This window comes from Lapidilactobacillus dextrinicus DSM 20335, from assembly GCF_001436095.1.
In the GTDB taxonomy this organism is placed as follows: Bacteria; Bacillota; Bacilli; order Lactobacillales; family Lactobacillaceae; genus Lapidilactobacillus; species Lapidilactobacillus dextrinicus.
In genome coordinates, this window is record NZ_AYYK01000016.1 from 1 (window position 1) to 57,671 (window position 57,671).

A 57,671-nucleotide genomic window follows, 5' to 3' on the forward strand; every position below is an offset into this window, starting at 1 on the left:
TTTACTTTTTTCGAAAGTGCTTTTATATATCTGTATCAAATTATAACTTCAGTTCCGTTCTTGGTTCTTTTTATTTAAAATTAACAGCTATTGAATCATATTAGGCATTTGATTCTTCACATAAACTGTGCTGACTTTATTTTTAGAGTTTGTTAATTGCGTCCAAGTACCATTAGTTTGGTAATTTTCAGTCGTAACTTTACCATTTTGATTAGTTAGTTTTATAGTCACGGTTGCCTCATTATTTTGAACAACTGTCGCCGTAAAGTTTCCTCGTTCGACCTGATTTGTCTTGCTATTATAGCGTTGATATTGTCCATCAGGATCATAATTAGTAGTTAACTGAACTTCTGCTGTTTCATCAGTGTTCATCCAGGTTCCAACCAGTAATTGCTCAGGCTTGGTTGGTTTTTGGTTAAAAGCTCCAGTTAAACGAACTTTAGAAGCTGTACCAATATTAGTTGTCGAACCTTGCCGTGCAAACTGACCAAAACCGACAATAAACAAGGATTGATCTTTTTTAGATAAAGCCATGCCTAAATAATTTCCAATACCACCAATTGATTGATCAAGGCCATGAATTTTTAAGAGAATTTGATGGTTATATGCGCCGGCTAATTGATAAGTACCATCCGTTTTAGCATGGTTAGCTGTTTGATAAATCCACTTACCGTTATCTTGGAACTCAAAAACTGCACCGCCACTGTTTTTCCACTTACCAACTAAAGGGAGTGTAGCTAAATCAGTTTTGGTAGTTTTTTTCTGGCTAGATTTAGTAGTCACAGAACTAGTTGATGACTGCGATTTTGATTGTTTAGTATTATTAGTGCTACAACCACTCAAAAATAAGATAAGTAGCACTAATAGACCACCAGACTTAATTACTGATTTGAAATTTACTCTAGATTTCATACAGTCACTCCCTCAATTAATTGACTAGTTGATCTAATTGTAACAGTGGCAATTGACCTGGTGCAGATCCCCCTGAAACCAATGAACCGAAACTTAGTACTGAACCAAATATCGGTCCCAGTTGACGCGTGATTTGTCCAATTTGGCCCATTCCCATGGTAATTAATGGTTGTTTACTATGATAGTCCAGCCATAGCGTTGCATTTAACAAGTCAAGACTATTTTGCAGAGACTCAGTTTGTACAGCCAATTTAATTAGATCCTGTGGCCGTGCATATTGCGCTAGTTGTTTTAGCCAAGCACAATTCTCAGCAAAATTACTCGGTTTTAAATGATGATAGCTGTAAATCAATTGCTGTTGTTCAGCACAATCTAACTGTTTGCTAAAAGCACTAGGATCCAGTAACTGTAATGGCATTACATCTAATAAATCCCAATCCAAATTATGACTAATCATTAAAAGCCATTCAGTATATTCAGTCGCATTTAACTGACAACGGCCACCCTCAACGACCGTTCTTAGCGTTAATAGCAATGGATAATAGGGCAATTGTTGCCGAATCAGCTGATTGGCAATACGTAATAATTCTATATCTAATTGCTGCCAGTAATCCAAACGCCACTCAATTAATAAATGATGTCGTAATTTCAATGATTGTAGCATTGAAAGTTGTTGGTGCAACTCGTTGACGTCAGCAGCTGTAATGCTGACACCTAACCAACTATCACCACGTTTAATAACTACCATCGTTATTATTTCTTCAACATTTTTTGCCACCAAGATTTTTTCTTGTTTTCTGATTCTTCTTGATGTGACTCTTCTTCATCGGCTGTAGCTGGTTCTTCTGTTGAAACTGTTGTTTCTGCTTCCTCACCAACTGCTTCATCGACTTCAGCTGAATCCGCATCAGTAACTTCTTCTACCTTAGGTTCAGCGGCTTCTAAGTTTGACGATACAGTATCTGTTGTTTCAGCGTCAACTGGTTGAGCTTCATCAGTTGTTACTTCTTCAACTTCTGCAGGTGTCTCAATATCATCATCTGATTCAACGGCTGGGGCTACTTCTTCAGTTGATTGATCCACCGCTGTTGCTACTGAAGTTGCCATAACTGGTTCAGTAAAGTTTAGACCAGAATCCGGTGTTTCATTTGGCTCAGCTGTTGTGTTTGTTGTTTCCTCTGCTTTAGGAGTTAATGAAATTGTTTTTAAAACTTGGGGCTCTTGCTCATCTTCATCATGATCAACTTCAACAACTGGTGCAGTTGCTTCAAGATTATCTAATCGTTTGGTCAACACAGCTACTTCTTCAGTCGTTTTCTTTAATTGTTCGCTGAATGCTTGGATTTGAGCCGTTAAAGCAGCATCTGATTCGGTCTTTTTAGTGGTTGCGGCTGTGTCATTAGCTTTGGTTGCATCGCCAAAAATTTTAACTGCAGCTTTTTGTAAAGTGAGGTTGTTCTGTTTGCTATAATCAACTAACTCTTGAATGTCTTTCAAATCTTTTTCTGTATATGAGCGAACATTCTGATGATTGCGTGGGAAGTAGTTAGAGTTATTAGCTGCTTCTTCAATCAGTAGCGAATATTTGCGCAATGTTGGGACGCTAATATGTAATTTTTCTGCTACTTGTGATGGTGTATATGTTGTATCCATTAATTTAAACACTCCTAAAAGTTAGTCATGACTCGAAAATAGTATTTACTTATGCTAATAACGGGTTCACTATTAATTATAGGCGCCGTTATAACGTCACGCAAGAGCTCTTCACAAAATTTATGCAATTAATCCATTTAAATTAACAATAATTAGCCTGTTCCAGATTCTTTTAAGCAAATTAATGATAAAATGAGCTTAGCATGAATAAATTAATTGGAGACTTTTTACGTGAGTACAAATACTTTAATCACAAACTTAATTATTATTTTAATTACTTTCGTTGTGGCTTATTTCTTTGTTGCTGCTGAATTTGCCTTGGTGCAAACACGAAGTAGTCAAATTGAAGATCAATTGGAGCAAGGCGTTGGCAACCGTGCTAAATTAGCTCGCGCCTTAAGAATGACTCAAAATCTCAATGAGTATTTATCTACCACCCAAGTCGGAACCAGTTTAACTGGTATTCTTTTAGGTTGGATTGGTGAAACGACCATTGAGCAATTGTTAGTTGATTTCTTTGGTTGGGCTCATTTCGCATCCGGCAATACCTTACACATACTTGGCGCCGTGCTTGGTATTATTTTATTAACTTACTTAGAAGTCGTCTTAACTGAGATTGTCCCTAAGAACATTAGTATCGATTTTCCGTTGAAAATCTTAATGCAAGTTGTAACGCCACTATATTGGTTCCATACTTTATTCTATCCTTTTGTCTGGTTGTTAAACACATCTGCCTCTGTTATCGTCCGGCTATTAGGCATGCCCGTTGCGGATGAGGAAAATGAAGTATTTTCTCAGTCTGAAATTCTGCGTCTTTCTAAAGTTGCTGTTTCCGGCGGTAGCATGGATAAAAATGACTTGCTTTACATGGAACGGGCTTTTGAATTAAACGATCGTGATGCCAAAGATATTATGACGGACCGAACAGAATTAACTGTCACTGATGTTTCTCAAGACGTTGATGCGGCAATGGCCGTTTACTTAAACGAGGGTTACAGTCGTATTCCAGTTACAAAAGATAATAACAAAGATGATCTTGTGGGTTACGTTTACGTCTATGATATTGTTCAACAAGTTCAACAGGGACATGGCAAGCAAGCATTAAGTCATATTTTACGGGCCTTAATCAACGTTCCTGAAAGCATGCCTGTTCATGAAATACTCAGTCTAATGATTAGTAAACAAACACCTATTGTAGTTGTTGTAGATGAATACGGTGGAACTAGCGGTATCGTTACCGATAAAGATATTTATGAAGAGCTATTTGGTTCTGTTCATGATGAAATTGATGATGTCTCCGATGAATACATTATTAAGCAATCTGATGGCACCGTTAAAGTCAGTGGCAAAACGACGTTATATGATTTTGAACGTTACTTCCGGGATAAGGTACCTGAATTCCAGGATTCTGACATCATCACAATTGGTGGTTACTTTATGGAAAATAATTCTGATTTAAAAGTTAATCAAACTATCAAATTAGATCATTATGAATTTAAGCTCACTGAGGTTGAACACGGCTTTATGAATTGGTTCAGTGTTACAAGACTTAAGCCTGAACTAACCGCCGCTCCTGCTAACGAAGAAAACTAGTCAAAGTTCTGATTTTGCGCTAAACTATAATCAGTTATCGGGCCTTTAGCTCAGTTGGGAGAGCGCCTGCTTCGCATGTAGGAGGTCATCGGTTCGAGTCCGACAAGGTCCATGCTGATTGAGGATCCGGGATTATTCCTAGATCCTATTTTTATACCCCCATACTTATTTAAATTTAGAGGAGAAAACTATGGCAAACTATATTAAAGAAATTCGCGATCTAGTTGGCCACCGACCAATTATTTTAGTTGCTTGCGGTGGTGCTTTACTCAATCAAAAAAATCAAATTTTATTGCAAGAACGCGCCGATACTGGCAATTGGAGTCTACCTGGTGGTTATATGGAATATGGTGAAAGCCTAGCTGAAACCTGTGCTCGCGAATTTGAAGAAGACGCTGGCGTTAAAGTCGAGGTCGTTAAACAGCTAGGTTACTTTGATCAAGACTTTTCAACTTACCCTAATGGTGATGTTACTCAAGTTATCGGTCACTTATTTGAAGTAAAACAAATTGGTGGCAAACCATTAGATCACGCTACTGATGAAACACTGGCAACAAAATGGTTTGATCTGGATAATTTGCCACCACTACAATTCAGTCAAAATGAAAAAATGTTAGCCTTAATAAAAAAACTTTACTTCAAATAAAAAAACCGACAACAATTGTTGTCGGTTTTTTTGATTATTCTGTAATTTCTACGCTATTCATAACAACATCTTCATGAGGTTTGTCACTTGCATCACGGTTAACCTTACTAATCTCTTGAACAACGTCCATGCCTTCAATCACTTGACCAAAGACACTATGACGATGATCCAACCATGGTGTACCACCATTCTTATAAGCTTCAATAATTTCTTCTGGATAACCAGCTTGTTTCATCTGACCCATCATTTGTGCTGGAACATTTTCGTTAGAAACAATAAAGAATTGGCTACCATTTGTATTAGGGCCAGCATTAGCCATTGAAAGAGCGCCATTAAGATTGAATAATTCATTGGAGAATTCGTCTTCAAACTCATGACCAAAGCTGCTTTCGCCACCCATACCAGTACCGGTTGGATCGCCACCTTGAATCATAAAATCAGGAATTACTCGATGGAAAATAATACCATTATAATAACCTTGTTTAGCAAGCGTCATAAAGTTTTCAACGGTTTTAGGCGCTTGTTCAGGAAATAGGCGAACTTTAATATCACCATGATTAGTCTTAATTGTTGCTGTGGGACCTGCTGCTGTTGCCGCAGTTAATTGTGGGAATGTCATTTAATTACCTCCTAAGATTTCTCTATTATTCTACCAAAAAAAACAATAAATAACGACTTAATTAACTAATGGCCACTTTGTCTCTAGATATATTTGACTACGTTGTTGCCAAGTTAATCCTCCAGTTATTAAATACAACTCAATTTGTGCCTTTAATGGTGCACTCCAACTTAAACTTAACGGTGGTAAACGTTGCGGTAGCCAAAGCTGCCGGGGCAAATCTAATAGACTTAACCCCTGCTGATAACACTCAACTTGTAAAGTACGCCAACGTGAATTTTGAAAATTTAATTGTCGTGCTAACCAATGACTAGGATCAAAGCAACATGACATTACTGGTAAAAACAAGAGTGGCTTCGTCACTTTAAAATAACTCGCTAAAAATAGCGACAATGACACATCTCTACTTTTGAATCTTATTTGACCACAGGGTGGTTCAAAGGCGATATGATGAAATAAACGGATCTTACTTAAATCTGGCACCCAAACTGCAATAAAATATCCCCAATGAGTACGATAGTCCATAAACTTTAAAGCTGAGCGATGCAATTTACAACCGCTAGCAGTCAAATAAGTAGGTCCGATTAACCAAATATCCTGAACAGCTAGTTGTTCATAAGAGCGATGCCGTTGCTGTAATTCTTGAATTGAAAGAGGCGCACATTGAAACTCAAATGCATAACATTGGGTCTGATAGTAAAACAACACATCTGCTCGTCGTTCTTCTGTACCTAGAATAACTTCTTGTTGAGCCACAATCCCTAATTGTTGCAAGTCCTGTTGGAGTAATCGTTTCCCTTTGATATGCAATCCAGACTCACCATCATTATTACTAAACCGAGTCTTATGCCGAAAATGTGGTTGTTGTTGTGGCGTCGCTATTATTAATTGAACTGGTCGATAGCATTTAGGGCAGTAGTAACGTTCCCCAAGAATACTATTGTGAGCATAAACTAATTGATCATCTTGATTAAGTGCCGCATACATAAAATCACCTAATCTTAAATACAACAATCTCTGTCAATAATTTTTAAAAGCTATTCTCTTTTTTAGACACAAAAAATCCTAGCGTCATTTGAAGAACAACGCTAGGATTTTGTTTTAAACAGATTGTCGATCTTGAAATGCTGCTGACTTAACTGCATAGTCAATAATCTTTTCCTTAACAGTTGTCTCGTCACTACTCATCACAACATTTAAGAAGTTCAAGACTTCATCAGGATTAGCATGAGTAATTTTGCCTAAGAAAATCTTATCGAAGACTTGTTTTGATACGCGCTCTTTATCAATCAAAAATTCTTCGTACAGTTTTTCACCAGGTCGAATGCCTGATTCAATAATCTTAATTTCATCTGTACTATAACCACTTAATTTAATCATCCGTTGAGCCAGATCATAGATTTTGACTGGATCACCCATATCTAAGACGAAGATCTCACCACCCTTAGCTAAAGTACCAGCGTGAATAACTAAGCGACTAGCTTCAGGAATCGTCATGAAATAACGAACCATTCGAAAATCAGTAACTGTTAATGGACCACCTGCTTGAATTTGTTTGGTAAATAGCGGTACGACACTCCCTCGACTACCCAAGACATTACCGAAACGAACCACACAGAATTTTGTTTTACCTGGTTCATTTAATGACGTCACTAACATTTCACAAATCCGCTTCGTAGCGCCCATAATATTGGTTGGCCGTACTGCTTTATCGGTTGATAACATTACGAAACGTTCAACATTCGTTTGTTTAGCAGCCTCAGCTACGTTACGAGTACCATAGATGTTATTTTTAACAGCTTCTTTAGGATTGTATTCCATCATTGGCACATGTTTATGCGCAGCTGCGTGATAAACAACAGTTGGTTTGTATTGGAACATAATCTCTAATAGCCGTTTCTTATCTTGAACGTCAGCGATAACTGGAATTAATTCGATATCACCACAAGTTTTTAACAACTCTTGATGAATTAGATAAATTGAATTTTCACCGTGCCCTAATAAAAGCAGACGTTTTGGTTTGAATTTCAACAATGTTCGACAAATTTCTGATCCAATTGAGCCACCAGCGCCAGTAACCAAAACAGTTTTGCCAAATAATAATTCTTCAGTAGCAGTTGTATCTAATTCAATTTCTGGTCGATCTAATAATTCTTGAATCGGTACCGGACGGAACTTAGCAACATTCAACGCCCCATTTGCTAATTCATCCATTGATGGTATTGTTGCTAGGGGAATTTTTTGTCCGGTATTTTCTAAAATTCGATGATAATCTAAATCCGTCAACGAAGGAATGGCTAGAATTAAACGTTGAATATTATGTTGATCAATTAAATGGGGAATATCACGAGTGGTTCCCAAAATAGAATAACCCAAAATTGTTCCGCCATGTAATTGGCGATCATCGTCTACTAATCCACAAATATGATATTTCTTTTTATTATTAGGCTTATTCATTTCTGCCAATAACATCTCAGCTGCATTACCAGAGCCGATCACTAAGAGTCGTGTTGGTTCGCTTATTTCTGAATCGCGAGTTAAAAGTGTTTCGTGAATTTTTTGATTTAAAACTCGTAGACCTAAAGTTAGCAATAATGTCATCCCAAAGAACAAGACTAAGCTAGCCATGTGATGATACGCGCCCGTCAACAATACAAAAAGCAATTCACCTGCTGTGGCAGCGACCATTGCCAGCACTACTTTGAATACATCTTTGATCGTGAATTGAGTATCACGTTTCTTGGTGAACCCTTGCAGCCCCATAACCACTAAATAAACCGCCATAAAAACTAAAATTCGTTGCAGCCTAAAAGTGTTAGCAAGTGTAACATTTGAAATTTGTGCCAAATAAATAAAGGTTAATAAATGAGCGATAATGATTCCTACTGCATCAAGGCTAATATTAATCATACAATTACGCTTTGACATAATACCCCTTCTTCCTGAGTTGATCACTCAAATCCTGTTCGTTTTTTTAGTTTTATCAACCATAAACGATAAAACTTTTCTTATCTTCACTCTAGCAAGATGCTCAGGTAATAACAATTCCACTATTGAAATAATACTATAACTTTTCATGAGATTATTTTGATGATTAAAAATCATAACACAGCTTATTTAAGTGCTAATTATATTGATTTATCAGTAATATTAGTCAATAATTAAATTGTTACTGACAGATTAAATATTAAAAGTTATTAATAATAATGATAATAAAAAAATTGATTTCAATTTAATAAATCGCTAAAATAAATTAACCGTTACTAAGGAGTGTGAAAAAATGTTCTTAAAAATTTACTTAGATGAACATGATCGTGAAAAATTACGACTTTTCACGCATTTATCAGAAAATAGTTTAGAATATTTTTCCACTAGTTCTTTGTTAAAAGAAGTTTCTTTTTCCTATAATAAAATTAAAAATTTATTATTAGAAATAAATCTTGATCTCGTAAAACTTTACCAACACTCAATCTTTACTGAGAACGGGCAAATTTATTTTCAAAAATCTCGCTTTGATTTGGGTCAGTATCAAACTTTTTTATTACGACATAGCACGTCATATCAATTCCTACTTGCTCTATTAAAATATCCCCAAGACACATTAACCGATTACTGTGAACATCACCATATTAGTCGGTCCACGATCCATCGTAAGTTGGATCCTGTACGTCGTTATTTAAACACGTTAGGTATACGGCTCATGTTAGATAAAATGGTCCTTATTGGCTCTGAAGCAGCTGTTCGTGCCTTTTATTTACAAATCCTCTGGCTTAGTGACGGACAGGATGATTTACTGAAGATGGCAGAGATTGCTGAAATTTTAACACCATTAAAGTGTTGGACTGAACCTTGGGGGAATCAAATTAATTACCAACAAGGCCGGCTTGCCTTAGCCATTGCTTACCTACGAATTAAAGCAACTCAATTTGTTGCAGCTAATGATCGGTGTGCTAATTATCTTTTTCCCACTTATCATCCAGCAATCCAAAACTTCTTTACAAAAATTTGTCCTGACGACATCACTGCCCAAGCTGAATTATGTTATTTTTATTATGCTCGTTTCTATCAACCAATTTATCTCAGCACTGCTGATCAGCGCCTACCACTAGTCCGACAGAATTTAAAGCATCTCGAATTTATTAAGCATTTACCATTATCATTAATTAATGGTGTCAAACATATGTTAAAAGATGACCTACCTGCTCAAGAATTCGAATTATTCCGGCTTAATTTTTATAATCTCTTTGCCAATGCGCAACTTTGGCAGACGGTACCTGCACCATTAGTTCTACGCAACACTATGACCACCTCACACCGCAATCAACAATTACTGATTAAAATTCAACGTCAGCTCACTAATATGTTGCGCCAATTGGTACGTCAAAAAAAAACATCCTGGCTATCAAATAATCTTGATACCATCGCCTTATGTTGTGCCCAGCTCATCTTACCTTATGTTAAACCGGAAATATCAACGAATTTAGTTAGTGTCGGTTTACAAGATGATCCCGATTCATTTCTAATTCAAGATGTGCTTCGTTTCTGTACTAATATTCCCTTTATTAATATTGAGCTCTTCAATTCCAATGAGGTTAATAATTACGATTTTATTATTACTAATCACAGTCAGACAACAACCAACCTACAAGTTCCTCAGTTCACACTAAAAAACGGCCATTTTTCTTATACTAGTCTATTGGCCGCCCTGGAACAAAATTATCACTTAAAAAATGATTGATTTTATTTATCTGCTTTTATTTAAACTCCAAGAACATCAATTGTATAAAAATAGGACACAAGTCACTTATGACTTGTATCCTATTTTTAATATGGCGCTTTCCAATCACTAGTTGTACCCGGAGCGGATCCTCTAAATACATCCATGGTTACCGAATTAGCCGAACCAATATCATCACGTCTCACAACAGTTTTAAAAGTATCTAGGATAATTTTAATATCAAGTGCTAGTGAGATGTTTTTTGAATACCATACATCCATTGCAAATTTATCTTCCCATGAAACTGCATTACGACCGTTAACTTGAGCATAACCGGTTAGTCCCGGATGGCAATCGGACCGCCGCCGCTGTTCTGGAGAGTATCTAGCTATATATTCTACCAAAAGTGGTCTAGGTCCCACCAAACTCATATCATAATGAAATAAAATGTTAAAAAATATTTCAGGTAGTTCATCTAAACTTGTAGCACGTAATTTTTTGCCAAAGGATGTTAAACGTAATTTATCAGGAAGTAAATTGCCGCTCTCATCTCTTTTATCAGTCATTGTTCTAAACTTATATAGCTTAAATATTCGCTCTTTTCCCGTTCTAGGATCGATTTTCCCTACTCGATCCTGTTTAAAAAAAATGGGAGATCCAAGCTTAGTACGAACAAGTATAGCTAAAATTGCATATACCCAAAAGAATAATAAGACAAATAGTAAAGCTAACAAACGATCCATGATGGGTTTAACTACTTTGGAATACATCCTCATTACCTCCATTCGACAACAGCCCCATTTAAGCCAATAAAAATTTTAAACAGATAGAACTGGATCAACCGACCTTACTTTGAAGTAAAACGTTACTGTCCATGCTTGATACTACAACCTCCGGATATTTCATTAATATCATATTCAACGGATATTCAAAATTTTGTACTTGGTTGCGCTCTCCATTTAAATTATTGACAATCAATTGAGGATAATTCTTGCCACATGCTTGTGCAAATGGATAACCACCTCCAAAGCGTGTGTTAATTTCAGAAATCAACCACTGGCCATGATCATAAAAAAACTCAACATCAATTGGCCCCCGCAAGTTGGCACGTCGCACTAAATCTCGTAAGATAGACAAAATTGGTTCTTGATCAACAGATCGGGCTTTATCTGTTTCGCCACCACGCATTAACAACTTCTCTTTCACAAATAGATCTACTAGTTCACCTGTCTCTAAATCACAATAGGCATCAATACCAAATTCAGGACCATCAACAAAAGCCTGAATTATCATATTTGTTTTATCAACTAATACAGCTTCTAATTCGGTCATATCACTAACTTTGTAGTTATCAACGCTGCCACTTCCAATTGCTGGCTTAACGAATACTGGAAAATCAATTTGGCCTGCTTCCCTTGCACATTTAAAGTCGGAGAGCGATTCGAAAGTTGGAATTGTTGGCAGTTGATTATCATGGCAGAATCTTGCTAATTTTCGCTTATCATATGATAATGCTACAGCTTCTGGTGGAGAAGTAATGATTTTAATGTTTTTTTGACTGAAACGTTGTTGGTTTTGACTAAGCATAAAAGCTGTTGTATCAATTATCGGCAGTATTCCATCAATATCTTCAGCTTCACAAATTTCTAAAACACGATCCAAATATGTTGGATCAGTAAACCGGGGCATTTGATAATGCACATCGCCAAAATATAATGCCGGAGCGTTTAGACTAGCATCTGTGCAAACAACTTTGACATGAGGTAATGCTTTAAAATATTCTACAATTTTTACTCGAGTACCTACTGTTAAAATCAAAATATTTGTCATATCCATCTTGCTCCTTTAGCTATTATTCAACTATTTAGTATCTAAAATCTCGTTTTATACTTTGCTGACCATAAATCGATAAAAATATTTAATAAGCGATGCTTGAAGCCAATCCTCGTATCAAATTGCAATTACTCAATTAAATTCGAAACATTATGCTTAATCGTAAAGTGCCGACTTATCAAAATACCACCAAGACCGCCCAATGTATTAGTCAACAAATCATCAACTTCAAAGAGTCGGTACGGCCGATCATAAAAAAATAACAATCCCGTTAATTGGAGTAGTTCAACTGTTAGTGAAACTATAAATACCATTAGTAAAACTCGAATCATTGACCATTTCGTGTAACGTCTTAAATAAAATCCTAGTGGAACGAACAACAAAATGTTCAACACTGGTTGCATTAAAATATCATCAAAAAGCAGACCAATAATGGGCGGATAAAATGTCCAAGGGGGATTCGCCAATAAATAAGAATAAATTCGCCGCAAAAAATTAAACGGGGTTAACACATAGTATGGCTCCTCTGGACTTAAAAAATTCCCAGGACCTGGTAACGGCAAAATAGTTAAACAAATAATCATAACCAAGTAAGTACAAAATAACCAATACCTCAAAAAACGCCTCGTTCGAATGGGACGATGCCGAATTTTAAAAAAAGCGAAGGTGAGGTATCCAATAATACAACTAACTGAAAACAGAGATAAAATCAGTTTAGCTTGACTAGCCAGCATCTAGCACTCCACTTATAGCTTGATGACTGGCTATATCAGCTTGAGATAACATCACAATTTCAGGGTATTTCATGAGTACCATATTTAAAGGATAGTTATTAGTTTGTCTCTGATTACTTTGATGTTCAACATTATTAACAATCCATTTAGGGGAATTCATCCCACATGCCTGTGCAAACGGATAACCGCCGCCGAAACGCGGATTTACTTCTGAAATTAACCACTCGCCTTGCTCATAAAAGAAATCCACATCAATTGGGCCGCGCAAATCAGCAGCTTTTACTAAGGCTTTTAAGATTGGTAAAACTGGGTTGGGATCTGCAGAGCGCGCCTTGTCAGTCTCGCCACTACGCATTAATAATTTTTCTTTAACAAAACATTCGATTAATTCACCAGTTTCTAAATCACAATAGGCATCAACGCCATATTCAGTTCCCGTCATAAACGGTTGAATAATCATCTCATGTTGCCCAGACAAAGCAGCTTGTAACTCGGCAAGTTGCTCAACTTTTTGAATCTTCATGCTAGCACTACCAGTCGCTGGTTTAATAAATACTGGAAAATTAACCTTCCCCTGCTGATAATCATGTTCAAAATCGGCTAAATTACTATATGTTGGTACCGTCGGTAAGTGATGATCACGACAAAATTTGTACATTTTACGTTTATCAAAACATAAATCAACCGCTGGTGTTGGTGGCGCAACAAAGACAATCCTCTTTTCTTCAAAACGCTGACGCTGCTGACTTAATAAGAAGATTGCTGGGTCAATTAAGGATAAAACACCATCAATTTGCTCAAGTTCACATACTTCTAAAACTCGATCAACATAAGTTGGATCAGTAATGTAAGGCATTTGATAATAACGATCACCAGAGAAAAGTGCCGGTGCGCAAAGACTGGCATCTGTACAGACAACTTTAAGATCAGGCAAGGCCTTGAAATATTCCACCAGTTTAACTCTAGTTCCAGCATTTAAAATTAAAATATTTGTCATAACCATTCAGCTCCTTGAATAAATTCCTTTACTGTCCAACGTTTGCGAACAAGTTCTAAGCCAGTTTCAGTTTGAACATACACATCTGGGAAATACTTAATAAATAAAGGATTAAAGCACATTGTATAAGAACCTACTTTATGATAAATAATCTCTTGGCCTTCTTGCAATAATGGTTGATCGATAAGATGAAAGAGATGATCGTTCTCCATGCACGTGAAGCCGGTAATAATTTGTCGAGCGACACTTTGTTGATTAGTCTGTGGTTCAATCTTCACTTCGTAATGATCTTTCCTAAAGAAAGGATCAATATGGATGCGACTGCCATCCGTTAGAATGTAATTCTGGCGCGGTGTCTGCTTAACATCAATCACGCTAGTAACGTAAGAAACCGGCGTTGCAATTAAGGAAGCACCAGGTTCAACAATTAATGTTAAATCAGCACTACGCGGTGACTGATAAAGTTGTTCTTTGATTGCAGTCATATAATCCAAGAAGCTTGGTTTGGCCTGTGCACCACCGAAAAATCCTCCGCCAATATCTAAATAGTCCAACTGTAATTGGTATTGATTAATAATTGCCACCGCTTGTTGTGCCAACGTTTGATAAATCTTTAAGCTGCGGGTTTTGCTGCTACTATGCAGATGAATCCCTGCTAATTGCACATCTATTTTTTGTAAAAATTGCAAAATTTCTGACAATTCTGTTAATTGAAAGCCAAAGCGACCTCCTAGCTCTCCCATAGCGGCTTCACCAGGACATAATGCTTCAATATCAATTTGCAGGCGTAGACCAACTTTGGTTGCGGCTGTATGGTATTTTTCCAACCAACGTAATTCACGATGTGTTTCTAGATTAATGATAGCGCCATTATTCAAAGCTTCAACAAAAGTGGCTTCACTTTTTGCTGGTCCATTATAGATAATTTGCTTTGGTGAAAACCCAATAGTTTGAGCTAATTGATATTCGTCGTCAGAAACAACCTCCGCATAACAACCAGCTTCCTTCATAAATCCTAAAATCCAAGGTAATGCATTGGTTTTAAAAGAATAGCCAATTATCGACTTACTAAAGGTTTGGGCTAGCGCAGTTTTTAATTCTTGAATATTCGCCGTTAATTCGGCTTGATTGATGACAAAGTAAGGCGTTTCCATCAACTTACCCTCCCCTTTTTTATTTTTGCGATAGTGCTGTTGTATCCTGCCTACGTTTGTTTCTTAAAACTTTATTTAACTGGTTCTGCAATCCGGTATTAATTAACCAACCATAACAACTTAGTGGAATTTTCTTTCTTTTAATTCGTAACAATTCTTTAATATGCACGTCATAACTATTTTTATTAACGTAAGCACGATATAAAACGGAGCCAATGCGACATTTACGTTGTTTTCGATACAACTCTAAGTCAAATACTTCTGCAAAATCATCTAACTGTCCCAGCACGTCTAAAGTAACCATCGTGCGAGTACATTTTTCACAACAGGAGCAATTCTTTTTTGTACCAGAGTGAACATTATAAAGACAGACATCAAGATGACGTTGAACAATCGGATATTCACCAACGAATCTGGTCTTTTCAACCCTTTCTTCAAGTACCGCATGACTTAACATTTGAAAACTTTCAGTTTGAATTGCCTGGGAATTCAAAATGTCATAATATGGCGATGCAGCAAATGTTAAACAGAAATCTGTCAACGGATAGGAGGAGGCATAGTAATAAGTATGAATCAGCTTTTGTAAACTTAAGCCGACTGACAAGTCATGAAAAGTGACAATTTGTTCATAAGGAAAATCAATGAATTGATTAACATTTGTCCAAACATAGATTTGCGCTAGACCAAGTTCAGCACCAACATCTAAACGTTCCTGATCCTTCTGGCAAATACTTAAATGTGACTCAGCTTGTTCAAAAGTCTGTTCAGGTTGATGATGGTTTAAAACAACATGTGTTAATTGTGCAGTTGTGGGAATTGAATTAGTTAAATGGTTCAGAATTGTATAGAAAGAATCAACACCACAAGAAATTCCGGTAGCAACAGCCGAACTATGATAAACTTTGCCAGTATACCCTGCCAAAGGTAAAATCTTAATTATTTTCAAACTGCGATTAACTTGAGCTAACCATGGAATCAGATATGTCTCTAAATGATACTTAAGTTTTGCTGAAATAGGATAATCAGCAATTAAATCTTCACCATATTTCATTGCTGGTAATAAAGCAGCTAAGATAAAGGCATCCGCCGATGAATCATCAAAGTATTGACCGTTCTTGAGTTCCACTGCATAAAAAAGCTCATGTTTAATTTTATCCTGATAACAATCTGCTAGTAAGACAACATGTTGATGATGATTTTCAATATGAACATTACTGATTTTCATAGCTTTACTTCCCCCCTACAAACAATTAAATTGATAACCTGATAAAGGCCTAAAACGTTATAATATCGATAACCGATTTTTCTAAAACAGCGTAAATTATGGTAATCAAGTCTTTCTTAGTTGTCCTTGTGGTGTAATAACAACCATTTTTGACTAATAGCTGTTTTAATCACCCTTAAATAACTTAATAAAAATTTCATCGTTGGATCATGACGATAAACTACGAAGCTAATACCATTGACAAAAACAACACAGATAATTCCTTTTAAGATAAAATTCAATATAGTGTTAGCCGGAAGTAGCTGACAACAGTACCAAACAATAGTCCCTTCAACAACCGTAACTAGAATATATTTAAAAAGCTTGTAGAAGTGAGGCTGGCAACTATAACCAAAGTATTTTTCATATAAAACTTTAGGTTCAAACCAGAAACTAGTAAGCAACCGAGAAATTGATGCGGATAATAAAATACCAACAATACCAAACAAGTGGCCTAAAACCAGACAAAATATGACATTGAAAGCAGAATTAATAAGAACGATATATTTTGTTTCTTTAAAAATTCCTGTCGTATCTCGGTAAATGGCTGTTGTCGACATCATGGTAGTTATATAGAATTGTATGACGATCGCAAAAATAACCAGATTGGAAAGAACAAATTGGTTGCCAACCCAAAGTTGAATAAAAGGCGTCAACAAAACTAAAAAACAAATAGCACAAAATCCCGCAACCCATTGGTTAATAAAAACCATCACTTGAAATATTTGTTCTTGTTCATCAAGATGATGACCGACATTTTTATTACCGACGCTTGCAGAAATAGACGAGAACCCCATATTAACTATCATTGAAATACTACTAACCAACATCATATAATTGGTGTAGTAACCAACATAAATTGTTCCGACAAGAATTGAAATAAATATGCTATTAGTGTTATTCATTACCACATCGCTGAACCGATAAGCAAAAATTGATTTAATGTTCTCAAAAATGGCCCGGCGTTCTGATTTTTCTAACTTACTTGTTTTCTCGTTTAAATACGGATAAAGTTTCATTGCTGTTCTGGAAACAATCAGATTATCTAATAGTTCAATCACGATCGGCACAACTAGATAAAGTGCAAAGTTTTGAAATACCATTAAAACTATAATTTGTAAGCCAATTCTTAACAGCTGTGTAAAAATTGTGACACGAGTTACCAGATATTCCTTCTGACTGGCAATCACTAAAGCTGAACGGTAAACAAATAAGTAGCTCATCACCACACTCAATAGCATTAAAATATAGTAAAAGTGCACATTAGGTACTGCTTTGTCTAAATTAACGATTAAATGTAAAAAGGGCACTAAGGCTAATCCCAACAGTAGAACAGTAGTCGCGATAATTAAGTAGATTTTTTTAAAGTATTGCATTAACTTCTTAATCTGTTCTTGATCTTGGTCGCGAATGGGCTTATATAATGAATAGTTTAGAGCTGAAGTAATGCCTAAATCTGCCAGAGCTAACATCGATAAAACATTGGAAAATAGGCTGTCAATTCCTAAATACTCTACTGACAAATAGTGAATAAAAATCGTTCGTGAAATAAACCGAAATCCCATCAATAGCACTTGGCCAGTAATGTTCATAGATAAATTCTTCACTGAGTTAATCGTTCGAGATTCAGACATTTTGCCCCTCCTTTTCTGATGATCTTAAGCATTATATGTACCAATAATTAGCTAACCGAAGCGACTAGCTTTTCAAAATAAGTTTTAAATTTGGGTGGTTCATAAGTTTGACCGTAAAGCTCATTGACTTTTACCATCAGTTCAGATGAAGTCGGCGTCGTTTCAAAAACTTGAATGTTTCTGACACTCTTTAACCATGCTTGATAAACTCCAGAAATTTTTTTGTTTTTATTATCTAGAGCAATGCAGGGGGTTCCGGTAATACAAGCAAGAATCATACCATGCAAACGATCTGTGATAATTAATTGCTTCTGTTGAAAAACATTGATAAGTCGTTCAACTTCCTGCATACCTTGTGCTAGTGGCAAATGATCAACAGTTAATTGCGTATCTTGAAATTCTAACTGGTCTTTTTCGGCCAATGCTGTTAGATCTTCTTGAGCTAAATTCACGCCTTGTTCCTTATCTTGTCTTAAGCAAAGTAAGATGCTACTTCTTGATCGGCAGCTATGCCCATAACGTTCACCTAACGTTAAGACAATGTCAGGTAATAACTCAACTTGCCCTTGATAATAATGTTGATAAAAGTCATACGAGCGTTGTTCACGTACTGTCAATAATAAATGCTGGTGTCGCTGGTATTTATTTAAATCGGCCACAATCTTGTTTTTATTTTGATAATCCACAGTCTGCGGAAAAGAAATGATCGAATTCTGTGGGAAATGTTTAATTATAAACTGGCGGGCAAACTCAATAGTCGGATATTGATCACCAGTATTGCCACCGCCAACTAAAGTGATTAAATCTTGAGGTTGAACAATACGTTGCAACGATTTCATCTTCATAAAAGTCGCACTTACTGGAAACAACAAGACATCATATTCTGGATACTTTTCTTCTAAAAATCGTGCTTGCGCCATCGTAATAGCGACATCACCTAAATTGCCATAATCTGCGGCCAATGCGACCACAATTTTGCGATGTGGTGAACTGTTTGCTTTTACAAAAGTCGTATCAATGCCATTGAATTGGTGCAAAAACAACTGTTTTATCTGAATTTCTTTTTCAGCTGGGACAAGCGGAAATAATCTCATTGAATCTCTCCTTAACTAATCTGACAGCATCTTTTAAGAGTGGCGCAATTGTTCTAATCGCAATAACCAACCGCCGCGCCGCTGCTGCAGTAAGAACTTGACCAACCGACCTTGCCACCCCTGCGGTTGGTATTGTTTAACGAAATAACGATTATCCGGTTGATTCATAATTTCTATTAACTTATTAAGCCTACTCTGTTTAGATAAACCACTTTGATTCAACATGATAATGTAACTTTTAACGTTATCAACATAGATCGTACTCACCGTTTGCTCAACTAATCCTGTTGGCGTTTGCCATTGTGTTAATAATTCGCGCACACTATTTAAAGCACGTTGTCGCAATAGAAATGGTCGTTCATAATTAGCAGCACTGCCTAAGGTACGGCGTGGACGTTGGCAGTAATAAACTAGCGGTGTCTTAATGAAGACTAATTGTTCGGCCTTAGCAAAAGCACGTGCGTTAAAATCAATGTCTTCAATCAGCGATAACCCTTTTTCAAAAGATAATTGTTGCTGCTGTAAAAATTGCCGCCGGTATAGTTTATTCCAGGTATAACCTAATATTTGAATAACAGTCGCATCTACCGGAATCTGCTGAAAGGTCATGTTCGTATAACGGCCATCGATAAAAGGATTAGGTGTCCGCGATAAAGTAGTTTCATATCGATCTAGTTCTTCTACATAGTACCCACAACCCGTAATATCCGCTTTTATTGAGTCTGCCGCTGTAACGAGTGTTGAAACATAGCGTATATCTGCAAAATCATCACCATCAAAGAAAATTACATACTCACCATGAGCTTGTTGCAAGCCATAATTTCGAGTATCGGCAAGCCCACCATTAACCTTATGAAAAACGTGAATCAAAGAATTATTGGCCACATATTCATCACAGATTTCACCCGACTTATCAGTCGCACCATCATCAATTAACAGTAACTCGATCTCTGGATAATCTTGTTGTACTAGTGAATCCAAGCACCGTTGTAAATACGGTGCCACATTGTAAATTGAAATAATAATTGAAACTAACGGCTTGGTCATGGGCCACCTCCTACCTCAATTATGATTTGCTGTTTGATCAAGTCAGTCTATGAACTGACTTCACGTAAGAAATTAATAATCTCGATAGCGTTATCCTGATTACTTAGCTGTTGACCACGCTGCTGTGCTTTAATACGTAATTCCGCTAACAACTTACGATCACTGAGGACTTTCTTTAAGCCTCGATATAACGCTTCTTCTTGATTAGCAGTAATCACACCCGTATCTTGTAAAATCTCGCTCATTCCAGAACAATCTGTCGTAACAACTGGCAATCCCAATAATGTCGCCTCGGTGACCACCGTACTATAGCCCTCGTATCTAGATGAACACACAAACATATCGGCCTGGGCTAAATGAGTATAGGGTTGCTTAACAAATCCCAAAAAATTAACAGTTGCAGCTAAATCAAGATTGAGGACCTGCTTCTTTAATTTATTTAAGTTCTCTCCGACACCCAAAATATCCAATGTAACCCTCAATCCATCTTCATGAATCAACTTGGCCATAATAGGTAACAAACGATCATAACCTTTTTGATAACTTAACCGCCCAATCGTTATTAATTTGATTGGTTGTTCTGTTGTTAAGGGTATTTTTTTATCGACTGCCACATGTTTTAGTACTTGTTTCATATCCAAAGGATTGTAGAGCACTTTAGTCTTTTCCTCTGGCAAATCAATTAGGCTAAGTAAAGCTTGACGGGCTGTCTGAGAAACAAAAACAGTCTGATCAAAACGTTGATAAGTTTGCTGTAATTCCTCAATACTTCGATAAGAAGACCCTAATTTACTCAGCTCATGAAACTCATTATGCACCCAGTTAATTAACCGCGTATTAGGATTAAGACACCCGGCGACAATTCGAGTAGTAGGCCCTTCTAGAAACGAAATCACGGTATCATAATCAGTTTTAACCAATAAACGATAAAGTTGTTGGGGAGTTGTAAGTTTCATCGCGTGAATATTGCCACGAAATTGAGAAATATGTGATTGACGAAGTGTGACGCCTGATGGGATTTGGTCCTGGTAAACATTGTTTTTAAATAATACCAACAAATTAACTGACCATTCATTCAAATCAAATTGCTGCAATAAATCAATTAAAATTTTTTCTGCTCCGCCACCTTTTAGTGTTGGAATCATGAAGAGTACTTTTTTCATAACATGGTTTCCTCTCAAAATAAAGCGAATCCCATTTATATCATAATTAGTCTTAAAACTAACAAGTTGCGCACGGAAAGCAGATAAGCTAGTTTTAAATACTACTAATTTTTAGTGTTTAGATATTAATCACCCTCGGATTAACTAATTTTGTAATCGGCGTCGATGTAGGTGATGATAAATTGGCATTGGTAAAAGTCCAACTATTATTGGCCTTAGTGCAAATACATAATAGTACCACGGTAAATGAACTTCCCTAATAATAAGGTGTTTTAAACGCATTTCATTCAAGCGGTTTTGCCAGTTCCGCTTAGAATAGTCATTTCGTGCATCTGCATATAGATAAATTGTTTGCTGCAAATTATAGCCGTTAAATCCAGACCGATAGAACTTATACCAAAGATGATAATCTTCAACTCGTAATAAGCGACGATCAATACTGTAACCATCAACTTGCCGCAAGGCACTAGCTCGCATCATACATGATGGATGACAAAACGGAGGACCAAAGAAGATATCTTTCATCGTTGGTTTTTCAACATCACCAAGATTTCCCCAAATGCCCTCTTCATCAAAGTGATCTTTACGACCGCTGACTAAAGCATATTCCGGATGGCTATCTAAAAAGTCAACTTCTAACCTCAACCGTTCTGACAAAGAAAGGTCATCCGCGTCTTGACGAGCAATATATTCACCAGTAGCAACCGCTAAACAACGATTCAAGGTTTCATTAAGTCCTAGATTATTTTGATTGCGCAATAGGACAACTTTTTCTGGATGACGCTTCTGTATTTGCTTAGCAATTTCGTAGGTATTATCTTGCGAACCGTCCTCGCACATAATCAACTGCCAATCGGTAAAAGTTTGTTGCAGTAAGGATTCAAAACAATGTTGTAATGTCTGTTCACAATTATAAATTCCCATAATAATTGAGACCTTGGGCTGTTTCATGATCATGCTCCCATTTCTGCATAAATTTTTTGCATTGCCTGAACAGAAGAATTGACAGTAAACGTTGCCGGCAACTCTGCATGATATTTTTGGGGATTATTTAAAATCGTCTTAATTCCTTGAACCATTTCTTGCGAATTTGTTATTAATAAACCTTGATTAGGTTGTTGCAACAGATCGACATGCCCACGAATTTTAGTTATGACAACTGGAACGCCATATGCTAGTGCTTCCATCACATTAACCGGTAAACCCTCGCGCAATGATGAGGAAACCGCCACATCTGCTAGATCTAAATATGGACGAACGTCCTTAACAAGGCCGGTCAAGAAGATATTTCGTTCCAGATTTAATTCTTGAATACGTTGACGGTAAGCCGCTTCGTTGGGCCCATTTCCTAATAAGAAAAGACGATAATTTGAGTGCCCTTCTGCAACCAATTGTGCCATCACGTTAATTAGCATGTCTTGATTCTTTCCCTTACTTAACTCGGCTGCAAAAACCAAAACCTTATCTGCTGGTGTCAATTGATACTGCTGTTTGATCGTATCTGTTAATTCTGGCTGATGAACAACCTCAATATCCGTTCCAATACCTGGAATCTGATGAACAGAGCCATGTTTTTTTAACTTAAAATGAGAGGCGCGTTGATAATCTTCTGTATTAATTGTGACAATCTTATCTGTATAGTGAGCCAATAACTTCTCAATATTGTAATAAGCCAACCAATTAATTCTTGGAGCTCCTTGATAGAAGTGGAATCCATGAGCAGTATAAACGACATAACTCTGTTGATGATGCGCTGCTAATCGCGTAATAACAGAAGCATTTGGCGTATGAGTATGGATAATATCATAATGTGTTTGTTTGAATAATTGTTTTAATTGAAAGTAAGCTTGAAGATTATCTGTTGCCAGCGGATTACGCTGAAAGGAAATATCATGCCGTTTTAAGTGACTAAGACGATTATCTAAGGGATTTTCAATTCGACAAGCTAGCTCAACTTCGTGACCTTGTGCAATTAAAGCTTCAATATGGGGAATCAAAAAAGCATTAATTGTATTTGAAATCGTGGTTATCTGTAGAATCTTCATCACCATTTCCTCCTATCTTTTAAGAAGCACCATGAGCGCTTCGCTTAACTTGAGAGAATTGTTGTTTTTGTTGTCTAATTGCTTGGCGCAAACGTAAAGCAACCCACTCAATATCTTGCATCTTCATCTTGGTATCTGACGGCAAACACAAACCATTGGCAAATAAATAATCGCTATATCTACCACCGTAAACTTGTTGCTGATTAAAGACTGGCTGTTGATGCATTGGCTTCCAGATAGGACGACTTTCAATGTTGTCAGCTGCTAAAGTAGCAATTAACTGATTAGGATCAATTCCCTCCACCGTCAAACAGCTTAACCAAAAATTACAAAAGCTCCCCTTTGGTTCCGGCATCCACTGAATTTGTGGAATATCACTTAGTAAACGACGGTACTGATGAAAAATTGCCCGCTTTTGAGCAATACGTTCACTTAAAACCTTTAATTGACCTCGACCAATTCCAGCACAAACGTTACTTAAACGGTAGTTATAACCAATCTCTCGATGCTCGTAATGCAATGTCTTTTCACGAGCCTGAGTTGCTAAATATTTAGCTCTTTGAGCAATTTGATTATTAGCCGTTACTAACATGCCACCGCCAGAAGTCGTAATGATTTTATTGCCATTAAAAGAATAAATACCGATATCTCCAATTGTGCCAGTTTGTTGACCGTGATAAGTACTACCTAATGATTCCGCCGCATCTTCGATGACTGGAACGTGATACTGCCGGCATAATGCCATAATTTCATTCATTTTAGCCGGGATACCATATAAGTGAACAACAATTACAGCTTTAACATTAGGCTGCGTCTTTAAAGCTGTTTCTAACGCTTGGGGATCCATATTCCAAGTTTCACATTCGCTATCAATAAAAACAGGTGTTGCACCTTCATAACAAATGGGATTTGCACTTGCAGAAAAGGTTAACGTCGAACATAAAACCACATCACCGGCTTGAACATTTAATGCTTTTAAAGCCAAGTGGATAGCAGCAGTCCCCGATGAAACAGCAACTGCATGCTTTTGACCTACGATTTTAGTAACTTCAGCCTCGAAAAGATCAACATTCTCACCCAAAGGTGCAATCCAATTTTTTTCAAAAGCTTTCTTAACATAATATTGTTCCCACCCCGCATCACTCATATGCGGAGAAGCTAATAGAATTTTCTTTGCCACTTATTATCACTCCCTAATCCGTCTCTATATTAGATATTTCTCATATTCATTAAACGTTAGTCGTCTTAAAACCACATTCCTAACATAAGTTTTTTTTTATTATTAAACTAAGAAAATAGTTTAAATTCTTTGTTTTTAGTTTAACAATAAAATTATTTTAATACAACATTTTTATCGTTATAATTATTAATTTCAAAAAAATAAAATTAATACGCTGTTATATGGTAGTTTTAAAGGTGCGATGTATTAATTTTAAAACAAGAACCATGAATAACACTTGTGATTTTTATTTTTAATTACTGTTTTTAAAATAAAAAAAGAGACCCAGAAAATGTCTGAGTCTCTCTATAAAAAAATTATAGTTTATTAAGCTAGCTAATAATCAAAAATTATATCTCTCAACTCATTAGCTCATTATTTCGATTTCGAGTTGGATGAACTAACGTTAGTCTCAACTGGCGCACTAATTAATGCTATAAATACGCCAATAAGTAATCCCACTAATATTCCTGCAAACACTATAATCCATTTCTTGGGGGAGGATACCGAGGCTGCCGGTCTGGCCTTCGATAAAACTTCGGTTTTAACATCGGATGTTATTGCATCCGCACGCGCTTGAAAGACGGATGTTAAATTATTCGCAGTTATCGCAGCACGTTTGGGATCGGTATCCGTAACTGTTATAGAAAAAATTTGTGAGTTTTCGGTATTATCGGTACTAATTGAATTCATCAATGTTTCTAAAGACCCGGTATAAGACTGCGTACGCTTAATTGTATTCAATACCGGACGTACAATACTGGGATCAGTTACCATATCCATATAAGTTGTTATTAGCGCGGAATCATTTAAGTCAACATTATTTTTCTCGGAACTATTTTTATTATTCTGTAGTACTATAATTCGACTTGTTGACGAATAAGTTGGCTTCAACACCTTCTGAGCAGCAAATATACTAATAATGCCACCTAGTATTGTTAGACAAATAATAAGCCATGCCTTCTTTTTGAAAGCCATAATAATATTATCTAAATTCATACTTCTATTTTTCATGAGCTGAACTCCTCTATTAAATATGCATTTCAAATCTAAGAATACGACCTTGAAGTTATCATACAACATCCATATTACGATTAAAAATATAAAGCTAAATATAGCCAAATAAGTTTAATCAGAACTCTCAATAAGATGATGATTATTACGCTCGGAAAAAACAATTCCAAAAACAAACCAAACAAGTGGAGAATTATTGAGAGATAGTGCGATGAAATAGATAAATATAGTTGCAACCATTAATGCTAATGTCTTTGAAAATTTTACGCTCACATGAAGATTGTAGATCACTCGTAGAATCAGCCAAATCAGAAAAATACTTGCTAGCGGAACTCCCCACTGAGCCATAAGTTGAAGGAAAGTATTATGAGATAACACTGAAACATTAAATAAAATTTGAGATACGCTCAAATAACTAGTCATCCCCACACCAATCCCATGAACAGCATCAATGATTTTTAATCCTATTTCCCAAAGTATTGTTCGACCTGAACCACCAGAATCAAGTGCATTCGGATCAAAGAGACTCATTAGCCGCTGTACAAGTGGTGATTGACCTAAAATTTCTCCCAAATTTTGTGCATATGGAATCCAAAATTGTTTCGTAAAATAAATAACAATTATCAAGCAAATAATAGGAATAAGACCTAAAAATACACGATATAGGGTATTTAAATTGTTTATAAAATACTTAATCAAAATAATCGTTGTTAGTACAATAACAACGACCACAGAGGTTTTTGATCCTGATAGTAGCATTGAACTGATTAAGAGTATACTTAAAATGTTGGAATGTTTAAACTTAATATCTGAAGCAATCAATATACAAACTGACATTGCCTGAACCAGGGAGAAATAATTAGGATCATTCATAAAACCAAAAAATCGTTCTGCAGAATAATACATAAACGGTAGTGTGCCCTGTAAACCAGCCAAAGTTGAAATAATTCCGATGACAGCGATTAAAACGTTGAAATTAACAAATGCTCTAAAAATAGTTTTAATCGCAGAAAAGGGCAGTTGTTGTGCAATAAAAAAATAAATAATAATAATTAAGTATTTTATGATGGCCGATTTATCAATCGGACTACCAGGAACTAAATATGGCATTATTGTCGCACTTATCAATAACGCATAAATTCCGGTAAAACATAAAAATAAATCTATTGCAGCAAATTTGAGATCATAGCCGTAACTTAGAAATATCACTAACAGTAAAATCGGCAAAAGAATAGTTGTCCACGACAAATTTAAACCAAAAAAAACTCGTGATCCTGATAGCGCTATCCCCCATAATACAAGCAATATTTGCACAGGCCTCGACGGTTGATCGGTTAATAATAAATTAGTCTCTTTAATATCCACGTGACTATCCCCACCTAACCCTTAAAAATTAATATTATTATCATCATAATCAGATTGTTCAATAAATAATTTTATATGGTTAAACACATTAAAATTAATTAACCTTAATCGTCCATTAAATATATCTAATCACAGTGATTAGATATCCGCAACTAATATACTTGTTTATTAATCAAAAAAATTTAATTTAAATAAAAAACTCATAGCATATTCATCAGTTATGACGTCATTTATACGCCACAAAACAAGAACATTGCTATGAGTCTTATTAAAAATATTAATTATATAGTATCAAAGCGTTTTTAAAGAAAATAATGACGCGTTAACTCTAACGCGGTTTGATCCATAATTTTTTCACCATATTCGCTTAAAATTTCTGGTGTTACCTTAGTTTTATTGCCATATTCATGGGCAATAACAAGTGCATTGTCTGGTGTCATTTCCCGCATTTCATCAGTAAATAAAACTAATTCAATATAAAAATCATTTTTATAGCGATAGAGATTAGAGACCCCCGCCTCCAAACGCAAAGCATCAGCTAACTGAATCATAGCCTCAAAATCATCTAATTTTAAGACAACATCGCGATAATCCACATCTTCATCTTGCAAATAACGACTTAAATCATCGCCGTCGTCATCAGCATCTGATGTTTGCAGAAGCTTTTGTAAGTCATTTAGTTGGTGTTGATTTTTGGTTACACGGTTCGTTAACGCTTTTGTTAAAGCTGTCTTATCTTCTTTTTCATCATCATCTAATTTACTAATCAACAATTCCAAGCCGTCTTTATTCGGCATTACCTGAAAAGTCACGGCATCATTGTTTGCAAACATATGATCAGCATCGACCTCTTCTAAAATACTATAGAAGAATTTCTCTATTTGTTGATGATTACCTAGCAAATCTAACATTGTTACACCGCGCTCTTCTAAATCGTCAGCGCCTAGAACAACGCGAATCGTATTATCATCGACTCGTTCCATTTCCATTCGGTCCACCTCATTTCTTCAGACCATCCAGTTGTATTAACAACTAGTAGAAGCTATGTTACTTCTCATTTGAGTATACTACATCAACCTTGCGAAAAACACAAAGAATTGTTGCTACAATGGTCTATTCTAGAAAAACACAATACGATATTTTAACATAGGACGACCTTAATTAGCGACTAATGACGTTCGACGATTAAAGAGACGCTGGATAAACAACGATTATTTTAAATAATAGTACTAAAAAAGTCCGAGACAAACAATCTGCCCCGAACTTTGTTTAACTATTCAAACTTTAGAACCCTGCCATTAATTGTGCTTGTTGCAACTCCAGAGCTCGAACCTCACGTGGTAAGAACCGACGAATTTCGTCTTCGTTGTAACCGACTTGCAAACGCTTGTCGTCCATAATGATAGGCCGACGTAACAAGCCTGGGTTTTTCTCGACTAAATCAAGTAATTCATCCATTGTCAAATCATCCAAATTAATACCTAATTCTTGGAAAACTTTTGAACGAGTTGAGATAATTTCTTCCGTACCGTCTTCAGTCATACGTAAGATTTGTTTGATTTCATCTTTGGTCAATGGTTCAGAAAAAATATTCCTTTCTTTAAAAGGTATATCATGTTCTTTTAACCAGGCCCGTGCCTTGCGGCAAGATGTGCAACTTGGAGATGTATATAAATTTACCATAACATTCGCTCCTTTAACAACAAATCTATGATTAATACACTTTAACTTCTTAATTAATTCACAAATCTATTATAACCATAATCTCAATTAATTACTACCCCTTTTTTTAATTTTTCTATATAAAAAGTATCATAATCAACCTTAAGTCCTAGATGTAATCCTTATTATATCAAGCCTCACAATATTTATCACTGATACAAAGATGTCCTAATCTTTTTGAAAATAAATTTATGATGTTGATAATTTTTTTCAAATGAAATTTTGTTTCATTGTGAACTCATTCGAAGCAAAAGCCCATGAATAAAGAGTTTAACTTACTTTTTTATAGTGAACATTATAACTAAAGTGTGATTTGTAACCCGGTTCTAGCCAACTGAATTGGTATACCTTCGGCTTGTTGCGTAGCCTCGGTTAAAATCTTCTGTTGCTCAATTTGTTGTGGGAGGTGACTTAATAGTAATTGGTGAGCCTGTGCTTCAACTGCAAGCTGACCCGATTGTGCCGCTGTCATATGCCACATTTTGCCTGTTTTAGTTGAATCAAAGTTAGTATCTGTAATTAGGAGATCCGCATTCTGGGCAAAATCAGCTAATTCTGAAAAATAACGTGTGTCCGCCGTAAATACTAACACTTTACCTGTTTGATTCATTATGCGCATTGCAAAAGTTGGAACTGGGTGAATCGTTCGACAAAAACTAATTGTCAATGGTCCTAACTGCAAAGTATCGTCTGGATCATAGGCCTGACCAACTGTGGCAGTTGGCCAAGTTAAACTGCCAAAATTCAGAGGATCCTCAGTATTACCATAAATTGGCAACAATGCTTCTTTCCGCTGCCCCTGTCTTAACTGCCAATAATATTGTAAAACCCCAACATCAGCAATATGATCTTGATGATAATGGCTTAAGATAACGGCATCTAATTGCAAAGGATCCAGCTGCTCCTGCAACACTTTTAAAACGCCACTACCACAATCCAACAGTAAGGCATAACCTTGCTCTTCAATCAAAAAACCGGTGGTCCCATCTGTTGCAGTAGGATAGCCGCCATAATAACCCAAAACTGTAACCTTCATTTTAACAATCCTTTCCCTTATAAAGTTTGATATTAACTCTTTTATTATTAACGTAGCCTTTGTTCTGAAGGACGTGTTAATTCTACAATTCGTTGATAACGATGAATCGTAAAAATATGAAAAGCCCCATAAATCCCAAAAACAACCACCGTTAAAATATAAAGTAACCCTAGTTGTAAATGATCTAAATTACCGCCGATAACCCGCATAATTAGTAAACCGTTAATAATTCCAAAAGTTACTGGTAATAAATAGATTAAAAGACTGTAAGTACTAATAATTTGATTGATTTTAACTTGATCAACGCCCATCTTCTTTAGCGTTAGATATTCATAACGATCATTCTCGGCTTCTGCCAATTGCCGTAACGAAAAAATACTAGCCCAAGCAAAGGACATTAAAATACCTAATGTACCAACCACAAAGACCGTCAACCCTAATGTACGTTGAATCAAAATATGAGTTGGGCCACGTACATAATAATTGTTGCTTTCATATTGAGTCGTATTATTGTGACTACGCCCTTGATAAATATGCATCCTAACTTGACTAAGTTTTTTAGCATCTATGAATTGTAACTGCCGAACTGCCTTATTAGCATAAGAAGCCTCATCGATAGCACTTAATGTTTTACCAGCCGGTGCAATTTTTCTAATGGCATAAGCTAATAATTCGCGAGAATTCTGACTGCTCAATTGTTTAAAAACATGATCAGAAACCACCAACAAATTATCGAAGAATAAATAACCGCCTAATGGGTAAGCTCGTGAATAAGCAACTATTTGTAAGTTATGAATTGCGGATTGTGCCAACTGAATTTTATTTTGTAACAGAACTTGAACAGGTACCCGTTGTAAATAAAAATCCCGCGAAACATACAAAGCTTGTTTATCGGTTAACGCTAACCTAGGTAAATTAGGTTGATGCTGGCGAGCATTTCGATAATCTTGTAGGGAAATAACTTCAATTGGTAGTGAGTGCCCTTGCATGATTTTTTTAGCTTGAGGTCCCTGTAATTGCGCCGCTGTAATTTTGATCGTGAAATTGGTTAGTCGTTTACTCTTACCGCCATTAGCATGAATTTTTCGTAAAATTGTATCTTGGTTTTGATAATCAGTTACCAAGTCAATTGGTGTATCTTCTTGAACTGTCCGATTGCCAAAAGCATATAAAACCGCAGCTAGTCCTAACATCACAATCGAGGCCGTCACAAATAACGTCGTTAAAGTTAAGGATTGATGATGTTCTGCAAATTCATCACCGGTAATGGCAAAGTCTAATAAATGACGACGTGATACAGGACAACGCCGACTTCTAAGCCAACGTAAAAATGAGGGCAGACTATTTTGATAGGTTAACCAAACACCTAATAACAGCGTCACAATAATTAAAAAAGTAGCGTAAGAAGCCGGCTGATTAATTTGCAATGTCTCTAAAAAACGGAACCAATTAAACCGCAACAAAAGAAAATGGCAAGTCACTAGTAAAAGCGGTCCGAGCCACGCTAAAAATCTATTAATTAGCGTTGATTGTTGTATTTGATAATTATTCTCGGGATAAAGTAGCCGAACAATCCGCAAACTTGCAATCCGTGCCGAATCAATTAATGAAGCTAACAAATAAACCCCAATAAAACTACCAGCGGTAATCAACAAAGCTGGTAGTGAAAACCAATGATTAGTCTCAGCAACAACGCCCATTAAACGTAGCAATAGCATCGTGTAAAGCTTGCTAAATAGCAGTCCTAAAATTAAGCCAATACTTAACTGTAACCCTTCAACAAAAAAAGTTTCGCACGAAAACAACGCTGCCAACTGTGGTCTAGTCAATCCGGAAAGCAACAAAACCCCCATTTCCTGATGTTGCTGTTTCATAAAAAAACGATTTGCGTAGACAATAATGGCGAAGCTAAATAAAACAATCGCAATAAACAAAACAACTAACAGGCTCAGCGTATTGTCAAAACTGACTAATTTACGTAAATGGTGATCATGATAGGCGGATAAACTAGCATAAGCCACCATAATTAATAAAGAAATCGCCACAATATAAAGTGAGCGACCAATTAAATGGCGGCGAAAGTTGCGATAGGCTGTTTTAAGAATCACGTTGCATCACTCCCCCACCAATAGCAGCTTGCATGTCAATAATTTGGTTGAAGAACTTTTGGCGGGTACCAGAACGTACAACTTCCGAGAAGAAAGCACCATCTTTGATGAACAAGATCCGATTACAGTAGCTAGCTGTAAATGCATCATGGGTTACCATCATAATGGTGGTTTCATCTTCTAAATTAATCGTGGCTAAATATTGCAATAACTCTGTAGCCGACTTTGAATCCAAACTTCCAGTTGGTTCATCAGCAAATAAGATTTGTGGCTTGGTCATTAAAGCACGAGCCGCTGAAACTCGCTGCTTTTGGCCAATTGATAATTCATTAGGATAACGGTTAAGTAAAGTCGTTAATGCTAATTGGTCACTGAAATATGCCAAACGCGTTTCAATTTCACTAGTTGGCAGCTTAGTTAAAGTTAACGGGAAAATAATGTTTTCTCTGACAGTCAGTGCTGTTAGCAAATTAAAATCTTGAAAAATAAAACCAATTTGATCACGGCGAAAACTGGCTAACTCGCTTTCAGACAAATGCGTAATCTCCTGACCTGCCAGAAAGACTTGACCAGTTGTTGGTTGGTCAATTGTTGAAACAATGTTCAATAGTGTGGTTTTGCCTGCACCGGAAGGCCCCATGATACCCACAAATTCACCACGATCAATTTTAAAACTCAAGTTATTAAGTGCTCTCACTAAGGTAGCTCGAGCCCCAAAATTCTTAGATACTTGTTTAACCTCAACCATTCGCATGGGAAACCCTCCTGACTTTAATATCTCATTTGATAAAGATGCCTACTTTTAAATTACCGGACCTTGATACGCACGAACAGGAATCTGCTCAAAATTTAAATGGCGTAATTCCAAAGGTTGATCTGTAAAATAAGTCGTTGCCTCAGCAAGCATCAAGTTCAATCGTTCAGCTTCCTGAGCCACAACCACAACTGGTAAGGGCGGTAAAGATTGTGGTGCACGTTGCCACTCGTTACGAGCATGCCAGTAACCGACTTCAAAAGCAGTTCCATCGTCTGACCCATTAAGATTAGTTTCAGAATCAGCAATAACCACCAAGACGTCTGCACCATTTAATCCATCTAAGTCACATTGAAAAACTTGCCGCCGCCATTCTGGTGACATTGGCGTTAATTTTTGAATGGCTGGATCTTGATCTGTTTCATCCTTGGGACTAAAAACCGCATCGACCGTCGGATTACACTCTAGCAATGCTTTGATTTGGGCAACGCGACGTGCTTCAATACCAAACTTATCAAAAAATGGACCTGCTAAATATATTTTTACCATTGAACTCACCTTGATTTTTTCAATTTATTTGTTAATTTTGTTGGTCATATTCTTATATTGAGCATACTATAATTACACCAAAAAACAACGCTTACTAACAAATAGTTTTATAAGCCAGTATCTAATCTAACAACGTATAGAGGACACTTTTATTATTGCCTAGTTCTTTAAAATCATTAAGAGAATAATAATTTACCTATCTCGTTGCGAGATTATAAAATTCAGCAAAAATAAAATCATTTTACAATCAGGCGATTATTTGTGTTTTGGCTGTAAAACCAGTAACATAAAAGCAGAATTAACAAGGAGGCGGGATATTGTGTACAAAGTAATGATCGTAGAAGATGATCAAACAATCGCCCAATTAATTGCTGAAAATATCGAAAAATGGCAGCTTAGCGCTTATGTTATTCAGGACTTCAACCAAGTTGACACTGAATTTAAATTGCAAAAGCCTGATCTTGTCTTAATGGATATTAACTTACCAGTCTATGATGGCTATTACTGGAATCAAAAAATTCATGATAATTCTGAAGTTCCGATCATTTTTATCTCATCTCGCAACACCAATATGGATATGGTGATGGCAATGAATATGGGCGCTGATGACTTTGTCAATAAGCCATTTTCGATGGAAGTGTTAATGGCCAAGATTAATGCGTTATTACGCCGAACTTACGGCTATCACGAACAAAACACCAGTTATTTAGAACATAAGGGTTTAAAACTTAATTTGCAAAGTGGGGACGCGCAATTTGGTGACCAAGTCATTAACCTTTCCAAAAACGAATATAAATTACTTCAATTTATGATGCATTCACCCGGTAAAATCATTTCCCGAGACCGCTTATTACGTGAGTTATGGGAAGATGAACGTTTCGTTGACGATAATACCTTAACTGTCAACGTTAATCGTTTACGTCGTAAAATTGAACAAGTTGGCTTAAAAGACTTCATCGTCACTAAAGTTGGTCAGGGTTATTTAATACCTTAACCTGTTTTTCTTGTGTGAAGCGATGATGATACAACGAATCCCAGTTTGATGTAGAAAGGACTATTATGACTTTTCGCTTTTTCTTACGAGATCACTTATTACAAATTGTTTTTTGGTTAATCGGCTTATTACTTTTAAATCTATTAATTTGGTTAGATCCCTCGCATACGTTGTCTTTAGTCAATCTTTTTTATTTAGATTTACTAATGGTACTTTTTTTGGGGGTCTTCTTATTTATTTTATATCTAAATCGCCGGCGATGGTTTCAAGAAATTGATCAAAAAATTAAAAATCCTGATAATATCTTAAATTCACCACTCGAAGATGCGCATACTTATAGTGAACAACAAGTTCAAACTTATGGGCAAACTTTAATCGATACTCATCGCCAAATTTTAAATAATATTGTGGCTGAACAAGGTGATCAACGGGAATTTATTGACAGTTGGGTCCATGATATCAAGGTTCCCTTAGCGGCTCTTACATTAATTAGCGATGATCTTGAATTAGATATTGGCGAACAAAAATATTACCAGTTAACTAACGAAATTAATCGCATTAACCATTATGTCGAAGAAGTTCTTTATTATTCAAGATTGAGTAATTTTGCTAATGATTACTTAATTGCCCAATATGATTTGAAATCAATTGTTAATCCTGTTATTCGCGACAATATGAATTATTTCATTCATAAACACATTCAATTGAAACAAGAAAAGCTTGATTATACTGTTTTAACTGATCAAAAATGGTTAGGCTTTATCATCCAACAAATTTTAAGTAATGGTTTAAAATATACGCCGGAAAATGGTACTATTACTATTAACGTTGTCACTACTTCGCAGGACTTACAATTACGCATTGCGGATACTGGTGTTGGCATTAGCGAAGCAGATCTGCCCCGCATATTTGAAAAAGGTTTTACCGGCGAGAATGGACGTCATGCCGATACACACGCCACTGGCCTAGGTCTATACTTAGCAGCTAAACTTGCTAAAAAACTAGGTCATACTTTATCAGCATCATCTGAAGTTGGCATCGGTACCACGATTACCATTCATTTTCCCATACTGAGCTATTACAATAGTCCAGGCAGTAGACAGCGGCTACAACCATAACGCCGTTATCTGATTCAACTCAACTTTATTAAACTGAACTTATTAATTCCTAATAAATCGAGGTTTTTATCATGACAAATGATTATATTCAAGCTTTAACAATTGCTGGTAATGATTCTGACGGCAGCGCAGGAATGCCTGCTGACTTACACAGTTTCTTTTGCCGTAATGTTTATGGAATGGGCTTAATTACTTCTGCCGTAGCAGGTAATTCTTATCAAATTGAAGCAGCCCATATTATGCCCGCATCGTTTATTGAACAACAATTTAAGACCTTGGCCAAAGACTTCAAGATTCGCGCTAGTAAAACAGGCATGCTTGCTAACGAAGAAGTCATTAATGTGGTTGCAGATAATTATCAAAAAGTCGACTTCGGTCCGCTAGTGGTTGATCCGGTAATCATTACCAAACATGGGGCAATGTTATTAGAACAAAGTGCCTATGAAACTTTCCGAGAGAAATTATTACCACTGGCCACCGTCTTAACCCCTAATTTTTATGAAGCTCAAAAATTAACAGAATTACCTTTAGCAACACCAGCAGAAATTGCTCAGGGTGCTAAAATTCTCCAAAAGTTAGGGGCTAAAAACGTCATGATTAAAGGCCGTCATGATGATGAAAACCAAAAAGAAGTAACAGATTATATTCTGCTAGAAAATGGCGATAGCTTTACGTTAACTGAATCATATGTTCATACTGATCGGGTTAACGGTACTGGTGATACCTTATCGGCTGTTATTACTGCCGAACTAGCTAAGGGGCAAGATGTCGCTACTGCGATTAAAACGGCTAAGAAATTTGTTCATGCAGCAATTGCCAACCCCATTGAAGTTGGGCATCAATTTGGTCCGATTAATCACTGGGCTGCCGCTGAAAAAAGCAATGATTAATATTCTCAATAACAACTCCAACGTAAGTTTAACTAGTCTCTAGTTAGGTTTACGTTTTTTTATTTCTCACGAGAATGAAAAAGGTTCATGCATACAACTAAAATTAGTTGTATACATGAACCTTTACTTAATCGGCTAATCTTTTATTCATAAGTCTGACTATCGCGACTATTATTGGGATATAACGAAAAGCGTTCTGCTCGGTAAACATAACCGTTATTTCCTAAATTAGAGAAATAGACACTAAAAACCCGTTGACCTGACTTCGTCACCTCTTGAATATTACTAACTTTTCCTTCTTGTAAATAGCCATAATCAATCAAGAAATTGCCATTAGTCATCAAACGATTACTACAAATAACTTGACTAAAATGACTCTTGCCCTGATCTTTGCCATTTTGCCAAGCTTTGGTAATCTTCTTTTGCTTTAAATTAATTTTATAAACTGCCGCTTCGGAATACTGCTTGCTTGTGGACTTCTGGCCATTAGTAATCGCAACATTATTGTTAAATAATGCCAAAACATCAGTTTTCTTCGTTGTATTTGGTAACAAAATAGCTGCATGTTGGCCACCAGTATAGCCAGTATTACCAGTTGGTGTCAAAACATATTTTTGTAAGGATTTTGGCCAGGTTGATTTCTTTTTGCCACAATAAATCCATTTAAAGTCTAATGTCTTGTAGTTCATCTTAAAAACCATATCTTGATGCCGCCCAGAGATCACCAGGTCACCTGTACTTTTTTGGTAATAGAGTGAATTCATGTGGAACCAATCTTTGCCCTTGCCGTGCATTAACGTCTTGGCGGTATACATGCTAGTTGGTAAGATTTTCTTCAAATCAATCACTTTAACAATCTGACCAGTTTTATGCGAAATCTCGACAATCGTATCTTCAACATACTGATTCTTGGTCTTACCACCAGAAGTACCATCAGAAACCGTCGCTAAAATATTGTGATTGGGTAACTCAATGGCTTCATGATGGATCAACGTATATTCAGCATCAGTATCCATATTCTTATCCGCTGCACTAGTTCCGAAGTGATATTCTTTATAAACACGACCAGTATAATCTTCTTCGAGCATCTCATTATAAATTAAGGCATCATTATTTTTCTTGGCTAAGCGTAAAATATGACCATTTGCTAGTTGTTTAAAGACATGCTGTGAGTAATCAGTTGAGAACCATCGAATTGCGCCATCCGCATCAATCGCAAAGGGTTGTTTGGTAGTCCGGACAACAAATGTTAATTTATTATCGCCAATCGCCATTTTAGTTTTGGTTGCTGTTTTAACGTTGACCTTAACTGAAGCCAAATTACTTGGTAAAACGGCCGTTTTGATATGTAACGTCTTGGTTGTTTTTTCTCCGGATTTAGTCGTCGCTGTTATTTTAACCGTATTATTATAATCTGCGTATAAACCCAGAATACTAATCGTATGTTGTTTGCTGTAAGTTTTATCCGTCGTTGAAATGGACGTCTTTTTCGTTTTACCTACCACAGTTAATGAAATTTTACTTGCTTCTGGAGTCTGAAAAATTGCCAAAGCTGCCAGTGGTGAACGACCATAAGGATCAACTTTGACATACGGATTAGTTAAAGTATAGCGGTTATCAGCCGCTACTGCTTGATACTTCTTAACTGCAACTTTTTGTTTGTTTTGACGGGTTCTAATCAATTTACTATCAAGATTTTTCTTGATTTGTTCATCACTAATAACACCCGCCTGAATTTGTTTTGCCTTTGTTGAAAACTTCCACCAAAGTCCCACGCCCGCCCCAATTACCACAACTGCTGTTAATACTGCTGCGATAATTTTTGTTGACTTTTTGATACGAAACAACCCCTTTACCCTTTGCAATGATTCTTATGTATAACTGCTTAAAATAATAACAATAAAATTTGATTAAAATATGAAGATTAAACGAATATCTTTTTATTATCTATCAATCAACGAATTTTTATGCGTTTAATTATTTAGGTATAAAAATAGCGTTTAAAACAACTATCATTGTTTTAAACGCTATTTTGAATATGATTAACTTGCTAGTGGACTACCACTAAATCTAATAATTAAAATCAGCAAGTTTGGCCTTTTTAACATCTGCAATCGTCTTAGTTCCGGCTAATTGCATAATTGTTGCAAATTCATGGTTAATCTCTTGCAAGGCATCTTGGACACCTAGGGCTCCACCTAAGGCTAAAGCATAAACAAATGGTCGGCCAATTGCGACTAAGTCAGCGCCTGCTGCTAATGCTTTAAAGACGTCAGAACCACGACGAACGCCACTATCAAAGATAACTGGTACACGGCCATTAACAGCTTGAGCAATCGCACTTAACGTATCAAATGAACCTGGGCCACCGTTTAATTGACGACCACCATGATTAGAAACATAAATACCACTGGCACCGGCACCAATTGCTAATTCAGCATCTTCTGGTGTTTGAATACCCTTAACAATTACTGGTAAGTCACTATATTCAGCAATTCGACGAACATCGTCTGCACTAATCTTTTGAGCGGCTGCCGCATAAATTTCAGCAATACCTTGACCCTTGCCAGCACCTTGACTGAATTTCTCTAAGTTAGCCATTGGAATTGGAAATTGGAAATGATTAATAATATCAGCTTCACGATAACCATCAACGGTAGCATCAACGGTTAGAATAATCCCCTTAACACCTGCTTTTTTTGCTTCATCAATAACGGCTTCATTAAATTTCCAATCTTTACTCATATACAATTGGAAAAATTGTGGTGCACCGTTACCAGCAGCAGCTGTGTCGGCGATTGAAGCAGATGAATAAGTACTTTGTGCCATTAAAGCACCCTCAGCTGCGAATGCTTTAGCTGTGTCCATTTCCCCTTTTGCATGAGCTAATCCTTGTGCAGCTAATGGTGGCATCATCACTGGTGTCTTTAAATCTAACCCAAAAACATTCGCGCTTAAATCTGGTTGATCAATATTAGCCAATGCACGAGGATAAACTTGTTTATGGGTAAAGGCTTTGCGGTTCTGCGCCAATGTCCAGTTATCTTCAGAGCCGCCAGATATGTAACCAAATCCACCTTTAGGAATAATTTTTTCAGCACGAGCTTCCAAAGATTCTAGATTTAAAACGTTAATGTGTTCTTCGCGATCACTTTGTTCATAGCCATTAACAATTGTCATCATAAATTCCTCCTAAAACTTAATAACTTTATTGTAGTTAACTTACTTTTTATAAGCAAGTAATTTTACTCGCTTTTTATAAACTTTTTTAACAACAAAATAAAAGTGCTGTTAGCTAATACTGTCGACATATCAAAAAAGCGTATCTTCCTTAACAGAAGATACGCTTTTTTGATGTTTTTATTTAACTAATTTATCCCAAAGCACCACTTTATTTTGCGTTAATGATTTTTGGACATCGATAATGCGTTGATTGCTACTCCCACGAAATTGTAAAGTTAAATCTTTTTTAGCAAGTAAAAAACGACCATCCACAAGAATATCAATTTTACTTAATAATTCTAGCTTATCTGGTGTTTCTTGCATTAATTCATCCCAAGTATAGCCAGTCCAAGACCAAATATCTTTAGTGTGGCCAAAGCGTTCGTGCAGCGCATCGACTAACTGTAAACAAACTTGCGTGTTAACAAATGGCTCGCCACCAAGTAAAGTTAGCCCTTGGACATAAGATTGACCCAAATCATCCAAAATCTGTGCTTGTAATTCGTCTGTATAAAGTTGGCCATAGTGAAAATTCTGGGCAGCGGCGTTATAACAACCCGGGCAGGCAAAACGACAACCGGAAACATATAGACTACAACGAACCCCTTCGCCATCAACAAAGTTAAAAGGTTTATAGTCAGCAATATATTTTAAACTTAAATCTTCAGCGCGCCATTCACCTGGCTGCGGATTTTTTGGTAATTTAATAGCTTTTTCGGGCAAATGTACACTTTCCTTCTCAAACAAAATAACAATTAGGCATTACGATCTTGATTGGCAACTTGATTATTGCTAAAGCTCATGTGTTTAACACGATGCACGATTTCCTCATGACGGCCATGAACCATTGGCCGTTGATTAGGATTACCTAGATAACCACAAGTTCGTTTAACCACATCACAAAGTGCCGGATCACTATTACCACATTGTGGGCACTTAAAGCCCTTCTCTGTGGCAACGAATTCGCCTTTATAACCACACTTGAAACATTGGTCAATTGGCGTATTTGTACCCAAATAAGAGATTTTATCATATGCATAATCCCAGACGGCTTCTAAGGCTTTGGGATTTTGCTTGATATTTGGATATTCACAATAATGAATAAACCCACCACTTGTGTATGGTTCATAGTCAGATTCAAAACTCAATTTTTCAAATGGTGTCCAAGCTTTACGAACATCCAAGTGAAATGAATTCGTGTAATACTCTTTATCCGTAATATCTTTAACCTTACCGAATTTTTTCGTATCAGCAGCACAAAAAGTATTGGTTAGGGATTCAGCAGGTGTGGCGTAGACTGAATAATGATAACCTTCTGCTTTTTCCCAATCTTTACAATGGTTATAAAGGTTCTTAATGACCTCGACAGAGAATTGTTTAGCCTCGGGATTCTTTTCCCACTCTGGACCGTAAAAGACGGTACAAACTTCATAAATTCCAATATAGCCTAAGGAAACGGTAGCCCGACCATTTTTAAATAATTCATCAACACTGTCGGTTGGCTTGAGTCGCTTGCCAAAAGCACCATATTCATACAAAATAGGCGCATTATCAGGACTAGCTTCTTTAACCCGATTAATTCGATACTGTAACGCTTCATGGGCAATATCCAATTGATTTTCAAATAATTGCCAGAACTTATCTTTGTCACCAGTACCATTGTTATCACGGGATTCAAGGGCAATTCTTGGTAAGTTAATTGTGACAACGCCTAAATTCATTCGGCCGGAATTAACTTCTTCACCAGTCTCAGGATCTGTCCAACCTTGTAAGAAACTACGACAACCCATTGGTGCCTTAAAACTACCTGTCATCGCTTTTAGACGATCGTAGTTAATGATGTCTGGATACATTCTTTTAGTTGCACATTCGATAGCTAATTCCTTGATGTCATAGTTAACATCACTTGGTTGACGATTCGTTCCTTCTTTAATTGAATAAACTAGCTTAGGAAAAATCGCCGTTCTATGTTCAATACCTAAACCTAAAATACGGACATTTAAAATAGCTTTTTGGATTTCGCGTTCATACCAAGAAGTCCCTAAACCAAAACCAATCGTGACAAATGGTGTTTGACCGTTTGATGAATACAAGGTATTGATTTCATATTCCAAAGCTTGCATAGCATCATAAATATCTTTTTTAGTTTTGGCTTTAGCAAATGCTTCTTGTTTAGCCTGATCATCCGTAATCATCGCTGCATCTTTAATATGCTTTTGATAATTCATTTCTGCATAAGGGGCTAACAGCTCATCCGTTCGATCACTTGAGCAACCACCATATTGTGATGATGCAACGTTGGCAATAATTTGACTCATTTGAGCCGTGGCTGTCTGAATAGAGTGTGGTGATTCAACATCTGCATTACCAATTTTAAAACCATGACTAAGCATTTCTTTAAAATCGATTAAACAACAATTAGTCATCGGACTGAATGGTTGGTAATCTAAGTCGTGCCAATGAATGTCACCTTTTAAGTGAGCATTAGCAACTTTAGGTGGCAACATTTTTAAGCCAATTGCCTTAGAAACTGTTCCAGCAGTTAAATCACGTTGCGTGTTGAAGACACGACTATCCTTATTGGCATTTTCGTTAACAACTGTGGCATCACGATCTAATAATTTTTGGATCGTCACATTAATATCCGTTGCTTGACTACGCTCAAAATCACGTTCTGTTCGATAATTAATGTAATCTTTAGCGATTTGATATAAGTGATGATCCAATAAAGTATGCTCAACAATATTTTGAATTTCATAAATTTTAACGTTTTCGGGGAAACGGTCGCTAATTTCAGCTAAGACATCGTCTAAGACGGCTTGCAAATCATTTAGAGTTTTGCCTTCAAGCTCGTGATTTTCAGCTTCAGCAGCTTTTTGCATAGCTTGTGCAATCTTGTCGGGATCGAAGCTCATTACGCGTCCATCACGCTTAATAACTTTGATATTTAGTGTTTCTGTTGCAATATTTGTCTTCAATTCCTGCATCTCAACAACCTCTTATCTTAATCTTCGTTTTTAATGATACACACCATATCTTGAAATAACAAGTTGCCAGCAACTAGATATTGTGGATAAATCTGTGGATAGATTGAATAACATACAAGATATTTGGGCTAAAAAAATAGCAAAATTCAGTTGATATGCTGAATCTTGCCATTTATTATTTACGCTATTTTATTCAAATTATTAACAAAAATATTTTTTAGATTTTGACTGGCTATTTTCGTTAATCTGCTGGTTTATTTCTTCAATTTTAACGTCATCGCATTAATCGCCACAATAATCGTTGACATTGACATGATTACTGCACCTACTGCTGGATTAACAATAATGCCAATTGGTGCTAAGATGCCCGCCGCTAATGGGATCGTAATCACGTTATAACCGGCACCCCACCAAAGGTTCTCAATCATTTTACGTTTGGCTGCTTTGGCTAAACGAATGAAGTTAACCACATCAGCGGGATCACTTTGAACTAACACCACATCAGCGGAGTCAATGGCCACATCCGTTCCGGCACCAATGGCGACACCAACATCAGCACGAACTAAAGCAGGCGCATCATTGACCCCATCACCAACCATCATGACTTGATTACCTTGACTTTGATATTCGCGAACAACTTTTTCCTTATCTTCTGGTAAAAGTTGCCCCTTAAACTCAGTAATACCTAAGACTTGCGCCACTTTTTGGGCTGTCTGTTGATTATCACCAGTTAACATCACTGGCGTAATCGCCATCGCTTTTAAGTCGCTAATGAATTTCGCTGCATCAGGTTTGATTTGATCACCTACTGCTAGGACGGCCAGCGGCTTTTGTTCAGAAATCAAGTAACTAATACTATTACCTTGGGCAGCCAGTTGATCATATTGAGCTTGGTCAAAATTAATCCGCTGTTTTTGCAAATAAGCCGCTGTCACAATCTGATAAGTTTGATTGGCAATCGACCCACTCAAGCCCACGCCTTTAATAGTTTCGACATCAGCAGCCTCTTCAAGAGTTAACTGCGCTGCCTTAGCTGCATTTAGGACACCGGTAGCAATCGGATGGCTACTATGTTGCTCCAAGCTAGCCATTAACGCTAAAGCTTGATGATCCGTTAAATCAGGGGTCAAACTTTTAATTGTGTTAACTGTAAACTTGCCCTCGGTTAATGTACCTGTCTTATCCAATAAAACATGAGTAATCGCGGGTGCTTTTTCCATTGCATCACGTTGTTGAATTAGTAAACCGTTAGCAGCAGCGATTGATGTGCTACGTGCAACAACTAACGGAATGGCCAGGCCTAAAGCATGCGGACAAGCAATGACTAACACCGCCACCATGCGTGATAATCCCGTTGCAATATCTGCATTAATTCCCCATAAAATAAAAGCTAAAACACCAAATATTAAGGCTGCATAAAATAACCAACCAGCTACTTTGTCGGCCAACGTTTCCGTCTTGGACTTATCTTGTTGAGCCTTCTTCACTAACTGCATAACTTGTGACAAATAGCCACTTTCGCCTGTTCCGGTAACTTTAACAGTTAAGGAACCATCACCATTAACAGAACCACCGATAACACTAGCACCAACATCTTTCTTAACAGCCTTGGATTCACCAGTCACTAATGATTCATTAACATCACTAGTACCGCTTAGAATCTTCCCATCAGCCGGAATAGACTCACCTGCACGGACAATAACAATGTCATCAACTTTAACCTCTGTCAATTTTTTATCAATAATTTGACCACTGGCTAATTGAACATGTGCTTCACCAGGCAGCAACTGGGCCATCTTTTCCACGGCATTACCGGCGCTCATAATCGCGTTCATTTCAATCCAGTGCCCTAACAACATAATCACTACTAATGTTGCTAGCTCAGAAAAGAAATCCATCACGTGCGCACTATGTGTAAAGTTATTAACCACAAAGGCATAAATACTGTAAAAATAAGCGACTCCAGTCCCTAAAGCAATTAACGTCATCATTGCTGGTTTACGTTGTTGCAATTCAGCTTTGGCTCCTGAGAAGAACGGCCGACCACCATAGAAGAAAATTATGGTTGCGGCAATCAGTACAATCCACTCAGAACCGGGAAACATAATCGTAAATGGCATCATAATACCCATCACTGGCGCAAAAATTAAAATTGGAATCATTAAAATTAAGGACACCCAGAATTTCTGTTTTAAATTACCCATATGCATCATATGACCACCGCCCATGTCCATATCCATATGATGCATGTCCATGTTGCTCATATCATGATGGGACATATCATGCATTGACTCAGACGCCATATTCATCTGTTCTTGGTCCATCTTCATTTCATGATGATCATGCATTTGATGATCAGTCGTTTGCTTAGCATTCTTATTATCCGTCATGGTTAATTCCTCCCCATTACTTAATTCAATTCAAAAAACAATTATTAAATTTACATCTGTAATCTATTGAATAAATAAAGTTTACACTTGTAAATTTATTATGTCAAGTTATTTATTTCCAATTCAGGGACAACCGCTATTTCTTTTTCTTAAATAATTGTCTACACTACAGATTAGTAAAAATTATTTGGGGTAAGGGCATGCCATTCATTTCAAAAAAACATTTTATTTTCGGCGCAATTCCGGCCAGCTGTGCAGCAACTATGTGGGGTTTCTCTGGCGTCACTGTCAGTATGTTGTTCAAATTAAATCCGGCCATGCCATGACGCCTTTATGGGTTTGCCAAGTGCGAATGTTAGCCGCAGCTATTATGTTGGTTCTTTGTCAAGTGCGTGGAGAGCATCCCTTTAAAGTTTGGCATGATCGCTTTGCACTTGTAAAATTAGTTGCTTATGCTTTTCTTGGTTTAGTTCCTGTTCAATTTTGCTATTTTAAAACTGTTGAATATGGCAACGCACCAATTGCAACCATCTTACAATTCTTAGGACCGTTCGTGATTACTCTGTACTATTTAAATTTTAAATGACAAAACCAACTGTCACTGAAACAGCTGGTTTAGTCATCGCTTTTTTAGGAACGCTTTCAATTGTGACTCATGGCCATCTAAATCAACTAGCTGTTGCTCCGACCGTTATTTTCTGGGGCTTCCTCTCTGCAATTGGCGTAGCTGCTAACGCGATTATTCCCCGTGAAATTATCCCTGAATACGGTGCTTTAAGCGTTACTGGTTGGGGCATGTTAATTGCCGGTGGCACCTTAAATCTTTATCAACCCCTTTGGCAGCAAAAAGTAACACTCACACCAATCGATTTAGGTTTGTTATTGATTACGATTTTAGTGGGGACTGTCATTGCCTTTCTTCTTTATTCAACAAGTTTGCTATATATTTTACCAACAACAGCCACTTTACTAGATGCTTTTGAGCCTCTGTCAGCTACTTTCTTTGCTGTTTTATTAGTTCATACACATCTGCAACTAATGGATTTCATTGGCGGTGCAATTATTATCCTTGCCGTGGTCATCATCACAACCAATATTCCTAATCTACTAGTTAAAAAAGCACCTGCTGAACAACAAACCAAAACGAACTAGCTTCCTTGAATTTCAAAAAGACCAAGTAACCAAATTAAACGTTATGAAAAAAGGACAGGATAATCATCCTGTCCTTTTTATACAATTATTTACCCCAGAGATATTGATTGATCGTTGTCGCAACTTCTTTATTTTCGTGCAATTTACTATGTTGCGCATGACGACCATAGAAAAGTTTTTCTTGATAATTAGTCTGATGACCACGGATTAAATATTTCAAGGACCGCGCCGAAACCTCACTAACTAACTCATCGGAATGCGAGCCATCTTTTAAATCGCCCATAATATTTAAAATCGAGATGTGATTAGGGAAATTTTGTCTTTTTGCATCGAGCATTTGGTAAACGCTATGCTTTAATGCTGGCTCACCACTCTTTAAGAAATAATTCTGATTGGCGACATCATCTTCAGTGATAACACCATTATAACAGCCTGCTAACGAAACAAATTTTTGAATCTGCGGGAAATTAGTTGGTTGCACAGCTGTCATCAGCATATTAACGGTGGCAACATTGCCCGCCGAGTGGGCCACAACGTTATAATGTTTAAAGTGATGTTGATTTGCTAACTCACTGATAACCGTCATTAACCAGATTGATTGACTGGCATAAGGCGCCACGTTATTTGCAAAAACAACTTGAACAATCGGGTTAACGGTCCCCTTTCGCCAAGTTCCGGTGTAGCTCACCGTGCCATCATTGGCCACCGTTGCAACTAAAACTTTATGCGCATCAGCTTGTTTCACTGCGCGATTAATCAGCGTATCAGTTGAATGGGCACTTCCTTGATAGCCATGAACATAAAAAGTTGGCATGGTGGTTTGTAAATATGGTGCGGCTACTTTTTTATTGGTTGTTGTTTTTGAAGCTGAATCAGCCGTTGACTTAGTTTGACGACCACAAGCAGCTAAGCTAACGACTGCCAAAAACATTAAGATTAATTGCCAAATTTTTTTCATTATTAATTCCTTCTTAAAAGTTCTCATAAAAATAATACTCATCTTACCTTAAGTGTAACTCATAAGATTTTATTTGGTCAGTTGTCGTCAGATATTGAAAGCCTAATTTAATTAATAGACGTTCTGAATTAAGATTGCCCAGAGCAACCTCTGCTCTTATCACGCGTGCACCTTGATAAACTGCTAACCAATCTATTAGAGCAATAACAGCTTCAGTAGCATAACCTTGGCGGGCAAATTGCGGCGCAATGGTATAACCTAAGTGAAACACGTCTCCTTCTTGACGAATATACAGATCACCAATTAATTTTTGATCATCTAAATCAACAACGGCTAACTGTTTACCTTGAATTAAGTCATCATTTGCTTCTAATAGTGCCTGCTGGTATGCCGCTAATGTTAAGCCTTTGAAACCTTGATATTTCATCCAATCTAAGTCGTTATGGTAAGCCATAAAAGGAACAAGATCTTTCGCACGGAATTCACGAATCTGACAACGTTTTGTATTAATTTTCATAGCAACCCAACTTACTGCAATAATATTGCTTTACTTAAACGTTATTTTACCACGGCGCGCTTAGCAACGATGATAATTTTAGTTTAAACAGGACTAACAAGCATTTATCTTGGTTGGTGTTCTTGAACTCGTTATAATTAATTTGTTAAGTAAGCGTTTTATTAAAAAGGAGGGGTTAGATGGCTTTTGATTTTTCAGATCGTGGCGGTAAGCCATTCATCGAAAACATCGAAGAAATGACACTAGCCAATGAAAATTATCGGACAACCATTTGGACCGGTGTCAAATTACAGGTTGTTTTAATGACAATTGTTCCTGGTGATGACATTGGCTTGGAAATTCACGTTGGTGTTGATCAATTCTTGCATATTGTTTCTGGTCAAGGTCTCTGTCAAATGGGGCAATCAGAAGATGCACTGACAATTGAACAACCCGTAAGCAAAAATGATGCTATTTTTGTTCCGGCGAATGTTTGGCATAATGTCACTAATACCGGTACAGAAAGTCTTAAACTTTATACCATTTATGCAGAGCCTGATCACCTCGATGGTACTGTTCATCAAACTCATGATGACGCCCGCAACGATCCTAATGAACAATAGATTCATAAACAGATGAATAATTGCCAAAAAGCATGTTAATTTTTAATTGCTACTATCAGTGTTCCCCAAACATTGATAGTAACCACAATTATTGTTAACGTGCTTTTTATTTTGTTGCGCCACATGATTTTAAACAAAAAGTTCGTGATTGGTAGTTAACCAACCACGAACTTTTTTAAATGATTATTTTTTATCGTTTTTCTTTGATGCAGCAGTTTTATTTTCTGCTTCAAGTTGATGCCCTAAATTAATAATTAAATCGCGTAAATTGTCTTTGATTTGTGGATGTTGTAAACCATAGTTGATACTTGTTTTAACATAACCAAACTTGTCGCCAACATCAAAACGTTCACCTTCAAAATCGCGGGCAAAGACACGTTGCGTCTTATTCATCGTATCAATCGCATCAGTTAATTGAATTTCGTTACCAGCACCAGGTTTTTGATTTTCGAGAATTTCAAAAATTTCAGGGGTTAGCAAATAACGGCCAATAATCGCTAAGTTACTTGGTGCTTTATCAACCGCTGGCTTTTCAACGAAAGTGCGGACGTTATATAGTCCTGGTTCAGCTTCGCCTTCAGGATCAATAACACCATAGGCAGAAACTTCATCCCTTGGCACTTGCATAACAGCCAATGTTGAAGCATGAGTTGTTTCATAATCGTTAATTAATTGTTTAGTCAATGGCACTTTATCTTTCATCAAGTCATCGCCTAACATCACAACGAATGGTTCGTTAGCAACGAAAGATTTAGCTTGTAATACAGCATCGCCTAAACCAAGTGGATGTGCTTGACGAGTGTAATAAATATTGATACCCAGTTCAGTTGTTTCTTGAACCATTTTCAACATTTCATTCTTACCTTTTGAGCGTAAATCTTCTTCCAATTCAGGTGCGGAATCAAAATAATCCTCAATTGAACGCTTGCCACGACCAATGACAATCAAGATATCCTCAATACCAGAAGCCTTAGCCTCTTCAACGATAAATTGAATCGTTGGTTTATCGACAATTGGAATCATTTCCTTAGCCATTGCTTTAGTTGCTGGTAAGAAACGTGTCCCAAAACCAGCCGCTGGAATTACCGCTTTACGAACTTTCATCAAAAAAATCCTCCTCAAACACATTTATCTAATTAAATTACAAATCGTTACTGTAGCCCAAGAAACAACTGTCAATCAAGATACTAAAGTAATCGTTTGTGCCATTGTGCTCTTGTTATGTTACTAACATATCACGAACAATCAAACTAATAAAGGTTGATGATAACGTTAAATTATCGTTTCAATAATTTAGTAATGCGGCTGCTAAACGTCAATTCATGGCCATGCCAAGACTCATTGAACACAGCGTTAATTACTGAACCAATCATCAAAAGGGTTGCCGCAAAATTGAGCCACAACAAGGCCACAATTAAAGTTCCAATCGTGCCATAACTATTAAATGAACGTGCAAAATAGCGAACATATAACGAGAAACCTTGCGTTAAAATAATCCAAGTTCCCGAAGTAAAAATAGTACCAGGAACTATGGTCCAGAACTTCAACCGTGCCGATGGTAAAACATATTGTAAAAACATAATAACCAAAACAATCACACTAACAATAACTGGCCACTTCCAAGTTAAAAACACATCTAAAATGGTGTCAGACAAGTCAAAAGTAGGAATTAGCCATTCTAAAAACTGTTGGCCAAACGTAAAGACCACCACAATTGCCAATAATGCGACAATGAAAAAGAACGTCATAATAAACGAAAAAATTCGCCGCACTGCCGCATTTTGAATTGGAATATCACTATAAATATTAGAACTATCAATTTGATAAGCATCATTCATACTATTACGCATGGCGTTAGTGCCCCGACTGCCTGCCCACAAAGTTGCGATCACACCAAAAGACAATAAACCACCGCTACTTTTATGTAACAGCGATGAAACAATGGGCCGAATTAACGGCATAATTTGCCCCGGGAAAGCCATTTCTAAATAGGACATAATCACTGCCGCATCCAGGTGAAGAAAAGGAATCACGTTACCCACAAAAATGATAATCGGGAAAAATGACAATAACCAGTAATAAGTAATCACCTTAGCAGCGTTGCTCACATTACACGAGATTGTTCGCTCAACAATGCGACGAATAAAGATAAATATTTTTTTATACCAAGGAATCTTTTGTCTAAATAATGGTTGTTCCTCAGATACAGCTATCACATCGTCATGATCCATTTTCTCACCACCCCTTCAGTCATTAACTAGTATACAAAAGTAATGAGTTGCGGGCAATGAAAGTACGAAATCCGTATGAATAAACCATTTAATAAATCGATTTTATGTCGTGGTCCTTTGTGCTTCTGGAAAATTGCGCATGGAACGTGGTGGACACTACTTAAAGTGTAATCTCTGATTATCTTCAAGACAGATCTCTTTTGACAATGCTGAAAGGAAATCGCGGTCAGCCGCGGCTTTATTGTTAGTGGCTGGGCCACTTACAATAAAGTTTGTATTTGAAACAAATTGATTTTTATTTGACTCAAATCAAACTCGCAGCGCTCCACCAGCGTATTTCCTGGAAGCATGAAGAACCACACAGCATAATAAGTTAGATTCGTCCATGCCCAATAAGCCACAAAAAAAGACCGCTACGAAATTGTAGTGGTCTTTCAATAATTATTTGGTTGTAGCAGTTTCAGTCTTATCGCCTAATTCTTGCAGATATTCAAAAACAGCCTGACCTGCTAATCCACCTTCACCGACGGCATTAGCGATTTGGCGCAAGTGTTTCTCACGAACATCCCCAACAGCAAAGACGCCAGGAACTTTAGTATGTGTTTCTTCGTTCGTCTCGATCCAACCAGCATCATTCAAAACGCCCAAATTCTTAAAAGCGTCCGTCATTGGTTCAATCCCAACATAAATGAAGACACCAGAAGCTGGCAATAATTTTTCTTCACCAGTTACTTTATCGCGATATTTTACATTCTCAATTTTTTGGCCATCGCCGACAATTTCTTCGACTTGAGCATTCCAAACAAAGTCGATTTTATCGTTAGCAAAAGCACGACGTTGTAAGATTTTTTGTGCCCGCAATTGATCCCGACGATGAACGATGGTAACTTTGCTAGCTAACTGGGCTAAATAAAGTCCCTCTTCAACGGCTGAATCACCGCCACCAATAACTGCAACTTCGCGATTCTTAAAGAAAGCCCCATCGCAGACCGCACAGTAAGAAACACCCATACCTGAATATTGATCTTCTCCAGGAACATTTAAATGTTTGTGCTCGGCACCAGTTGCAATCACAATAGCTTTTGAATCATAGTCGCCATCATCGGTTTTAACTGTCTTGTAATCACCATGATCTTCAACATCGCTAACTGTACCATAGGCAAATTGAGCGCCAAATTGGATTGAAGAAGCATACATTTGTTCACTTAACTCTGGTCCTAGAATTGATTTAAATCCAGGATAATTTTCAATTTCAGCAGTATTGTTCATTTGCCCACCGTAAATTCCCCGGTCCAGCATCAAAACAGATAAGTTGGATCTGGAAGCATAGAGTGCTGCAGTCATACCACCAGGACCAGCGCCAATTACAATGACATCATATTTTTTTGTCATGCGCAAATCCTCCTTACTATTAATAAGTTATAGACTATCGTACTTCGCGCAAAAAGTCTAATAGTTTGTTTGTCGATTAATTTTCGAATTCTGCTTCATTACGAGCATCACGGTGCATTAATTTCGTGATTTCTGCACGTAGATCAGCTTCTTCATAAAGAACTTGATAAATAGCTTCAGAAATTGGCATTTCGACAGCCATTTGTTGACTAAGTTCATGGACTGCTTCGGCAGTACCAACACCTTCAACAACCATGCCCATATTTGCTAAGACTTCAGCTAACGGTTGGCCTTCGCCTAATGCATTACCACAACGCCAATTACGTGAGTTAACACTAGTACAAGTTACAATTAAATCGCCGATACCAGAAAGCCCCATAAAAGTTAATGGGTTCGCCCCCATTTTAACACCTAAGCGACTAATTTCAGCCAATCCGCGAGTCATTAAAGCAGCTTTAGCATTGTCGCCATAGCCTAAGCCATGAAGCATGCCGGCACCAATCGCAATGACATTCTTCAAAGCGCCACCTAATTCAACACCTAACATATCGTCATTAGTATAAAGGCGGAAATAATTATTCATGAAAATCTTTTGGACCCAACGGGCATTAGCCATCTTTTGTGATGCAACGGTTAAAGAAGTTAAATCATGCGTTGCGACATTTTCGGCATGACTTGGACCAGAGAAAATAACCAAACCATCAGCAATTTCTTTAGGAAAGACATCGGCCATGATTTGGGAAATACGATCATGACTTTCTAATTCCAATCCCTTAGTTGCACTAATTAAGATTGGTTGCGTTTTAAGTTCTGCTAATACTGGCACCAATTGTTGAGCAACTGGCCGAATAGCAGCAGTTGGTAATACAAAAAGGACTGCTTCTGCATCTGTTAACGTTTCTTTTAAGTCCAGCGTTGCATGAACTGCTGGGTTAATCTGAAATTCGGGTAAATAATGACGATTCGTATGTTGCTCATTAATTTCAGCAGCCATTTCAGCACTGTTGCCCCAAAGATCAACTTGATGACCATTATTTACTAATAAATCTGCTAAAACGGTACCCCAAGAACCGGCACCTAAAACTGCAATTTTTGTCAAATTAGACACTCCTTAAATATGAATGATCAAACTGATCTTTAATTCGGGTTGAACTTTATTGATCAACAGGAATCGGTTTACCACTACCATCAAGATACCATTTCAACAACGGATCATAGTAGCGCCGCATTAAAACTGTTACAATTGCGCCAACAAATAAAATTGCCGACAATAATTGCGACACACGAATATTAGCAAATAAGTATAAACTATCCGTTCGCATCCCTTCAATGATCGCCCGCCCAAAGGAATACCAAATAATATAAGCTAGGAAAATCTCACCTTGTTTAAACAAATGGTGTCGGTGGCGCAAACTCATTAATAAGATGAAACCAATTAAACTCCAGACAGATTCGTACAAGAAAGTTGGTTGGCGATAAGCTCCGGCAATATGCATTTGTTGAATGATGAAATTTGGCAAATGCAGCGATTGGAGAAAGCTTAAAGTGGTTTTGGCACCATAAGCTTCTTGATTCATAAAGTTACCCCAACGGCCAATTGCTTGCGCCAAAATAACAGTTGGTGCCACAACATCCAGTAACAACCAAGTTGGAATTTTTCGATAACGGCAAAAAATTAACAATACAATAATTGCCGCAATTAAACCGCCATAAATAGCTAAGCCACCGTTCCAAATCTTAATAATATCACCAGGATTAGCCGCATAATATTGCCATTCAAAAATCACATAATACAGACGGGCACCAATCAAACCAATCGGCAACATCCAAAACAGTAGATCGATCACATCGTCAGGATTAATTGACCGGCGGCGCGCCTCACGCATACTCAAAATCACGGCGATTACAACACCAGTGGTAATAATAATACCATACCAACGAACGTGCAAAGCCCCTAGTGAGAACGCAATTGGATTTAGTGCCATTAAAATCGCGTTCATTTATTCTCATCCTCATCAGAATTTTCTTTAATTAAGCTACTTAAATTTTGTTCAAAAACTTTCGTAGCATCATAACCCATCGATTTAGCACGGAAATTCATTGCCGCAACCTCAATGATAATTGCTAAATTACGACCGACTTTAACGGGAATCGTTACTTTAGGTACTGGGACATCAAAAATCTGTTGCGTATCCTCCTCGCTACCTAAACGATCGTAATTTTGATCAGCGCGCCAATTTTCCAAATTAACAATCAACGAAATTGTTGTGTGCTCACGAACAGCACCAGCACCAAATAAATTCATAACATCAATAATGCCAATACCGCGAATTTCCATCAAATGTTTTAAAATCTTTGGTGCTTGACCAACAATTGTACTTTCATCACGTTGGTAAACATCAACGCGATCATCAGCAATTAATCGGTGACCACGTTTGATCAATTCAAGGGCAGTTTCACTCTTACCAACACCTGAATCACCAGTAATTAAAACACCTAGACCATAAACATCAACTAAAACGCCATGCATACTACGACGTTCAGCTAGTTGAGAATGTAAATAATCCGTTAACACACTGGTTAGCCGCGTCGTTAATAAATCGGATCCTAAAACCGGAATACCTGCCCGACTAGCCTCAGTAATTAATTCAACCGGCGGTATTAAGCCAGTACTAATCACAAAAGCCGGCGTGTCTTCTTGACACATCCGTCGAATAACAATTGAGCGTTCCTGACTTGTCATTCCTTTTGCGAAGGCTGTTTCAGTCAAGCCAAAAAGCTGCAGCCGTTTTTGTGGATAATAAGAAAAATAACCAGTCATTTCAAAGTCTGGACGTGACAAATCACTAGTGGTGACTTTCTTTTTACTTAAAAACTCACTACCAGATAAAACGTTTAATTTTAAATCATTAACAAGTTGCTTAATCAAAATCCCTTCAGCCATCATTTGCCTCCAAAATTAACGCATTTATGGTTAATTTTACCATTAATAAGTGATTATTTCATTGTTAACTGATAAATGCCGTACGCGTGCAGAATTTGATCTTAAGATTAGGAGAGACCACTTCATTAGACCCGTTGAGAAATACCTGTTTGACCGCGATTTTTATGTGCAACTTTGTTCCAGAACGACGAACCATCATCATATTTCTTACCTTAATGAGCAGTAGTTAAGAATTTCACCGTCTAAAATCAAAAAGCGCTAGGAAAATTTTTCCTAGCGCTTTTAACGTTTATTTTACTTAATGAATTGTAACAACCAATTACTACCATAGACTAGCATGAAACTATAAGCAGCTATGGTAAATGGCTTTAAGAAGATGATAATAGCACTGAACTTTTGCCAAGACATTTTGGTTAAGCCCGCAATTAAAACTAAAACATCATCAGGAGCAACGGGAAAGAAAATGGCTGCTGCAAAGAACCAATCAAATGCGGTTTGATTTTTGGTTTTGCCAATGTAACGATCGTAAACTTTCTGAGGCACAACGTGGAGGATAAAATCCTTACCATAGTGACGTGCTAAAAAGAAATTAATAAACGAACCAACGACAATCCCAACATAATTATAAACAAATCCCCAAAGTGGTCCGAATAAAATCACACCTACCGCAGTACTAATACCGCCGGGAATAATGGGAATAACCACTTGAACAATTTGGATACCGATGAAAATCAGTGGTCCAATCAAGCGACGTTGGCCTAAATAACTCTGCAGGACCACCTGATTACTAAAAAGTCCTAAATGCCACCAATAAATAGTTAACCCGATAATTGCCATCAGGGACAAAAGTGATGAAATATTAATAAGTCGTCTACTGGCTTGTGCACTCAAAGTTTTATCCCCCTAAGCAATATCAGCTATTTTTAAAAGTCGCTCCATTCATCATTATCATTGTTGTAATCATGATTTGGATTTTCTGTATTTTCTGATTGTGTCTTTTGATTAACTTGATTCTGATAATTATTGACAACATCGTCCTCGCGGGCATCATGGATCTCTTTACGTCCTGTCCGTGCATCGCGATAACTTTGACGATATTGTTGACGTTGATAACGCGATTGTGCTCTGCTTTGTGTTGCTTTATGGCGATCATCGCGCATAAATAAGTTAACTAATGCAGCAATAATAATGATCGGAAATAAAAACTTCAATAAACCGAAGAAGAGCCCTACCGCTCCTGCAAGCAATGCAAATACAACAATTAATAAAACCGGTACAAAAAGTAAAAATAATAGAAACGGCAATCAAAACACCTCTTATCGATTAAAAGTTACTCCAATTATCATTGGAATGGTTCTTACTATTAGAACCAAAATTACGATCGCTGCTTGAACCTTCTGGCATTAAAATCCATAAGATAATATAAGCAACGATACCTGTACCACCAAATACGGCCAGAAAAGCAAAAATAATGCGGATAATCGTTGCATCAATTCCGAAAAATTCGCCTAAACCACCGGCTACCCCTGCTAATTTGCGATCTGTTGTTGAACGACGTAAACGTTTATTCATGTCAAACTCCTCCAATTATCTTTTTTAAAACTAGACTTTTTAAACTGCTGATCCCCACATCGTGGTCTTGACAGTTATTTTAACTTGTCTATTGGTTATCCTTCAAATAGATTGAACCAGAAGTGCTATTTAAATGTAAACTAGCACCTTCAGTTTCGCCCCGCTTAAAGTCAACGCGATGTCCAGTTGTTGACTTCTGATCCATGATCTCTAAATCATGATTACGTGTGTTGACTGCCCCTAACCGTGTCTTAGCACTGCCGTGAAAATCTAGTGTTGATTCAACTGCTGTTTTAACATCGCCATGCACAGAAGATGCATCTAAACGATGTAAATCGGCGTTATGCATCGTGGCACGTACATTACCATTGACCGTTGACAAATCACTTGCTTGCACGTTGGCATCCACTTTAATATTGCCATTCACTGTACTAAATAAGGCTTCTCGTAAATGACTGTCTAATAATTCAACCGAACCGTTAACTCCCTCAACTTCAATCATTGTTGCTGTCACTTGGTTAAGATAGGTTTGGCCGTTAGTGGTCTTTAAATAGATATCTTTACCATTGAAATTGGTCATTTCAATATTGCCGTTTAACAAGTTCATCGTTACGTGATCATAAGTTCGTTCAGGCAAGAAGATTTCTAAATCGGCTTGAACGCGTTTATTAGGGACTTGGAAAATAAAACGATCAGCGGTTACTTCAATATGGCTGCGGCGAGTAAATGAATCTAGCGGTTCTGCTTCATCCATCCGTCCGAATAATTTAATATTGGCAGCTACTTTAATATCATCGTTGTCCCAAGAGGTCAACTTAACCTGACCATTGGCGTTTTTGATGTCAAGAATTGAAGCTGTCGCATCTTCAAAAACAAAATCATGCTTGAAACTTGAAGAAACAATTCCAGGGACTTTAATCGTAACATCGTTCCAATCAATGTTATCGACAACACTCTTAACGGTATTTTTAACGAAACTACCTAATTGGCTGCCAAAGTCTGACATCTTTTCGCCAAAATCGTTAAAAGTTGAAGCTGTGTTATCACGTAACTCATCAAAATGAATGTTTTCTTTGATCCGGTCACGGGTTAACTTACCGATTTGTTTATTTAACTCACTAATCTTTTCACGCAATTCATCTTGGGTTAATTCCAAGTTTTCTACCGTTTGTTGTAGTTCAACGACGCGGCCTTTAGCTTCAGTTCGTTCTTGAACCTTTTCTTCAGTTAAACTATCCAAGTCTTCCATCGCATCAATCACTGTAATGTGTTCTTGATCACGGTCAATTTGACGTTGAACGGCAGCAATCTTCGTTTGAGTTTCTGCTAATTGATCATTATATTGAGCTAATTCAGCTTTTAAATCACTTAATTGAGTTTCATATTCGTTTAAGCGTTGTGCTTCATCGTCGTCAGTAGATGTTGCTTGGTTATCTGAAAAATCATCTGTTTCAGTTGTTTGTTTAGTTGAATAATCTTGTGTGTTAGTTGTCGCTTCTTTTTTCTTAGCTAAATTTTCTAATAAGACTAATCCTTCTTCGGAAGTGATCACGCCTTTTTTAACTAATTCTAAAATTCGTTCACGTTCGTTCATGATATTTAACCTCCATTGGTCTTGATATATCTCGATTACAAATACTATTATGACTGCTTCAAGTTAAATAGTCATAGGCCTTTGGGTGGATTTTAACATCAGTCTATGGTGAATAATTTGTTCAGTGTTAATTTCATCAAATTTTTTGTAGTTGCATCAAGCTTATTAATTGTAAGTAGAACAATAAGATGCTAAACTATTGTAAGTTTGTTGACTTAAGTTTTTGCTAGCTAAAT

53 protein-coding genes and 1 tRNA gene are annotated in these 57,671 nt (G+C 37.0%); 10 read left to right on the forward strand and 44 right to left on the reverse strand.

Translation table 11 applies throughout. The annotated features are described in order from the left end of the window. Window positions 1–87: 87 nt before the first annotated feature. From FC84_RS06735 to FC84_RS06745, 3 genes are read right to left on the reverse strand one after another with little or no spacing between them, the layout of a single operon-like run. Entirely contained in the window at window positions 88–912 is an 825-nt protein-coding gene (locus FC84_RS06735) for a hypothetical protein (RefSeq protein WP_057757104.1), read from the reverse strand. 16 nt (window positions 913–928) lie between these two features. Then, entirely contained in the window at window positions 929–1,660 is a 732-nt protein-coding gene (locus FC84_RS06740) for a type I 3-dehydroquinate dehydratase (RefSeq protein WP_057757106.1), read from the reverse strand. Between the two features lie 5 nt (window positions 1,661–1,665). Beyond that, window positions 1,666–2,565, reverse strand: a complete 900-nt coding sequence (locus tag FC84_RS06745) for a MerR family transcriptional regulator (protein WP_057757108.1) — start codon at window positions 2,563–2,565, stop codon at window positions 1,666–1,668. 231 nt (window positions 2,566–2,796) lie between these two features. Between FC84_RS06745 and FC84_RS06750 the strand changes: the two genes are divergently transcribed. From FC84_RS06750 to FC84_RS06760, 3 genes are all read left to right on the forward strand, one after another. Continuing rightward, window positions 2,797–4,158, forward strand: coding sequence for a hemolysin family protein (locus tag FC84_RS06750; RefSeq protein WP_057757110.1), 1,362 nt, complete (start codon window positions 2,797–2,799; stop codon window positions 4,156–4,158). Between the two features lie 39 nt (window positions 4,159–4,197). Next, a tRNA-Ala gene (locus FC84_RS06755) sits at window positions 4,198–4,270 on the forward strand. Window positions 4,271–4,348: 78 nt separating this feature from the next. Further along, window positions 4,349–4,804 (forward strand): NUDIX hydrolase, encoded by a 456-nt coding sequence (locus tag FC84_RS06760; RefSeq protein WP_057757112.1) that lies wholly within the window; start codon window positions 4,349–4,351, stop codon window positions 4,802–4,804. A 34-nt stretch (window positions 4,805–4,838) separates the two neighbouring features. Here the strand turns inward: FC84_RS06760 and FC84_RS06765 are convergent, their stop codons facing one another. The 3 genes from FC84_RS06765 to FC84_RS06775 all read right to left on the reverse strand — a co-directional run bounded on the left by FC84_RS06765 (window position 4,839) and on the right by FC84_RS06775 (window position 8,351). Beyond that, on the reverse strand, window positions 4,839–5,423 hold the full coding sequence (locus tag FC84_RS06765) for a peptidylprolyl isomerase (RefSeq protein WP_057757114.1): 585 nt from the start codon (window positions 5,421–5,423) through the stop codon (window positions 4,839–4,841). 57 nt (window positions 5,424–5,480) lie between these two features. Then, on the reverse strand, window positions 5,481–6,410 hold the full coding sequence (locus FC84_RS06770; RefSeq protein WP_057757116.1) for a competence protein CoiA: 930 nt from the start codon (window positions 6,408–6,410) through the stop codon (window positions 5,481–5,483). 114 nt (window positions 6,411–6,524) lie between these two features. Continuing rightward, a complete protein-coding gene (locus tag FC84_RS06775; protein ID WP_151425818.1) occupies window positions 6,525–8,351 on the reverse strand; it encodes a polysaccharide biosynthesis protein in 1,827 nt (608 codons plus the stop codon). Between the two features lie 352 nt (window positions 8,352–8,703). Between FC84_RS06775 and FC84_RS06780 the strand changes: the two genes are divergently transcribed. Continuing rightward, window positions 8,704–10,161 (forward strand): helix-turn-helix domain-containing protein, encoded by a 1,458-nt coding sequence (locus tag FC84_RS06780; protein WP_057757118.1) that lies wholly within the window; start codon window positions 8,704–8,706, stop codon window positions 10,159–10,161. Window positions 10,162–10,247: 86 nt separating this feature from the next. On the opposite strand, the gene FC84_RS06785 is transcribed toward FC84_RS06780, so the two are convergent. The 21 genes from FC84_RS06785 to FC84_RS06885 all read right to left on the reverse strand — a co-directional run bounded on the left by FC84_RS06785 (window position 10,248) and on the right by FC84_RS06885 (window position 32,872). Further along, window positions 10,248–10,910: a sugar transferase gene (locus FC84_RS06785; protein ID WP_057757119.1), complete on the reverse strand. Its 663-nt coding sequence runs from the start codon at window positions 10,908–10,910 to the stop codon at window positions 10,248–10,250. A 67-nt stretch (window positions 10,911–10,977) separates the two neighbouring features. After that, window positions 10,978–11,970 (reverse strand): ATP-grasp domain-containing protein, encoded by a 993-nt coding sequence (locus FC84_RS06790; RefSeq protein WP_057757121.1) that lies wholly within the window; start codon window positions 11,968–11,970, stop codon window positions 10,978–10,980. 131 nt (window positions 11,971–12,101) lie between these two features. Continuing rightward, the gene (locus FC84_RS08915) at window positions 12,102–12,707 is read right to left on the reverse strand and encodes a VanZ family protein (RefSeq protein ID WP_083479572.1); all 606 of its coding nucleotides are present in this window, start codon (window positions 12,705–12,707) and stop codon (window positions 12,102–12,104) included. After that, complete coding sequence (locus tag FC84_RS06800; protein WP_057757124.1) at window positions 12,697–13,704, reverse strand: ATP-grasp domain-containing protein; 1,008 nt, start codon at window positions 13,702–13,704, stop codon at window positions 12,697–12,699. Before FC84_RS06800 ends, FC84_RS08915 begins: the two co-directional genes overlap by 11 nt. Continuing rightward, window positions 13,701–14,858 (reverse strand): type III PLP-dependent enzyme domain-containing protein, encoded by a 1,158-nt coding sequence (locus FC84_RS06805; RefSeq protein ID WP_057757126.1) that lies wholly within the window; start codon window positions 14,856–14,858, stop codon window positions 13,701–13,703. The genes FC84_RS06800 and FC84_RS06805 overlap by 4 nt, the downstream gene beginning before the upstream one ends. 19 nt (window positions 14,859–14,877) lie before the next feature. Then, on the reverse strand, window positions 14,878–16,083 hold the full coding sequence (locus FC84_RS06810) for a hypothetical protein (protein ID WP_057757128.1): 1,206 nt from the start codon (window positions 16,081–16,083) through the stop codon (window positions 14,878–14,880). A 116-nt stretch (window positions 16,084–16,199) separates the two neighbouring features. Further along, window positions 16,200–17,756 carry a lipopolysaccharide biosynthesis protein gene (locus FC84_RS06815; protein WP_057757131.1) on the reverse strand — a complete coding sequence of 519 codons (1,557 nt, stop codon included), beginning with the start codon at window positions 17,754–17,756 and terminating at the stop codon, window positions 16,200–16,202. Between the two features lie 47 nt (window positions 17,757–17,803). Next, complete coding sequence (locus FC84_RS06820; RefSeq protein ID WP_057757133.1) at window positions 17,804–18,850, reverse strand: polysaccharide pyruvyl transferase family protein; 1,047 nt, start codon at window positions 18,848–18,850, stop codon at window positions 17,804–17,806. A gap of 33 nt (window positions 18,851–18,883) precedes the next feature. Next, entirely contained in the window at window positions 18,884–19,897 is a 1,014-nt protein-coding gene (locus tag FC84_RS06825; RefSeq protein ID WP_057757135.1) for a glycosyltransferase family 2 protein, read from the reverse strand. 47 nt (window positions 19,898–19,944) lie between these two features. Continuing rightward, complete coding sequence (locus tag FC84_RS06830; RefSeq protein WP_057757138.1) at window positions 19,945–21,060, reverse strand: glycosyltransferase; 1,116 nt, start codon at window positions 21,058–21,060, stop codon at window positions 19,945–19,947. 144 nt (window positions 21,061–21,204) lie between these two features. Further along, on the reverse strand, window positions 21,205–22,011 hold the full coding sequence (locus tag FC84_RS06835; RefSeq protein WP_057757140.1) for a glycosyltransferase family 2 protein: 807 nt from the start codon (window positions 22,009–22,011) through the stop codon (window positions 21,205–21,207). A 2-nt stretch (window positions 22,012–22,013) separates the two neighbouring features. After that, complete coding sequence (locus FC84_RS06840; protein WP_057757142.1) at window positions 22,014–23,105, reverse strand: glycosyltransferase family 4 protein; 1,092 nt, start codon at window positions 23,103–23,105, stop codon at window positions 22,014–22,016. A gap of 19 nt (window positions 23,106–23,124) precedes the next feature. Then, on the reverse strand, window positions 23,125–24,252 hold the full coding sequence (locus FC84_RS06845; protein WP_057757293.1) for an aminotransferase class I/II-fold pyridoxal phosphate-dependent enzyme: 1,128 nt from the start codon (window positions 24,250–24,252) through the stop codon (window positions 23,125–23,127). 447 nt (window positions 24,253–24,699) lie between these two features. Beyond that, a complete protein-coding gene (locus FC84_RS06850; protein ID WP_057757144.1) occupies window positions 24,700–25,338 on the reverse strand; it encodes a YveK family protein in 639 nt (212 codons plus the stop codon). 114 nt (window positions 25,339–25,452) lie between these two features. Next, window positions 25,453–26,703 (reverse strand): O-antigen ligase family protein, encoded by a 1,251-nt coding sequence (locus FC84_RS06855; RefSeq protein WP_057757146.1) that lies wholly within the window; start codon window positions 26,701–26,703, stop codon window positions 25,453–25,455. A gap of 302 nt (window positions 26,704–27,005) precedes the next feature. Beyond that, window positions 27,006–27,692: an adaptor protein MecA gene (locus FC84_RS06860; protein ID WP_057757148.1), complete on the reverse strand. Its 687-nt coding sequence runs from the start codon at window positions 27,690–27,692 to the stop codon at window positions 27,006–27,008. Between the two features lie 295 nt (window positions 27,693–27,987). After that, window positions 27,988–28,386, reverse strand: a complete 399-nt coding sequence (gene spxA / locus FC84_RS06865) for a transcriptional regulator SpxA (RefSeq protein ID WP_057757150.1) — start codon at window positions 28,384–28,386, stop codon at window positions 27,988–27,990. 340 nt (window positions 28,387–28,726) lie between these two features. Further along, entirely contained in the window at window positions 28,727–29,461 is a 735-nt protein-coding gene (locus FC84_RS06870) for an MBL fold metallo-hydrolase (protein ID WP_057757152.1), read from the reverse strand. 47 nt (window positions 29,462–29,508) lie between these two features. After that, a complete protein-coding gene (locus FC84_RS06875) occupies window positions 29,509–31,569 on the reverse strand; it encodes an FtsX-like permease family protein (protein WP_057757153.1) in 2,061 nt (686 codons plus the stop codon). After that, window positions 31,559–32,323 (reverse strand): ABC transporter ATP-binding protein, encoded by a 765-nt coding sequence (locus FC84_RS06880; RefSeq protein WP_225733073.1) that lies wholly within the window; start codon window positions 32,321–32,323, stop codon window positions 31,559–31,561. The genes FC84_RS06875 and FC84_RS06880 overlap by 11 nt, the downstream gene beginning before the upstream one ends. A 48-nt stretch (window positions 32,324–32,371) precedes the next feature. After that, window positions 32,372–32,872 (reverse strand): nucleoside 2-deoxyribosyltransferase, encoded by a 501-nt coding sequence (locus FC84_RS06885; RefSeq protein WP_057757154.1) that lies wholly within the window; start codon window positions 32,870–32,872, stop codon window positions 32,372–32,374. Between the two features lie 319 nt (window positions 32,873–33,191). Here FC84_RS06885 and FC84_RS06890 point away from each other — a divergent pair, with 319 nt between their 5' ends. The 3 genes from FC84_RS06890 to thiD all read left to right on the forward strand — a co-directional run bounded on the left by FC84_RS06890 (window position 33,192) and on the right by thiD (window position 35,874). After that, window positions 33,192–33,866, forward strand: a complete 675-nt coding sequence (locus tag FC84_RS06890) for a response regulator transcription factor (protein ID WP_057757155.1) — start codon at window positions 33,192–33,194, stop codon at window positions 33,864–33,866. Window positions 33,867–33,931: 65 nt separating this feature from the next. Next, complete coding sequence (locus FC84_RS06895; protein WP_057757158.1) at window positions 33,932–34,984, forward strand: sensor histidine kinase; 1,053 nt, start codon at window positions 33,932–33,934, stop codon at window positions 34,982–34,984. 71 nt (window positions 34,985–35,055) lie between these two features. Continuing rightward, window positions 35,056–35,874 carry a bifunctional hydroxymethylpyrimidine kinase/phosphomethylpyrimidine kinase gene (gene thiD / locus FC84_RS06900; protein ID WP_057757161.1) on the forward strand — a complete coding sequence of 273 codons (819 nt, stop codon included), beginning with the start codon at window positions 35,056–35,058 and terminating at the stop codon, window positions 35,872–35,874. Window positions 35,875–36,017: 143 nt separating this feature from the next. Here the strand turns inward: thiD and FC84_RS06905 are convergent, their stop codons facing one another. The 5 genes from FC84_RS06905 to FC84_RS06925 form a co-directional block, all read right to left on the reverse strand. Continuing rightward, the gene (locus FC84_RS06905; RefSeq protein ID WP_057757163.1) at window positions 36,018–37,721 is read right to left on the reverse strand and encodes an aryl-sulfate sulfotransferase; all 1,704 of its coding nucleotides are present in this window, start codon (window positions 37,719–37,721) and stop codon (window positions 36,018–36,020) included. Between the two features lie 223 nt (window positions 37,722–37,944). Beyond that, window positions 37,945–39,054 (reverse strand): lactate oxidase, encoded by a 1,110-nt coding sequence (locus FC84_RS06910; protein WP_057757164.1) that lies wholly within the window; start codon window positions 39,052–39,054, stop codon window positions 37,945–37,947. Window positions 39,055–39,234: 180 nt separating this feature from the next. Next, the gene (nrdG, locus tag FC84_RS06915) at window positions 39,235–39,819 is read right to left on the reverse strand and encodes an anaerobic ribonucleoside-triphosphate reductase activating protein (RefSeq protein WP_057757166.1); all 585 of its coding nucleotides are present in this window, start codon (window positions 39,817–39,819) and stop codon (window positions 39,235–39,237) included. A gap of 32 nt (window positions 39,820–39,851) precedes the next feature. Then, a complete protein-coding gene (gene nrdD, locus FC84_RS06920) occupies window positions 39,852–42,083 on the reverse strand; it encodes an anaerobic ribonucleoside-triphosphate reductase (protein ID WP_057757168.1) in 2,232 nt (743 codons plus the stop codon). Window positions 42,084–42,337: 254 nt separating this feature from the next. Continuing rightward, on the reverse strand, window positions 42,338–44,473 hold the full coding sequence (locus tag FC84_RS06925) for a heavy metal translocating P-type ATPase (RefSeq protein WP_404804614.1): 2,136 nt from the start codon (window positions 44,471–44,473) through the stop codon (window positions 42,338–42,340). A gap of 265 nt (window positions 44,474–44,738) precedes the next feature. Here FC84_RS06925 and FC84_RS09090 point away from each other — a divergent pair, with 265 nt between their 5' ends. Beyond that, complete coding sequence (locus FC84_RS09090; RefSeq protein ID WP_225733072.1) at window positions 44,739–45,059, forward strand: EamA family transporter; 321 nt, start codon at window positions 44,739–44,741, stop codon at window positions 45,057–45,059. Further along, on the forward strand, window positions 45,056–45,625 hold the full coding sequence (locus FC84_RS09095) for a DMT family transporter (RefSeq protein WP_225733071.1): 570 nt from the start codon (window positions 45,056–45,058) through the stop codon (window positions 45,623–45,625). Before FC84_RS09090 ends, FC84_RS09095 begins: the two co-directional genes overlap by 4 nt. 85 nt (window positions 45,626–45,710) lie before the next feature. On the opposite strand, the gene FC84_RS06935 is transcribed toward FC84_RS09095, so the two are convergent. Continuing rightward, on the reverse strand, window positions 45,711–46,583 hold the full coding sequence (locus tag FC84_RS06935; protein ID WP_057757170.1) for an alpha/beta hydrolase: 873 nt from the start codon (window positions 46,581–46,583) through the stop codon (window positions 45,711–45,713). Window positions 46,584–46,626: 43 nt separating this feature from the next. After that, window positions 46,627–47,100: a GNAT family N-acetyltransferase gene (locus FC84_RS06940; RefSeq protein WP_057757172.1), complete on the reverse strand. Its 474-nt coding sequence runs from the start codon at window positions 47,098–47,100 to the stop codon at window positions 46,627–46,629. A 179-nt stretch (window positions 47,101–47,279) separates the two neighbouring features. Between FC84_RS06940 and FC84_RS06945 the strand changes: the two genes are divergently transcribed. Continuing rightward, window positions 47,280–47,702 carry a cupin domain-containing protein gene (locus FC84_RS06945; protein ID WP_057757174.1) on the forward strand — a complete coding sequence of 141 codons (423 nt, stop codon included), beginning with the start codon at window positions 47,280–47,282 and terminating at the stop codon, window positions 47,700–47,702. Between the two features lie 183 nt (window positions 47,703–47,885). On the opposite strand, the gene galU is transcribed toward FC84_RS06945, so the two are convergent. From galU to liaX, 10 genes are all read right to left on the reverse strand, one after another. Continuing rightward, a complete protein-coding gene (gene galU / locus FC84_RS06950; RefSeq protein WP_057757176.1) occupies window positions 47,886–48,806 on the reverse strand; it encodes a UTP--glucose-1-phosphate uridylyltransferase GalU in 921 nt (306 codons plus the stop codon). A 173-nt stretch (window positions 48,807–48,979) separates the two neighbouring features. Continuing rightward, entirely contained in the window at window positions 48,980–49,933 is a 954-nt protein-coding gene (locus FC84_RS06955) for a YihY/virulence factor BrkB family protein (RefSeq protein ID WP_057757178.1), read from the reverse strand. 441 nt (window positions 49,934–50,374) lie between these two features. Beyond that, the gene (gene trxB / locus FC84_RS06960) at window positions 50,375–51,325 is read right to left on the reverse strand and encodes a thioredoxin-disulfide reductase (RefSeq protein ID WP_057757181.1); all 951 of its coding nucleotides are present in this window, start codon (window positions 51,323–51,325) and stop codon (window positions 50,375–50,377) included. Window positions 51,326–51,401: 76 nt separating this feature from the next. Next, window positions 51,402–52,424 carry an NAD(P)H-dependent glycerol-3-phosphate dehydrogenase gene (locus FC84_RS06965; protein ID WP_057757183.1) on the reverse strand — a complete coding sequence of 341 codons (1,023 nt, stop codon included), beginning with the start codon at window positions 52,422–52,424 and terminating at the stop codon, window positions 51,402–51,404. A 55-nt stretch (window positions 52,425–52,479) separates the two neighbouring features. Further along, window positions 52,480–53,325 carry a prolipoprotein diacylglyceryl transferase gene (lgt, locus tag FC84_RS06970; protein WP_057757185.1) on the reverse strand — a complete coding sequence of 282 codons (846 nt, stop codon included), beginning with the start codon at window positions 53,323–53,325 and terminating at the stop codon, window positions 52,480–52,482. After that, window positions 53,322–54,269 carry an HPr(Ser) kinase/phosphatase gene (gene hprK / locus FC84_RS06975; protein WP_057757186.1) on the reverse strand — a complete coding sequence of 316 codons (948 nt, stop codon included), beginning with the start codon at window positions 54,267–54,269 and terminating at the stop codon, window positions 53,322–53,324. Before hprK ends, lgt begins: the two co-directional genes overlap by 4 nt. A gap of 294 nt (window positions 54,270–54,563) precedes the next feature. Continuing rightward, window positions 54,564–55,106: a TVP38/TMEM64 family protein gene (locus FC84_RS06980; RefSeq protein WP_083479581.1), complete on the reverse strand. Its 543-nt coding sequence runs from the start codon at window positions 55,104–55,106 to the stop codon at window positions 54,564–54,566. 86 nt (window positions 55,107–55,192) lie between these two features. Beyond that, a complete protein-coding gene (locus FC84_RS06985; RefSeq protein WP_057757190.1) occupies window positions 55,193–55,573 on the reverse strand; it encodes a hypothetical protein in 381 nt (126 codons plus the stop codon). Window positions 55,574–55,592: 19 nt separating this feature from the next. After that, window positions 55,593–55,841, reverse strand: a complete 249-nt coding sequence (locus tag FC84_RS06990) for a PspC domain-containing protein (RefSeq protein ID WP_057757192.1) — start codon at window positions 55,839–55,841, stop codon at window positions 55,593–55,595. Window positions 55,842–55,929: 88 nt separating this feature from the next. Beyond that, window positions 55,930–57,435 (reverse strand): daptomycin-sensing surface protein LiaX, encoded by a 1,506-nt coding sequence (gene liaX / locus FC84_RS06995; protein WP_057757194.1) that lies wholly within the window; start codon window positions 57,433–57,435, stop codon window positions 55,930–55,932. Window positions 57,436–57,671: the final 236 nt, after the last annotated feature.

Bases quoted from the DNA above. Each gene is read 5' to 3' on its own strand.
- FC84_RS06805 (WP_057757126.1), bottom strand. From the start codon at position 14,858: ATGGAAACGCCTTACTTTGTCATCAATCAAGCCGAATTAACGGCGAAT.
- FC84_RS06820 (WP_057757133.1), bottom strand. From the start codon at position 18,850: ATGAGATTATTTCCGCTTGTCCCAGCTGAAAAAGAAATTCAGATAAAA.
- spxA (WP_057757150.1), bottom strand. From the start codon at position 28,386: ATGGTAAATTTATATACATCTCCAAGTTGCACATCTTGCCGCAAGGCA.
- nrdD (WP_057757168.1), bottom strand. From the start codon at position 42,083: ATGCAGGAATTGAAGACAAATATTGCAACAGAAACACTAAATATCAAA.
- FC84_RS06940 (WP_057757172.1), bottom strand. From the start codon at position 47,100: ATGAAAATTAATACAAAACGTTGTCAGATTCGTGAATTCCGTGCGAAA.
- FC84_RS06850 (WP_057757144.1), bottom strand. From the start codon at position 25,338: ATGAAAAATAGAAGTATGAATTTAGATAATATTATTATGGCTTTCAAA.
- FC84_RS06895 (WP_057757158.1), top strand. From the start codon at position 33,932: ATGACTTTTCGCTTTTTCTTACGAGATCACTTATTACAAATTGTTTTT.
- FC84_RS06765 (WP_057757114.1), bottom strand. From the start codon at position 5,423: ATGACATTCCCACAATTAACTGCGGCAACAGCAGCAGGTCCCACAGCA.
- FC84_RS06825 (WP_057757135.1), bottom strand. From the start codon at position 19,897: ATGACCAAGCCGTTAGTTTCAATTATTATTTCAATTTACAATGTGGCA.
- FC84_RS06840 (WP_057757142.1), bottom strand. From the start codon at position 23,105: ATGAAGATTCTACAGATAACCACGATTTCAAATACAATTAATGCTTTT.
- FC84_RS06990 (WP_057757192.1), bottom strand. From the start codon at position 55,841: ATGAATAAACGTTTACGTCGTTCAACAACAGATCGCAAATTAGCAGGG.
- FC84_RS06790 (WP_057757121.1), bottom strand. From the start codon at position 11,970: ATGACAAATATTTTGATTTTAACAGTAGGTACTCGAGTAAAAATTGTA.
- hprK (WP_057757186.1), bottom strand. From the start codon at position 54,269: ATGGCTGAAGGGATTTTGATTAAGCAACTTGTTAATGATTTAAAATTA.
- FC84_RS09095 (WP_225733071.1), top strand. From the start codon at position 45,056: ATGACAAAACCAACTGTCACTGAAACAGCTGGTTTAGTCATCGCTTTT.
- FC84_RS06925 (WP_404804614.1), bottom strand. From the start codon at position 44,473: ATGACGGATAATAAGAATGCTAAGCAAACGACTGATCATCAAATGCAT.
- FC84_RS06770 (WP_057757116.1), bottom strand. From the start codon at position 6,410: ATGTATGCGGCACTTAATCAAGATGATCAATTAGTTTATGCTCACAAT.
- trxB (WP_057757181.1), bottom strand. From the start codon at position 51,325: ATGACAAAAAAATATGATGTCATTGTAATTGGCGCTGGTCCTGGTGGT.
- FC84_RS06885 (WP_057757154.1), bottom strand. From the start codon at position 32,872: ATGGTAAAAATATATTTAGCAGGTCCATTTTTTGATAAGTTTGGTATT.
- FC84_RS06740 (WP_057757106.1), bottom strand. From the start codon at position 1,660: ATGGTAGTTATTAAACGTGGTGATAGTTGGTTAGGTGTCAGCATTACA.
- FC84_RS06780 (WP_057757118.1), top strand. From the start codon at position 8,704: ATGTTCTTAAAAATTTACTTAGATGAACATGATCGTGAAAAATTACGA.
- FC84_RS06800 (WP_057757124.1), bottom strand. From the start codon at position 13,704: ATGACAAATATTTTAATTTTAAATGCTGGAACTAGAGTTAAACTGGTG.
- FC84_RS06830 (WP_057757138.1), bottom strand. From the start codon at position 21,060: ATGAAAAAAGTACTCTTCATGATTCCAACACTAAAAGGTGGCGGAGCA.
- FC84_RS06760 (WP_057757112.1), top strand. From the start codon at position 4,349: ATGGCAAACTATATTAAAGAAATTCGCGATCTAGTTGGCCACCGACCA.
- FC84_RS06870 (WP_057757152.1), bottom strand. From the start codon at position 29,461: ATGAAGGTTACAGTTTTGGGTTATTATGGCGGCTATCCTACTGCAACA.
- FC84_RS06980 (WP_083479581.1), bottom strand. From the start codon at position 55,106: ATGGCAATTATCGGGTTAACTATTTATTGGTGGCATTTAGGACTTTTT.
- FC84_RS06835 (WP_057757140.1), bottom strand. From the start codon at position 22,011: ATGAAACAGCCCAAGGTCTCAATTATTATGGGAATTTATAATTGTGAA.
- FC84_RS06945 (WP_057757174.1), top strand. From the start codon at position 47,280: ATGGCTTTTGATTTTTCAGATCGTGGCGGTAAGCCATTCATCGAAAAC.
- FC84_RS06845 (WP_057757293.1), bottom strand. From the start codon at position 24,252: ATGAGTGATGCGGGGTGGGAACAATATTATGTTAAGAAAGCTTTTGAA.
- FC84_RS06955 (WP_057757178.1), bottom strand. From the start codon at position 49,933: ATGGATCATGACGATGTGATAGCTGTATCTGAGGAACAACCATTATTT.
- galU (WP_057757176.1), bottom strand. From the start codon at position 48,806: ATGAAAGTTCGTAAAGCGGTAATTCCAGCGGCTGGTTTTGGGACACGT.
- FC84_RS06910 (WP_057757164.1), bottom strand. From the start codon at position 39,054: ATGACAATTGTTAATGGCTATGAACAAAGTGATCGCGAAGAACACATT.
- FC84_RS06880 (WP_225733073.1), bottom strand. From the start codon at position 32,323: ATGCGAATGGTTGAGGTTAAACAAGTATCTAAGAATTTTGGGGCTCGA.
- FC84_RS06810 (WP_057757128.1), bottom strand. From the start codon at position 16,083: ATGAAAATCAGTAATGTTCATATTGAAAATCATCATCAACATGTTGTC.
- thiD (WP_057757161.1), top strand. From the start codon at position 35,056: ATGACAAATGATTATATTCAAGCTTTAACAATTGCTGGTAATGATTCT.
- FC84_RS06745 (WP_057757108.1), bottom strand. From the start codon at position 2,565: ATGGATACAACATATACACCATCACAAGTAGCAGAAAAATTACATATT.
- FC84_RS06735 (WP_057757104.1), bottom strand. From the start codon at position 912: ATGAAATCTAGAGTAAATTTCAAATCAGTAATTAAGTCTGGTGGTCTA.
- FC84_RS08915 (WP_083479572.1), bottom strand. From the start codon at position 12,707: ATGCTGGCTAGTCAAGCTAAACTGATTTTATCTCTGTTTTCAGTTAGT.
- FC84_RS06815 (WP_057757131.1), bottom strand. From the start codon at position 17,756: ATGTCTGAATCTCGAACGATTAACTCAGTGAAGAATTTATCTATGAAC.
- liaX (WP_057757194.1), bottom strand. From the start codon at position 57,435: ATGAACGAACGTGAACGAATTTTAGAATTAGTTAAAAAAGGCGTGATC.
- lgt (WP_057757185.1), bottom strand. From the start codon at position 53,325: ATGAACGCGATTTTAATGGCACTAAATCCAATTGCGTTCTCACTAGGG.
- FC84_RS06860 (WP_057757148.1), bottom strand. From the start codon at position 27,692: ATGGAAATGGAACGAGTCGATGATAATACGATTCGCGTTGTTCTAGGC.
- FC84_RS06775 (WP_151425818.1), bottom strand. From the start codon at position 8,351: ATGTCAAAGCGTAATTGTATGATTAATATTAGCCTTGATGCAGTAGGA.
- FC84_RS06785 (WP_057757119.1), bottom strand. From the start codon at position 10,910: ATGTATTCCAAAGTAGTTAAACCCATCATGGATCGTTTGTTAGCTTTA.
- FC84_RS06935 (WP_057757170.1), bottom strand. From the start codon at position 46,583: ATGAAAAAAATTTGGCAATTAATCTTAATGTTTTTGGCAGTCGTTAGC.